54 protein-coding genes and 2 pseudogenes are annotated in these 54,509 nt (G+C 65.1%); 35 read left to right on the top strand and 21 right to left on the bottom strand.

Annotated features, from left to right (window positions below):
* Positions 1-102: 102 nt before the first annotated feature.
* The 3 genes and pseudogenes from AADJ02_RS10250 to AADJ02_RS10240 form a co-directional block, all read right to left on the bottom strand.
* Positions 103-261: pseudogene (locus AADJ02_RS10250) on the bottom strand (transposase); the annotation flags it as partial.
* Positions 262-310: 49 nt separating this feature from the next.
* A complete protein-coding gene (bktB, locus tag AADJ02_RS10245; protein ID WP_341212903.1) occupies positions 311-1,498 on the bottom strand; it encodes a beta-ketothiolase BktB in 1,188 nt (395 codons plus the stop codon).
* A 91-nt stretch (positions 1,499-1,589) separates the two neighbouring features.
* Positions 1,590-2,306 (bottom strand): TetR/AcrR family transcriptional regulator, encoded by a 717-nt coding sequence (locus tag AADJ02_RS10240; protein WP_341212902.1) that lies wholly within the window; start codon positions 2,304-2,306, stop codon positions 1,590-1,592.
* 122 nt (positions 2,307-2,428) lie between these two features.
* Between AADJ02_RS10240 and AADJ02_RS10235 the strand changes: the two genes are divergently transcribed.
* The 10 genes and pseudogenes from AADJ02_RS10235 to AADJ02_RS10190 all read left to right on the top strand — a co-directional run.
* Entirely contained in the window at positions 2,429-3,208 is a 780-nt protein-coding gene (locus AADJ02_RS10235; RefSeq protein ID WP_341212901.1) for an SDR family oxidoreductase, read from the top strand.
* A gap of 10 nt (positions 3,209-3,218) precedes the next feature.
* Positions 3,219-4,427, top strand: a complete 1,209-nt coding sequence (locus AADJ02_RS10230; protein WP_341212900.1) for an acyl-CoA dehydrogenase family protein — start codon at positions 3,219-3,221, stop codon at positions 4,425-4,427.
* A 45-nt stretch (positions 4,428-4,472) separates the two neighbouring features.
* A complete protein-coding gene (locus AADJ02_RS10225) occupies positions 4,473-6,059 on the top strand; it encodes an AMP-binding protein (protein ID WP_341212899.1) in 1,587 nt (528 codons plus the stop codon).
* Entirely contained in the window at positions 6,056-7,102 is a 1,047-nt protein-coding gene (locus AADJ02_RS10220; RefSeq protein ID WP_341212898.1) for a phosphotransferase family protein, read from the top strand. The genes AADJ02_RS10225 and AADJ02_RS10220 overlap by 4 nt, the downstream gene beginning before the upstream one ends.
* A 23-nt stretch (positions 7,103-7,125) precedes the next feature.
* Positions 7,126-7,659, top strand: coding sequence for a TRAP transporter small permease subunit (locus AADJ02_RS10215; protein WP_341212897.1), 534 nt, complete (start codon positions 7,126-7,128; stop codon positions 7,657-7,659).
* Entirely contained in the window at positions 7,656-8,963 is a 1,308-nt protein-coding gene (locus tag AADJ02_RS10210) for a TRAP transporter large permease subunit (RefSeq protein WP_341212896.1), read from the top strand. The genes AADJ02_RS10215 and AADJ02_RS10210 overlap by 4 nt, the downstream gene beginning before the upstream one ends.
* A 73-nt stretch (positions 8,964-9,036) precedes the next feature.
* Positions 9,037-10,089 (top strand): TRAP transporter substrate-binding protein DctP, encoded by a 1,053-nt coding sequence (gene dctP / locus AADJ02_RS10205; RefSeq protein WP_341212895.1) that lies wholly within the window; start codon positions 9,037-9,039, stop codon positions 10,087-10,089.
* A 127-nt stretch (positions 10,090-10,216) separates the two neighbouring features.
* Positions 10,217-11,206, top strand: a complete 990-nt coding sequence (locus AADJ02_RS10200) for an NAD(P)H-quinone oxidoreductase (protein ID WP_341212894.1) — start codon at positions 10,217-10,219, stop codon at positions 11,204-11,206.
* Positions 11,207-11,502: 296 nt separating this feature from the next.
* Positions 11,503-12,228: an alpha/beta hydrolase gene (locus tag AADJ02_RS10195; RefSeq protein WP_341212893.1), complete on the top strand. Its 726-nt coding sequence runs from the start codon at positions 11,503-11,505 to the stop codon at positions 12,226-12,228.
* A 34-nt stretch (positions 12,229-12,262) separates the two neighbouring features.
* Positions 12,263-12,586, top strand: a pseudogene (locus AADJ02_RS10190) (SDR family oxidoreductase); the annotation flags it as partial.
* Positions 12,587-12,682: 96 nt separating this feature from the next.
* On the opposite strand, the gene iolG reads toward AADJ02_RS10190, so the two are convergent.
* From iolG to iolD, 5 genes are read right to left on the bottom strand one after another with little or no spacing between them, the layout of a single operon-like run.
* Positions 12,683-13,672, bottom strand: coding sequence for an inositol 2-dehydrogenase (gene iolG / locus AADJ02_RS10185; protein ID WP_341212892.1), 990 nt, complete (start codon positions 13,670-13,672; stop codon positions 12,683-12,685).
* A gap of 1 nt (position 13,673) precedes the next feature.
* Positions 13,674-14,504: a class II fructose-bisphosphate aldolase gene (locus AADJ02_RS10180; protein ID WP_341212891.1), complete on the bottom strand. Its 831-nt coding sequence runs from the start codon at positions 14,502-14,504 to the stop codon at positions 13,674-13,676.
* Positions 14,501-15,358, bottom strand: a complete 858-nt coding sequence (locus tag AADJ02_RS10175; RefSeq protein ID WP_341212890.1) for a 5-deoxy-glucuronate isomerase — start codon at positions 15,356-15,358, stop codon at positions 14,501-14,503. Before AADJ02_RS10175 ends, AADJ02_RS10180 begins: the two co-directional genes overlap by 4 nt.
* An 11-nt stretch (positions 15,359-15,369) precedes the next feature.
* Positions 15,370-16,341 (bottom strand): 5-dehydro-2-deoxygluconokinase, encoded by a 972-nt coding sequence (gene iolC, locus AADJ02_RS10170; RefSeq protein ID WP_341212889.1) that lies wholly within the window; start codon positions 16,339-16,341, stop codon positions 15,370-15,372.
* The gene (iolD, locus tag AADJ02_RS10165; protein ID WP_341212888.1) at positions 16,341-18,209 is read right to left on the bottom strand and encodes a 3D-(3,5/4)-trihydroxycyclohexane-1,2-dione acylhydrolase (decyclizing); all 1,869 of its coding nucleotides are present in this window, start codon (positions 18,207-18,209) and stop codon (positions 16,341-16,343) included. Before iolD ends, iolC begins: the two co-directional genes overlap by 1 nt.
* 136 nt (positions 18,210-18,345) lie before the next feature.
* Here iolD and AADJ02_RS10160 point away from each other — a divergent pair, with 136 nt between their 5' ends.
* The 3 genes from AADJ02_RS10160 to AADJ02_RS10150 are packed head-to-tail and all read left to right on the top strand — an operon-like array spanning position 18,346 to position 21,507.
* Positions 18,346-19,449 (top strand): Gfo/Idh/MocA family oxidoreductase, encoded by a 1,104-nt coding sequence (locus AADJ02_RS10160; protein WP_341212887.1) that lies wholly within the window; start codon positions 18,346-18,348, stop codon positions 19,447-19,449.
* Between the two features lie 19 nt (positions 19,450-19,468).
* On the top strand, positions 19,469-20,362 hold the full coding sequence (locus tag AADJ02_RS10155) for a TIM barrel protein (RefSeq protein WP_341212886.1): 894 nt from the start codon (positions 19,469-19,471) through the stop codon (positions 20,360-20,362).
* Positions 20,363-20,373: 11 nt separating this feature from the next.
* Complete coding sequence (locus AADJ02_RS10150) at positions 20,374-21,507, top strand: Gfo/Idh/MocA family oxidoreductase (protein WP_341212885.1); 1,134 nt, start codon at positions 20,374-20,376, stop codon at positions 21,505-21,507.
* A gap of 118 nt (positions 21,508-21,625) precedes the next feature.
* Here the strand turns inward: AADJ02_RS10150 and AADJ02_RS10145 are convergent, their stop codons facing one another.
* Positions 21,626-22,633 carry a LacI family DNA-binding transcriptional regulator gene (locus tag AADJ02_RS10145; protein ID WP_341212884.1) on the bottom strand — a complete coding sequence of 336 codons (1,008 nt, stop codon included), beginning with the start codon at positions 22,631-22,633 and terminating at the stop codon, positions 21,626-21,628.
* A 190-nt stretch (positions 22,634-22,823) separates the two neighbouring features.
* On the opposite strand from AADJ02_RS10145, the gene AADJ02_RS10140 reads away from it, so the two are divergent.
* The 6 genes from AADJ02_RS10140 (at position 22,824) to AADJ02_RS10115 (ending at position 28,207) form a co-directional block, all read left to right on the top strand.
* A complete protein-coding gene (locus tag AADJ02_RS10140) occupies positions 22,824-23,771 on the top strand; it encodes a sugar ABC transporter substrate-binding protein (protein ID WP_341212883.1) in 948 nt (315 codons plus the stop codon).
* A 71-nt stretch (positions 23,772-23,842) separates the two neighbouring features.
* Entirely contained in the window at positions 23,843-24,961 is a 1,119-nt protein-coding gene (locus AADJ02_RS10135) for an ABC transporter permease (protein WP_341212882.1), read from the top strand.
* A 1-nt stretch (position 24,962) separates the two neighbouring features.
* On the top strand, positions 24,963-25,742 hold the full coding sequence (locus AADJ02_RS10130; protein ID WP_341212881.1) for an ATP-binding cassette domain-containing protein: 780 nt from the start codon (positions 24,963-24,965) through the stop codon (positions 25,740-25,742).
* Between the two features lie 292 nt (positions 25,743-26,034).
* Positions 26,035-26,796 carry an amino acid ABC transporter substrate-binding protein gene (locus AADJ02_RS10125; protein WP_341212880.1) on the top strand — a complete coding sequence of 254 codons (762 nt, stop codon included), beginning with the start codon at positions 26,035-26,037 and terminating at the stop codon, positions 26,794-26,796.
* An 8-nt stretch (positions 26,797-26,804) separates the two neighbouring features.
* Positions 26,805-27,479 (top strand): amino acid ABC transporter permease, encoded by a 675-nt coding sequence (locus tag AADJ02_RS10120; protein ID WP_341212879.1) that lies wholly within the window; start codon positions 26,805-26,807, stop codon positions 27,477-27,479.
* On the top strand, positions 27,476-28,207 hold the full coding sequence (locus tag AADJ02_RS10115; protein WP_341212878.1) for an amino acid ABC transporter ATP-binding protein: 732 nt from the start codon (positions 27,476-27,478) through the stop codon (positions 28,205-28,207). The genes AADJ02_RS10120 and AADJ02_RS10115 overlap by 4 nt, the downstream gene beginning before the upstream one ends.
* A gap of 283 nt (positions 28,208-28,490) precedes the next feature.
* On the opposite strand, the gene AADJ02_RS10110 is transcribed toward AADJ02_RS10115, so the two are convergent.
* The 7 genes from AADJ02_RS10110 to AADJ02_RS10080 form a co-directional block, all read right to left on the bottom strand.
* A complete protein-coding gene (locus AADJ02_RS10110) occupies positions 28,491-30,023 on the bottom strand; it encodes a catalase (protein ID WP_341212877.1) in 1,533 nt (510 codons plus the stop codon).
* Between the two features lie 190 nt (positions 30,024-30,213).
* Positions 30,214-31,560, bottom strand: a complete 1,347-nt coding sequence (locus tag AADJ02_RS10105; RefSeq protein WP_341212876.1) for an NAD(P)/FAD-dependent oxidoreductase — start codon at positions 31,558-31,560, stop codon at positions 30,214-30,216.
* 43 nt (positions 31,561-31,603) lie between these two features.
* Positions 31,604-31,966: a hypothetical protein gene (locus AADJ02_RS10100; RefSeq protein ID WP_341212875.1), complete on the bottom strand. Its 363-nt coding sequence runs from the start codon at positions 31,964-31,966 to the stop codon at positions 31,604-31,606.
* 4 nt (positions 31,967-31,970) lie between these two features.
* The gene (merA, locus tag AADJ02_RS10095; RefSeq protein ID WP_341212874.1) at positions 31,971-33,386 is read right to left on the bottom strand and encodes a mercury(II) reductase; all 1,416 of its coding nucleotides are present in this window, start codon (positions 33,384-33,386) and stop codon (positions 31,971-31,973) included.
* 10 nt (positions 33,387-33,396) lie between these two features.
* Entirely contained in the window at positions 33,397-33,633 is a 237-nt protein-coding gene (merF, locus tag AADJ02_RS10090; RefSeq protein ID WP_341212873.1) for a mercury resistance system transport protein MerF, read from the bottom strand.
* Positions 33,630-33,926, bottom strand: coding sequence for a hypothetical protein (locus AADJ02_RS10085; protein ID WP_341212872.1), 297 nt, complete (start codon positions 33,924-33,926; stop codon positions 33,630-33,632). Before AADJ02_RS10085 ends, merF begins: the two co-directional genes overlap by 4 nt.
* A 17-nt stretch (positions 33,927-33,943) precedes the next feature.
* On the bottom strand, positions 33,944-34,342 hold the full coding sequence (locus AADJ02_RS10080; RefSeq protein WP_341212871.1) for a mercuric transporter MerT family protein: 399 nt from the start codon (positions 34,340-34,342) through the stop codon (positions 33,944-33,946).
* Positions 34,343-34,415: 73 nt separating this feature from the next.
* Between AADJ02_RS10080 and AADJ02_RS10075 the strand changes: the two genes are divergently transcribed.
* From AADJ02_RS10075 to AADJ02_RS10040, 8 genes are all read left to right on the top strand, one after another.
* Complete coding sequence (locus AADJ02_RS10075; RefSeq protein ID WP_341212870.1) at positions 34,416-34,847, top strand: helix-turn-helix domain-containing protein; 432 nt, start codon at positions 34,416-34,418, stop codon at positions 34,845-34,847.
* 378 nt (positions 34,848-35,225) lie between these two features.
* Positions 35,226-38,705, top strand: coding sequence for a GAF domain-containing protein (locus tag AADJ02_RS10070; protein ID WP_341212869.1), 3,480 nt, complete (start codon positions 35,226-35,228; stop codon positions 38,703-38,705).
* A 24-nt stretch (positions 38,706-38,729) separates the two neighbouring features.
* Positions 38,730-39,110 (top strand): response regulator, encoded by a 381-nt coding sequence (locus AADJ02_RS10065; RefSeq protein WP_341212868.1) that lies wholly within the window; start codon positions 38,730-38,732, stop codon positions 39,108-39,110.
* 96 nt (positions 39,111-39,206) lie between these two features.
* Positions 39,207-39,743 (top strand): VOC family protein, encoded by a 537-nt coding sequence (locus AADJ02_RS10060; RefSeq protein ID WP_341212867.1) that lies wholly within the window; start codon positions 39,207-39,209, stop codon positions 39,741-39,743.
* A 677-nt stretch (positions 39,744-40,420) separates the two neighbouring features.
* Positions 40,421-40,885 carry a spore coat U domain-containing protein gene (locus AADJ02_RS10055; RefSeq protein WP_341212866.1) on the top strand — a complete coding sequence of 155 codons (465 nt, stop codon included), beginning with the start codon at positions 40,421-40,423 and terminating at the stop codon, positions 40,883-40,885.
* Positions 40,886-40,896: 11 nt separating this feature from the next.
* Positions 40,897-41,340: a fimbria/pilus periplasmic chaperone gene (locus AADJ02_RS10050; RefSeq protein WP_341212865.1), complete on the top strand. Its 444-nt coding sequence runs from the start codon at positions 40,897-40,899 to the stop codon at positions 41,338-41,340.
* Positions 41,341-41,365: 25 nt separating this feature from the next.
* On the top strand, positions 41,366-43,747 hold the full coding sequence (locus tag AADJ02_RS10045) for a fimbria/pilus outer membrane usher protein (protein WP_341212864.1): 2,382 nt from the start codon (positions 41,366-41,368) through the stop codon (positions 43,745-43,747).
* Positions 43,738-44,667 (top strand): spore coat U domain-containing protein, encoded by a 930-nt coding sequence (locus AADJ02_RS10040; protein WP_341212863.1) that lies wholly within the window; start codon positions 43,738-43,740, stop codon positions 44,665-44,667. Before AADJ02_RS10045 ends, AADJ02_RS10040 begins: the two co-directional genes overlap by 10 nt.
* Before the next feature lie 167 nt (positions 44,668-44,834).
* Here AADJ02_RS10040 and AADJ02_RS10035 read toward each other — a convergent pair whose 3' ends face one another.
* Entirely contained in the window at positions 44,835-45,743 is a 909-nt protein-coding gene (locus AADJ02_RS10035; RefSeq protein ID WP_341212862.1) for a LysR family transcriptional regulator, read from the bottom strand.
* Positions 45,744-45,846: 103 nt separating this feature from the next.
* Here AADJ02_RS10035 and AADJ02_RS10030 point away from each other — a divergent pair, with 103 nt between their 5' ends.
* Positions 45,847-46,344, top strand: coding sequence for a lactoylglutathione lyase family protein (locus AADJ02_RS10030; protein WP_341212861.1), 498 nt, complete (start codon positions 45,847-45,849; stop codon positions 46,342-46,344).
* Positions 46,345-46,766: 422 nt separating this feature from the next.
* Positions 46,767-47,894: an ATP-binding protein gene (locus tag AADJ02_RS10025; RefSeq protein ID WP_341212860.1), complete on the top strand. Its 1,128-nt coding sequence runs from the start codon at positions 46,767-46,769 to the stop codon at positions 47,892-47,894.
* Between the two features lie 7 nt (positions 47,895-47,901).
* Here the strand turns inward: AADJ02_RS10025 and AADJ02_RS10020 are convergent, their stop codons facing one another.
* The 4 genes from AADJ02_RS10020 to AADJ02_RS10005 form a co-directional block, all read right to left on the bottom strand.
* On the bottom strand, positions 47,902-48,822 hold the full coding sequence (locus AADJ02_RS10020; protein ID WP_341212859.1) for an MBL fold metallo-hydrolase: 921 nt from the start codon (positions 48,820-48,822) through the stop codon (positions 47,902-47,904).
* Between the two features lie 73 nt (positions 48,823-48,895).
* Positions 48,896-49,948, bottom strand: a complete 1,053-nt coding sequence (locus AADJ02_RS10015) for a YeeE/YedE family protein (RefSeq protein WP_341212858.1) — start codon at positions 49,946-49,948, stop codon at positions 48,896-48,898.
* A gap of 45 nt (positions 49,949-49,993) precedes the next feature.
* Positions 49,994-50,329 carry a metalloregulator ArsR/SmtB family transcription factor gene (locus AADJ02_RS10010; RefSeq protein WP_341212857.1) on the bottom strand — a complete coding sequence of 112 codons (336 nt, stop codon included), beginning with the start codon at positions 50,327-50,329 and terminating at the stop codon, positions 49,994-49,996.
* A gap of 98 nt (positions 50,330-50,427) precedes the next feature.
* Positions 50,428-50,820, bottom strand: a complete 393-nt coding sequence (locus tag AADJ02_RS10005; protein WP_341212856.1) for a thioredoxin family protein — start codon at positions 50,818-50,820, stop codon at positions 50,428-50,430.
* A 73-nt stretch (positions 50,821-50,893) separates the two neighbouring features.
* Here AADJ02_RS10005 and AADJ02_RS10000 point away from each other — a divergent pair, with 73 nt between their 5' ends.
* From AADJ02_RS10000 to soxA, 6 genes are all read left to right on the top strand, one after another.
* Complete coding sequence (locus AADJ02_RS10000) at positions 50,894-51,640, top strand: cytochrome c biogenesis protein CcdA (RefSeq protein ID WP_341212911.1); 747 nt, start codon at positions 50,894-50,896, stop codon at positions 51,638-51,640.
* A 60-nt stretch (positions 51,641-51,700) separates the two neighbouring features.
* Positions 51,701-52,234, top strand: a complete 534-nt coding sequence (locus AADJ02_RS09995; protein WP_341212910.1) for a thioredoxin family protein — start codon at positions 51,701-51,703, stop codon at positions 52,232-52,234.
* Positions 52,235-52,342: 108 nt separating this feature from the next.
* Positions 52,343-52,822, top strand: coding sequence for a sulfur oxidation c-type cytochrome SoxX (soxX, locus tag AADJ02_RS09990; protein WP_341212855.1), 480 nt, complete (start codon positions 52,343-52,345; stop codon positions 52,820-52,822).
* Positions 52,823-52,847: 25 nt separating this feature from the next.
* Positions 52,848-53,270: a thiosulfate oxidation carrier protein SoxY gene (soxY, locus tag AADJ02_RS09985; protein ID WP_341212854.1), complete on the top strand. Its 423-nt coding sequence runs from the start codon at positions 52,848-52,850 to the stop codon at positions 53,268-53,270.
* A 23-nt stretch (positions 53,271-53,293) separates the two neighbouring features.
* A complete protein-coding gene (gene soxZ, locus AADJ02_RS09980) occupies positions 53,294-53,623 on the top strand; it encodes a thiosulfate oxidation carrier complex protein SoxZ (protein ID WP_341212853.1) in 330 nt (109 codons plus the stop codon).
* Between the two features lie 34 nt (positions 53,624-53,657).
* Positions 53,658-54,503 (top strand): sulfur oxidation c-type cytochrome SoxA, encoded by an 846-nt coding sequence (soxA, locus tag AADJ02_RS09975; protein WP_341212852.1) that lies wholly within the window; start codon positions 53,658-53,660, stop codon positions 54,501-54,503.
* The last annotated feature ends 6 nt before the right edge of the window (positions 54,504-54,509 follow it).

Genomic DNA, 54,509 nt, shown 5'->3' with positions numbered 1-54,509 from the left:
CAATGTGGCACATTGCGATGCCGGGAGCGGGAGCCATCCACTCCATCAATGGCGCTCAAATGGCGAACCTTTTTTAGGATATCGCGCTCCTCCGACGCCCGCGCCAGATGACGCCTTTGCGAACTTCTTTTTCCAAGCGTAGAGCGAAGACAGGCTGACCCCGAGCCGCTACGACACCTCCCTGACCGGGTAGCCCCGCTCAATGATCTGCGCGACCGCGTTCCGCTTGAACTCCTCGCTGAACTTGCTGCTGCTCATCATGGCCTCCTTGCCTCAAAATTAGCGAAGAAGGCGTCCACGAGACACCGGGCTAGTCATAGCCGCGCTCGATGATCACGGCGATCCCCTGACCGCCGCCGATGCACATGGTCGCAAGGCCGTAGCGACCGCCGATGCGCTCAAGCTCGTAGAGCAGCTTGGTGAGGATGATCGCGCCCGAGGCGCCGACCGGGTGGCCAAGCGCCACCGCGCCGCCGTTCGGGTTCACCTTCTCGGTAGGTAGGCTCAGGTCAGCGTTGACGGCGCAAGCCTGCGCGGCGAAGGCCTCGTTCGATTCGATGACGTCGAGATCGCTCACCCGCAGGCCGGAGCGCTCCAGCGCCTGACGCGAGGCGGGCACGGGGCCCAGACCCATCACTTCGGGCGCGACGCCGCCCAGACCATAGGCGACGATCCGGGCCATCGGGGTGATGCCGCGCGCTTTGGCGGTCTCGGCCTCCATCAGCACCAGCGCCGCCGCGCCATCGTTGATCCCCGAAGCATTGCCGGCCGTGACCGAGCCATCCTTGGCGAAGACCGGGCGCAGCTTGGCGAGATCGGCTTCGGTCAGGCCCGGCCGCACATGCTCATCCGTGTCGAATGTCACCTCCTCGCGGCCACGGCGAACGGTCACCGGCAGGATCTGGTCCTTGAACCGGCCCTCTTCGATGGCGCGGGTGGCGCGGCGGTGGGATTCGACGGCAAAAGCATCCTGCGCTGCGCGGTCGATGTTGCCGCGCTTGGCGACATTCTCGGCGGTGACGCCCATGTGGCCGTTGCCGAACGGATCGGTGAGCGCGCCTAGCATCATATCGGTCGCCACCACGTCGCCCATCTTCTGGCCCCTGCGCGACTGTGTGAGCAGATGACCGGCGCGGCTCATGCTTTCGGCGCCGCCAGCCAGCGCGATGTCGCAATTGCCCAACAGGATCTGCTCGGCGGCGCTGACCACCGCCTGCAGTCCCGAGCCGCACAGGCGGTTGAGCGTCAGAGCCGGCGAGGTTTCGGGCACGCCGGCCCGCAGGGCGACGACCCGGGACAGATACATGTCCTCGGGCGCGGTGTGGATGACGTTACCGAACACGGTTTGCCCGACCTCCCCGGCCTCTATCCCCGCGCGGGAGATGGCCTCGCGGGCGACGGCGGCACCGAGGTCACAGGGGCTGACGCCAGCCAGCGCGCCGCCGGCATCGCCGATCGCGGTGCGGACGCCGGAGGCGATGACTACCGATTTGGTCATGGAATCTTCCTTCTGGTCTCGATTGTCGTGGTGGCGCGCAGGAGTGTGGCGTGCCGCGGCATCCGTGGTTCCGGTCACTCGCCGCCCGGTATCAGGCGGTGTCGCTCTCGGCCTTTTCAGCGGTGGTTTTTGTCGCCGCACCGCAGGCGGCCAAGACGATGTTCTGGACCATTGCGATGTAGCTATCGATGTGGACCTTGCGCCGACGGTACTTCGCTCGCTTGACGTACCAGTCTTGCAGCAGTGGCTTGGTCAGCGCGGCCATCAGCGGCGGCATGTCCGCCGAGAAGCTGCCGTCCTGCTGACCCCGGGCCAGAACCTCGGCGAAATAACTCTCGGTCAGCTCCTCGCTGTCGATGGCCAGTTTGCGTTCGGCGGCGGGGAAGTTCTTGGCCTCCATAAAGGAAAAGGTGAACCACGGCAGCATCACCTCGGTCAGGCGGATGTGGGTGTCGATCAGCCACAGCAGGTGGTCGCGCGGTGACTGCCGCACCTCGGCCGGCGGCTGGCCGAGGGCGGCCTCGACCGCGCCCGTGACCTCGGAGAGGATCATCTTGAGCAGCGTGTCCTTGCTGTCGAAGTAGGAATAGAGCCCGCCCATGCTGACACCCGACGCCCGCGACAGATCGCGCAGGCTCATGGCCTGAAACCCCTTCTTGTTCGACAGATCCAGCGCCGCGTTCAGAATCAACGCAAGCTTGCGCACCGCAAACTCGGGCTTCTGTATCGAGATGCTGTCGCGATTGTTCTCGAGCACCGACCGGCAGAGATCTTCGGTCGTGGGCAGATGAGTCCCGGCGGTTGTCATGCTGACATGTCTCCTGCTGAGGGCGAGGGAAATCGCTTCCAGACTGCAATGAAATTCTTGCCAGCACCAGAGGAGCCGTGCAACAAATATATCGAGCGCTCGTTCGAGAAATGGAGTCGATCGTGACAGGACAAGAACCGCAATCCGCGACGCGTGTGGGATTTGACCTTGCCGGCCGCACCGCCTTGGTGACCGGCGCGTCGTCCGGCCTGGGCGTGCATTTCGCCCGGATCCTTGCCGGGCATGGCGCGAAGGTGGCGGTGGCCGCCCGCCGGGTCGAGAAGGTCGCCACTCTCGCAGAAGAGATCACCGCCAGCGGCGGCGAGGCCGAGGCCCTGCGCCTTGACGTGACCGACGCCGCCTCGGTGGCCGAGGCTTTCGACGGGCGCTGCTTCGACATCGTCGTGAACAACGCGGGCATCGCCTTCAACGGTCCCGCGCTGGACACGCCCGAGCAGGACTGGCGGCAGGTGATCGACACCGATCTGACCGGCGTCTTTCTGGTGTCGCAAGCGGCGGCAAGGGCGATGGTCGCCGCGCAGCGGGGCGGCAGCATCATCAACATCGCCTCGATCCTGGGTAAGCGCGTGGCCGGTGGGCTGGCGGCCTATGCCGCGGCCAAGGCGGCGGTGGTGCAGCTGACCCGCGCCAACGCGCTGGAATGGGCTCGCCACGACATCCGAGTCAACGCGATCTGCCCGGGCTACATCGAGACCGACATCAACCGCGACTTTTTCGCGACCGAGGCAGGCCAGAAGCTGGTGCGCCGCATCCCCATACGCCGGCTAGGCCAGATGGAGGATCTATCTGCGCCGTTGCTGCTGCTGGCTTCGGATCACGGCCGGTTCATGACCGGCTCGGAGCTGGTGGTCGACGGCGGCCACCTAGTCACCTCACTATAAGGAACGCCCCATGGACTTCGCGATTTCCCCCGAGATTGAGGACTACCGCACCCGTATTTCCCGCTTTGTGGAAGAGGAAATCATTCCTCTCGAGGCCGATCGCAGCGCCTATGACGCCCATGGAAACATCAACGAAAAGCTGCTGGGAACGCTGCGCGACAAGGCCAAGGCCGCGGGGCTATGGTGCTTGCAACTCAAGCCCGAGACCGGCGGCATGGGGCTGGGCAAGGTCGGCATGGCCGTCTGCTACGAGGAAATGAACCGCTCGATCTTCGGGCCGGTGGTTTTCAACTCCGCCGCGCCCGACGACGGGAACATGATGGTGCTGGAACAGGCCGCAACCGATGCGCAGAAAGAGCGCTGGCTTGCACCCATCGTGGACGGGCGCGTGCGCTCGGCTTTCGCGATGACCGAACCGGGTCCGGGCTCCGGCTCCGATCCCTCGATGATGCTGACCAAGGCCGAGCGAAAGGGCGACAAATACGTCATCACCGGCCGCAAGTGGTTCATCACCGGCGCCGAGTCGGCGCAGCATTTCATCCTGATGGCGCGCACCTCCGACGATCCGCGCCGCGGGCTCACGGCCTTCCTCTTCGACCGGGACCAGCCCGGCTGGCACATCGACCGGCGTATCCCGATCATGGGCCCCGAGGAGCACGGCGGCCATTGCGAGCTGGTCTTCGACGGGCTGGAGATCGATGCCGATAACGTGCTGCTGGGCGAGGGGCTTGGCCTCAAGGTCACGCAGATGCGTCTGGGGCCGGCGCGCCTGACGCATTGCATGCGCTGGCTGGGCCTGTCCAAACGCTCTGTCGAAATCGCGCAGGACTACGCCTCTGATCGCCATGCCTTCGGCGAACGCCTGATCGAGCGCGAAAGTATCCGCCAGATGCTGGGCGATCTTGCCATGAAGATCGAGATCGGGCGGCTTCTGGTGATGAAGGCGGCCTGGGCGCTCGATCAGGGAAGCTATGCGCGCAAGGAGGTCTCGATGGCCAAGGTGCACGTCGCCAACCTGCTGCATCAGGCGGCCGACACCGGCATCCAGATCAACGGCGCCCGGGGCTATTCCACCGACACGCCGCTTGAATGGATCTACCGGTATGCCCGGCAGGCGCGTCTGGTCGATGGCGCGGACGAGGTCCACAGAATGGTTTTGGAGCGGTTCCTGAGCAAGGAGCACCGGGACTTCTGGAGTTGGGAGGTCGCCAAGAGCTGAATTCGGCCACCCAGTAAAACATCAAGGCATGAGGAGGTGCCGAACATGTTCGAAGACCTGCATCTTGCGGCCCGCGCCGCCAATTTCCGGCCCCTGACGCCACTTGATCTGTTGGACCGCGCGATTGAGGTGCATGGCGGACGTCCCGCCGTGGCATGGCACGACCATAGCTGGAGCTATGTGGAGTTCGGCGCGCTGGTTGCGCGCATGGCCGACTGGCTGCGTGCACAGGGCGTAGTGCGGGGTGACGTGGTCTCGGTCATGCTGACCAACCGGCCCGAGATGCTGGCCGCGCATTTTGCGGTGCCGGCGCTGGGTGGGGTACTCAATACGCTCAACACGCGGCTCTCGGCAGAGGAGATTGCCTATATTCTCGACCATGCCGGCAGCAAGCTCGTGCTGTGCGAGACACGGACCGCCGGGGCGCTTGCGGATGCGACCGTGCCGGTCACCCGGCTATGCGACGCGCCGGGCGAAGCCTCGGCAGATGGAAACGGCCTCGATCTCTTCGACGGTCCGGTCCCGGCGCTCGACTGGTCGGGCAATGTCTTGTCCGAGACCCAAGCCATATCGCTCAATTACACATCGGGCACGACGGGCCGCCCCAAGGGGGTGATCTGCACCCACCGCGGCGCCTATCTCAACGCGGTCGGCAACGTCATGTCGCTGGGGTACACCACGGCGACCAGCTACCTTTGGACGCTGCCGATGTTCCATTGCAACGGCTGGTGCCACACTTGGGCCGTCACCGCAGCCGGCGGCCTGCACGTCTGTCTGGAGCAGGTCGAGCCGTCGCCGATCCTCGAGCTCATTGACCGACACCGCGTCAGCCACATGTGCTGTGCGCCGGTAGTTCTTTACATGCTCCTCGACCACGACGGGGCCGGGCCTGCGCACCGGGTCAAGGTGATGACCGGCGGCGCCGCCCCCACGCCCACCCTGCTGGCGGGGATGGAGGAGCGGGGCTTCGACCTCGTGCATGGCTACGGTCTGACCGAAAGTTATGGGCCGGCCACGTTCAATGATCCCGGTGCGGATGCGCCCGGCACCATCGAGGCCCGCGCGGCGCTGCTGGCGCGGCAGGGCTACCGGCATTCCACCACCGGCGGCATCGCCGTTGTCGACGAGACAGGCAAGGAAGTGCCCCGCGACGGCATCACCGAGGGCGAGATCGTGCTGCGCGGCAACACGGTGATGGCCGGGTATTTCCGCGACGCCGAAGCGACCGAAGCCAGTTTCGCGGGCGGTCACCTGCACACCGGCGATCTGGCCGTGCGCCACCCCGACGGCCAGATCGAGATCCGCGACCGGGCCAAGGATGTGGTCATCTCGGGCGGCGAGAACATCTCGAGCATCGAGGTCGAAACCGTGCTTCACAAACATCCCGACGTGCTGCTGGCTGCCGTGGTCGCTGTGCCGCACGACAAGTGGGGTGAGACGCCTTGGGCATTTGTCGAGCCGCGCAGGGGCGCGAACCTGACCGGGGCCGATCTCGAGGCCTTCTGCCGCGAACATTTGTCGGGTTTCAAACGGCCGCGCCGCTTCGTCTTCGGTGAGCTGCCGAAGACCGCGACCGGCAAGATCCAGAAATTCCTGTTGCGGGAGACCGCCAAGAAGATGGTGACCCAATGAGCGATCTTGATGCTGCGGCGCTGCGCGACTGGCTGAGCCGCCACTTTCCCGAGGATGGCGGCCCTGACGCCGCGCTGGCGTTCGAACCGATCAGCGGCGGGCAATCGAACCCCACCTATTTCGTAACTTGGGGTCCGCGGCGGCTGGTGCTTCGGCGCAAGCCGGCGGGGGCGATCCTGCCCGGCGCCCACGCCATCGAGCGGGAGTTTCGTGTGCTCCGCGCGCTGGAAGGGACCAACGTGCCCGTTCCCCGCGCGCTGGTGCTTGAAGAAGATGCCGGGGTTCTGGGCACGCCCTTCTACGTGATGGAGCGGCTCGAGGGGCGCGTCTTCTCGGACTGCGCGTTGCCTGGGCTGAGCCCCGAGGAGCGGCGGGCGATGTACTTGTCCATGGCCGAGACGCTGGCGCGGCTTCACGCGGTGAGTCCCGACGAGGTGGGTCTGGGCAATTACGGTCGGCCCGGCGGTTATTTCGAGCGGCAGCTGAGCCGCTGGAGCGAGCAATATGCCAACTCGCCCGGTCCGCGCATCCCTGCCCTCGACCGGATGATGGACTGGCTACCCGCCAACATGCCCGCCGATGACGGTGCGGTCTCCATCGCCCATGGTGATTTCCGGCTGGGCAACATGATGTTTCACCCCACCGAGCCGCGGGTCATTGCGGTGCTTGACTGGGAGCTGTCGACTCTTGGCCATCCGCTGGCAGATCTGGGCTTCTGCGTCATGCCCTGGCAGACCGCGCCGGACGAATACGGCGGCATTCTGGGCCTCGACCATGCGGCGCTCGGCATTCCCTCCTGCGAGGAGTTCGTGGCTTTTTACCACGCCCATGCCTGCCCGACGGCGGAACTCACCCGCTTCCACCTGGCCTTCGCGCTTTTTCGTTTCGCGGTGATTTTCGTGGGCATCGCCGACCGCGCCGGGGCGGGCAACGCCGCCTCGGACGAGGCGGCAGAGCTGGGCCCACTGGCCGAGCGCTTCGCCATCCGCGCCATGCAGGCGGCTGGTCTCGATCTGCCGGACGAGGCGGTTTCGAGCCGATAGGCCAAGACCCGAAAGGTCGTGACATGACACTGCTCCGACGTATCGAAGATTTCAATGTGCTGATCGGCAAGGCGGTGTCCTTCCTGATCTGGATCGGCATCGTCGTTCTGTGCTGGGAGGTGGTCGCCCGCTATGTCTTCGGCGCGCCCACGATCTGGGCGCATGGCTACACCCAGCGCATCTTTGGCGCCTATTTCGTGATGGTGGGCGCCTATACGTTCATCCGCCGCAACCATGTCCGCGTCGACTTGCTGCTGGGCACCCGGTCGCCGCGGTTCAACGCCTTTCTCGATCTGGTCAACTGCGCCTTTCTCATCATCTGGGGCGTCGTTCTGGTCTGGGAGGGCTACTGGCTGTTCGACGACGCCTGGCGCTACAACGAGCTGGATGACAGCGTGCTGCGCCACCCCATGTGGCCGATCAAGCTGTCGCTGTTTCTCGGCGCCCTGCTCATTACCGTCCAGGGGGTGATCGAAGCGGTCCGCTCGCTGGTGCTGATCATAAATCCCGATGCTGACATTCGTCCTGCCGAAGCGCAGAGGAGTGAATTTCCATGAGCGCTGAAATCCTCACGATCGGCATGTTCGGAATGGTGCTTGTCGCCATCATGTGCGGCGTATCATTGGCCTTCGCGATGGGCGGCACCGCCGTCATCTTCGGCCTGCTGACCTTCGGCAGCTACGGCATGTATTCGATCGTCACGACGATGTTCGGCTCCATGTGGTCGATCCTGCTGTCGGCGATCCCTCTGTTCGTCTTCATCGGCGTGGCACTGGCACGCTCAAAGATCGCGCATGATCTCTATCACGCTTTTTATCTTTGGTCGGGCCGCACCAACGGCGGCCTGCTGCTGGGCACGGCAGGGTTCGCCGCAACGCTTTCGGCGATGACCGGAAGCTGTGCCGCCTCGACCATGACGACCGGCTTGGTCGGGATCCCGGCGATGGACAAACGCGGCTACGACCGCTCCTTCGTACTGGGCACCATCGGCGCCTCGGGAACGCTGGGCATCCTTATCCCACCGTCGATCACGCTAATCGTCATTGGCATGCAGACCGGCCAGTCCGTCGGTCGGCTGTTCTTGGGCGGCCTTGTCTCGGGGCTGCTGCTGCTGGGCATCTTCCTCGCCTATGTCGCAATCCGCAGCTACATGCGGCCCGAACTGGCGCCGGGCGCCGCCGAAGTGGCGCCGCTGTCCGAACGGCTGCGCGCCCTGCGCTCGGTCTTCTTGCCGCTGGTCATCATCCTGTCGGTGCTGATCTCGATCTTCGCCGGCATCGCCACCCCGACCGAGGCCGCCGCCGTCGGTGCCGCAGCCGTAGTCATTTCGGTCGCGATCCGGCGTGAGCTGAACTGGAGCTACATCAAGGACGTCAGCTACGAGACCGCTGCGATGACCGGGATGGTGATCTGGATCGTCTTCGGTGCCAGCGCTTTCATCGCTGTCTACGGCGGGGCGGGGGGTACAGCCTTCATGCAGAACTTCCTGCGCGGTCTCGACGTGTCGCCGATGATGATGATCGTGATCCTGCAGGCCGTGACGCTGGTGCTGGGCATGTTCCTCGACCCCATCGGGATCATCCTGCTGATGCTGCCGATCTTCTTTCCCATCGTGGTCGAACTCGGCTTCGACCCGATCTGGTTCTGCATCCTGTTCCAGCTGAACCTGTGCATCGGATACATCTCACCGCCTTTCGGCTACAACCTGTTCTACCTGAAGATCCTGAGCCCAGAGACGCCGATCAGCGCGATCTACCGCTCTATCACCCCCTTCTTCCTGCTCATGCTTCTCACCGGGGCGCTGATTTTCCTGTTCCCGCAAATCATCACCAGTTTCACCGATCTTCCGAAGCGGCTCTGACCTGCTTCGGCAGCCGCCGCCCCGCAGGAGGAGTTATGCGGAGCGGTCCCTTAACGATAGTGGAGGACCAAACATGACCTTGAACAAGCAGTCGCTTTCCCGGCGAAACCTTCTGACCGCAGGTGCGGCAGCGGGTGTCGGCTCGGTTCTGGCCGCGCCTGCGGCCATCGCCCAGGGCAAGACCACTTGGCGGATGCAGACCCACTGGCCCACGGGCAATTGGTACTACGAGGACGTCTTCGTCAATTTCGCCAACCGCGTGACCGAGGCCACCGGCGGCGAGCTGACCATCGAACCCGTCCAGAACGATGGCATCGTGCCCACCAGCGAAGTACTGAACGCGGTCCGCCGCGGTCTGCTGGAAAGCGCCTTCATCTACCCGTCTTACTGGATGGGCCGGATCCCCGTCGCGGGCCACCTCAACGGCAACATCGGCACCTTCGGCAGCCACGAAGAGATGCACATGTTCATGTACGAGATGGGCGCGCTGGACATTATCCGCGAAGCCTATGCCGAGCAGGGTATCTATCAGGCGGGCCCCGTCTCCTACGCCGGTCTGGCGCTCTACTCCAATCGCCCGCTGGTGACCAAGGAAGACTTTGCCGGCTGGCGGGTGCGCTCCACAGGCACCGCCGCGATGGTGTTCGAGAAGATGGGCGCCTCGCCCGTGTCGATCCCGGGCGGCGAGCTTTATCAGGCGCTGCAAACCGGCGTCGTCGAGGGGGCGCACTGGGGCTCGATCTCGACCGGCTGGGGCATGAACTTCCAGGAAGTGACCAAGTACATCGTCCAGCCCGATCTGGTGAGCCAGCTGAACGGCGAGGTCATGGTCGGCATGGAACCGTGGAACGCCATAGGCGACGATTTGAAGGCGACCTTCAACGAGGTCGTCCGCGCCACCAGCGCCGATGCAAGCGCTCACTTCCTGCATCAGGACCTCGTGCGCAAGGACGAGTTCGTCAACGAGCTTGGCGGCGAGATCACCAATCTAGAGCCTGCCGTGGTCGAGGAGCTTCGCGCCAAGTCGATGGAAGTGGTCGACGAGTTCGCCGAGCGTGATCCCAACTACTCGGGCCGCGTGGCCGAGCTGCTGCACGAATTCATGCGTCTGACCGGCAAGGCCTGATCCGACAAGGCGGGGGCCCATCGCGGGCCCCTGGCCACCTTTCCGTCATGTCGCCCTCCGGGCGATGCGCAAAGCCGGGTTTTCATACCGACGCCCGGGCACATGCCCCAAACGCCGAGGCTTGACGATGCAACTTCCCGATACCATGCGCGTGGTCGAAATCTCCGAATACGGTGCGCCCGAGGTGCTCAAGCCCGCCACCCGGCCCGTTCCGCAGCCCGGTCCGGGGCAGATCCTGATACGCCTAAGCCATGCCGGTGTGAACCGTCCCGACGCGTTGCAGCGCGCGGGCAATTACGCGCCGCCCCCCGGAGCCTCGCCCCTTCCCGGGCTTGAAGGCGCGGGCCATGTGGCCGCTTTGGGCAAGGGCGTGACCCGCTGGCAGGTGGGTGACGCGGTGACCGCGTTGCTGCCCGGCGGCGGCTACGCGGAGTATGCCTTGACCCATGCCGACCACGCCCTGCCGGTGCCCGAGGGCCTGTCGATGGAGCAGGCCGCTGCACTTTGCGAGACCTATTATACGGTCTGGACCAACGTCTTCATGCGCGGCGGTCTTGAGGCGGGGGAGCGATTTCTCGTCCATGGTGGCTCGTCTGGGATCGGCACGACCGCCATCCAGCTTGCCGCGCTGCGCGGCGCACGGGTCTTCGCCACCGCCGGATCGCTGGCTAAATGCGAGACTTGCAAGACGCTGGGCGCGGAACGCGCCATCAACTACCGCGACGAGGATTATGTCGAGGTCATGAAGGCCGAGGGCGGTGCGCAACTCATCCTCGACATGGTGGGCGGCCCCTATGTGGCCCGCAACTTGGATGCCTTGGCAAATGACGGGCGCCTTGTGCAGATCGCCTTCCTGCAAGGCGCCGAGGTGAAGCTCAACATGACCCAAGTGATGACCCGGCGGCTGACGATCACCGGCTCTACCCTGCGGCCCCAGAGCGATGCGGCGAAGGCCGGGATCGCCGAAGCGCTGATGAAAGAGGTCTGGCCGCATCTGGAGGCGGGTCGTATCGCGCCGGTGATGGACTCGGTCTACCCTCTGGAAAAGGCCGCCGAGGCCCATGCGCGGATAGAGACCTCCGAGCATATCGGCAAAATTGTTCTGCAGGTGGCCTGACGCCATGACCGCCATGGTCGCAACCGCTGACTCCGGCCCGCCGCAAAGCCATTGGCTGACCGCACCGGACGACCCCGGCCTTCGCTTGCACCTTGCGGCGTGCGGCGACTCGGCGGAGCGTCCGCCGGTGCTATTCGTGCATGGCGCTACCTTTTCGGGGCGGATGTTCGACATCGACGCGGGCGGTGTCAGCTGGCTCCGGGCCGCTGCGGCGGCGGGTTTTGCCGCCTATGCGCTGGACCTGCGCGGCTATGGCCGCTCGGGCGATGCCGACTGGCGGGCGCGGGCCTTCGCCGATGGCTTCGGGCCCGGCCTGCACCGGGCCCGAAGCCATCGCCGATATCGGCGTCGCCATGGATTTTATCACCAACCGTCACAATGGGCCCGCCGCGCTGGTCGGCTGGTCTTGGGGCAGCACGACCTGCGCGCGCTACGCCACCGGGGCGGGGCGTGGCATGGTCGGGGCGCTTGCGCTCTATGCCCCCATCTTTGCCGAGCGCAACGAGGCGTGGCTGGCAGAGCTTGACGATCCCGATACCCCCGGGCAGCGCCGCCCGCTCGGAGCCTACAGGCGGATCGGCGTCGAGGATTTGCGCCAGCGCTGGGATGCACAGCTTCCCCCTGGCGCGAACGACTGGCGCGAGGAGATGGTGCTGCAGGAGTTGGCACGCGTTAGCCTTCTGGACGATCCCACGGCCCGGACCATGACACTGCCGGCCTTCTGCGTGCCCAACGGCACGCTGGTTGACCTGTGGGAGTGTTTCAGCGGCCGGCCGATCTATGATCCCGGCAAGATCGATTGCCCCACGCTGTTGATCCGGGGCACGCAGGATCCGACGTCGACCAGAAGCGACATGCTGGCGCTTTTCGACCGGCTGGGCACGGCCGAGAAACAGTATCTCGAAATCGGCAATGGAACCCATTTCATCAACGCCGAGCGGCGCGCCCCCGCGCTCTTCTCGGCGGTGCACGCGTTCCTGCATCGACACGCACGCGCCGCGAAATCAATAGGCGAGCTTTGATAGAGATCAACACCATCGCCGTAACCATGGGCGGTTGCTCAACTTTCAGGGCGGGATACGCGTGCCTTCCTAAACCGCCTCCAAGCATTGCGTGGACTGGCTGACCAAGCCCTTGGCAAATGAACGGGCATCCCGGCGCATCAATGTGAACGCCATCGCACCGAACTACATCGCGACCAACAACCTCCAGACCCTGCACGGCGACCCGGAGCGAAGCTATGCGATCCTCGACCGGATTCCCGCCGGGCATTGGAGCGTGCCCGAGGATATTGCCGGAACGGCGGTGTTTTTCGCCCCGCCCGCTGCGGACTACAACTTCGGCGCGGTGATCAACGTCGACGGGGGTTGGCTGGCACGGTGTGATATGCGCGATCCTTGGGCCGACGGCGGCGCGATACCCACCGCGCCGGCCCACGTTTTTTCAGTCAGGCAGATCGGAGGCAGGTGCGACTTGTTAGTTGAGTCGCACCACCCGCCCTTCCCGCCACGACAGATCGGCCGCATCGGCAAGAAGCTGTGCGCGTAGCCCGTCGGCAAGGCTCGGAGTGATAGCGCGCCCTTTTGCCACGCAATCCACGAAGTGCCGCATCTCGGCCACGTAGGCCATGGCGTAGCGTTCGAGGAAGAAGTCCTGCGCCGGAGACCGGCAGAACCCCTGCGGACCGGCGATCTCGACCGTATCGCGCAGCATGTTGTCAGCGCGCAGCATCGCCTTGGCACCGTGCACCTCGATCCGCTGATCGTAGCCATAGCTGGCGCGGCGCGAGTTCGAAATCTGGCAGATCTGCCCCGAAGCCGTGGTTAGCGTCACCGCCGCGGTGTCGGCGTCGCCCATCGCGCCGATCTCGGGATCGACCAGCGCCGCGCCAACCGCGTAGACCGAGACCGGCTCTTCGCCCAAGAGGAACCGCGCCATGTCGAGATCGTGGATCATCATATCGCGGAATATCCCGCCCGAGCCCTTGATGTAAGACGGCGGCGGCGGGCTGGGGTCGCGCGACAGGATCGTCACGATCTCGACCGCGCCGATCTCGCCCGCCGCGATGCGGGCCTGAATGGCGGCAAAGTTCGGATCGAAACGGCGGTTGAAGGCGGTCATGAAGGGCACGCCGGTCACCTCGACCACTCGCATGCAGTCTCGAATGCGCTCGGCCGAGAGATCCACCGGCTTTTCGCACAGGATCGCCTTGCCCGCGCGGGCGGCGGCGTGGATCAGGTCGTAATGCGTATGGGTCGGCGTGCCGATCACCACCGCATCGACCCCCGCATCCTCGATCAGCGCCTCGGCGGTCATCGCCCGCGTGCCGCAGCTGCCGGCCAGCGCCTGCGCCGCCTCGGGCATGGCATCGGCCACGGCCGCGACGCGCGCATTTCCCATCCGGTTCAGCGAGGCGGCGTGAACCTGGCCGATGCGGCCGCAACCCAGAAGTCCGACGTTCAGCATCTCATGCTCCCTTGAAGTCGCGCAGCACGCCACGCGCAGCCGCGACGAGTGGGTCGTGCAATTCGGACAGGATCGCCACCCGGTCAAATCGGTCCGGGTCACGCGCCAGCGCCGCGCGCAACTCTTGTCCGAACACCATGCGCAACTCGGTGCCGATGTTGAACTTGGCGATGCGCGAGCCGCGCGCCAGCGCCCGCCGCTGCGCCGCAGGTACGCCGGAGCCACCATGGATTACCAAGGGCACCTCCGTTTGCGCCTCGATGGCACGGATGCGTGCCTCGTCGAGCCCGCCCTCGCCGCCTCGCTGCAGATGCGTGTTGCCGACCGAGATTGCCATGGCGTCGATGCCGGTCTCATGTGCAAAACGCGCGGCCTCCTCGGGGTCGGTTCCGGCCGAGGCTTCGCCACCCGCATAGCCGACAAAGCCGATCTCCCCCTCGCAGGAGACACCGGCGTCGTGCGCTATAGCCGCTATGGCCTTGGTCTGGGCGATGTTCTCGTCGAGCGGCAGCCGTGAGCCGTCGAACATCACCGAGGTGAAGCCCGAAGCGATTGCCTCGCGGCACTCGGCCTCGGTGTAGCCGTGGTCGAGATGCGCCACCACCGGGACCGAGGCCCCTTGGGCCAGATGCCGGAACATCGCGCCGAGGACCGGGAGCGGCGTGTGTTTACGGCAGGACGGCCCGGCCTGAAGGATCACGGCCACGCCCTCGGCCTCGGCTGCGGCGACATAGGCGCGCATGTCCTCCCAGCCCAGTGTGACGAGACCGGCCACCGCATGGCCCTCGCGCAGCGCAGGCTGCAGAACTTGGGAAAGCGTCGCGAGCGTCATTTGAACTTGGCCACCATGTCCATGATCCCCGGGATCGTGTGCAGCTGTGCTGCATGGGTCGGCTGGAAATACTGCTTGAGGCTGCGCTGGCTCAGGCCGCCGAGGATGGTGAAATAATACATCTCGTATCCCGGCAGCACCGCGCAGGGATGATAGCCCTTGTCGATCATGACGGTCGAGCCGTTCATGATGTGATAGGCATCGCCCGGCTCGTTGTCCTCGCGCTGGAGCATCTGCAGCCCCGAGCCGTAATCGGGCCTGAAGCGGAAGTTGTAGGTCTCGTCGTGGCGGGTTTCGATCATCTCGCCATCATCGCCACGCCGGTCGGTATCGTGCTTGTGGCTGGGAAAACCCGACCAGCCACCCTGCCCGACGGTGTAGAGCTCGCTCACCAGCAGGCGGCCGACGCGGTCGTGTTGGTTGGCCCCGAGGATGTGCTTGATCTTGCGGTGCGTCTTGGTGTCGTCGGAGCCGTATTGCACCCGGTCGATCCCGTCTTCGCGCACGTCGAAGGGCTCCAACACACGGTCGTATTTCGCGCCCGCGATGAAGACCTCCGTGGCCTCGCTGCGGCAAGTGATGCGGGTCTGCGCCCCGACTGGGACATAAACGCCCTCCGGCTCGCCGTCCCAGACGTCGGTGCCGCGTTTGCCGAGGCTCTCGAAACCCATGCCCTCGACATCGACATCGACCGTACCGGTCGCGGGCACCACGCAGGTCTCGTAGCCCGGCACGGCGTAGTCGAAGCTTTCACCCTGCTTCAGCTTGACGATGTTGAAGTAGTTGAGCGGCACCAGATCGTGCTCGGCATCGACGATGGGCTGGTTGCGGTTGTCATGGGGTGCGATGTGCATGGGATGTCCTTTCAGCCTTGCGTGGGGCCGGGATGGGTGTCGAGAAAGGCCTGCAATTCGGCCGGATCGGGCATGGCGGGGGCGCAGCCAGGCTTGGCCACGACGATCGAGGCGCAAGCCGACCCACGCAGCACCGCCTCGCTTAGCGGGCGCGCCTCTGCGAGGCCGGAAATCAGCCCGGCCATGAAGCTGTCGCCCGCGCCGGTGGGTTTGAGCGCGTCCACCGGGTAGATGCCAGTGCGCAGTTCCTCACCGCCCGCGAAGGTCACGGCACCCTTGTGGCCCATCTTGTAGATCACCAGTTCGGCGCTCTCGGAGAGCGCGCGGGCATAGGCGAAACCCTTGTCGACGCCGCCGGCCATGAAGCCGAACTCCTCGTCATTGCCGACGATCACATCCGACATGCTTCCTGCGCGTGACAAAACTTCGGCGGCAACCTGCGGCGAGGGCCAGCTATAGGGACGGTAATCCACGTCGAAGATCACCGGCAGACCGGCGTCGCGCGCCAGATCGAAGGCACGGAAGGCGGCCGCGCGCGACGGCTCGGCCGCAAAGACCGTGCCGGCGGTGATCACCGCATCGAAGGACGCGTAATCCACCGCCTCCACATCCGAGACCTCCATGCGGAAATCGGCGGCGTTGTTGCGGTAGATGACGCTCTGGTGTTCTTCGACCCGCGCCTCGACGAGGGCAAGAGAGGTGCGCTCTTCGCCCTGCACCTGGCGCACATGGCGTCGGTCGATGCCATAGGCGTCGAGCTGGTCTTCGCAATACCACCCCACCGCGTCGTCCGACACGCAGGTGACCAGCGCCGCGCTGCCGCCGAGTTTTACTAGCCCCGCCGCGATGTTGGCCGAGCTGCCTCCCATCGACACCATCATTTCGCGCGCCTCGCGGGTGCGGGTGCCGGGGGGCATGGCGGTCAGATCCATGCCCACCCGCCCGATCACCAGAAAGCGGCGTCCCTTCAGTCTCTCCAGCATCACACCCCCCGCCTCTGACGGGCGCGGCCCTGTTCCTGACTTTCGTGCGCAGAGCGCACCCGGTCGCTCGTCGTGACCTCTGGCGTGCCGACCTCCCACCAGGCGTGGCCTTGGGTGGTCCAGCCCTCATAGGCATCGACCTTCATGACGATGACTTGGCTACGGGCGCTCACCTTGGCGCGCTGGAACGCCTCACCCAACTCGGCGGGGTTTTCGACCGTCACGGCCTCGGCACCCTGCGCGCGGGCATGCGCCTCGAAATCGACGGCGAAGGGCTCGGGAATGGTCGGGCAATCGGCGAGCAGGTTGTTAAAGCTCTCGTTGCCGGTGTTGTTCTGCAGCTTGTTGATGACCGCGAAGCCGCCGTTGTCGAGCACCAGCACGATCAGCTTCTTCCTGCTGAGGACAGAGGAGTAGAGATCGCTGTTCATCATCATGTAGGAGCCGTCGCCGATGAAGACGATGGTATCGCGCTCGGGTTCGCGCTGCTCTTGGGCGATCCGCGCGCCCCAGGCGCCCGAGATCTCGTAGCCCATGCAGGAAAAGCCGAACTCCACATCGACGGTGCCGATCCCCCGCGTCCGCCAGTTCGCCGTGACCTCGGCCGGAAGCCCGCCCGCCGCCGCGACGATCCGGTCGCGCGGGTGGCACAGATCGTTTACCACGCCGATCGCCTGCGCGTAGGAGTTGGGACGATTGCCGGGGGTCACGTTCTGGGCGACGTAATCGTCCCAATCGCGGCGCTCGGCCTGCGCCTTGTCCACCCATTCGGAGGGGGCGGCATAGTCGAGCCCCTGCCCCAGCGCCTTCAGCGACCGCTTCGCATCGCCCACGACAGGCAGCGCGCGGTGCTTGCCCGCGTCGTGCCGCGCGGCATTGATCGCCACGATCTGCGCGCGCTCATCGAAGGCCGTCCAAGAGCCGGTGGTGAAATCCTGCAGCCTCGTGCCGACGGCGAGGATCACATCCGCCTCTGCCGCGATGGCATTGGCGCTGTCCGACCCGGTCACGCCGATGGGGCCGATATTGAGCGGATGGTCTGCCAGAAGGTTGGCGCGCCCCGCGATGGTCTCGACCACCGGGATGCGGTGCGCTTCGGCAAATGCGGCGAGATCCTCGGCCGCGCGCGAATACTGCACGCCGCCGCCGGCGATGATCATCGGTCGCTTAGCCGCAAGAAGTGCGGCGCGCGCATCCGCGATCTCGGCCTCGTCGGGGGCGATGCGGCGGATGCGATGCACCTTCTTCTCGAACAGCTCTTGCGGGAAATCCCAGGCCCAGCCCTGCACGTCCTGCGGCAACCCGATGAAGGCCGGGCCGCAATCGGCGGGGTCGAGCAGCGTCGCCAGAGCGTTGGGCAGCGACTGGATGACCTGCGCCGGATGGGTGATCCGGTCCCAGTAGCGCACCACAGGCTTGAAGGCGTCGTTCACGCCGAAGGTGGGATCGCCGTAATTCTCCATCTGCTGCAGCACCGGGTCGGGCAGCCGCGTGAGGAACCCGTCGCCGCACAGCATCAGCATCGGCAGCCGGTTGGCATGGGCAAGGCCCGCGGCGGTGAGCAGGTTCATCGTGCCCGGCCCCGCGCTGGCAGTGCAGAACATGAAGCGCTGGCGCAGCCACTGCTTGGCGTAACCGGCGGCGGCAAAACCCATGCCCTGCTCGTTCTGGCCGCGATAGAGCGGCAGCTCTTCCTGCACGCCATGCAGCGCCTCGCCCAGACAGGTGACGTTGCCATGGCCAAAGATGCCGAAGCCGCCGCCGCAGACACGCATCTCCTCTCCATCGATCTCGATGTACTGCGCAGCGAGCCAGCGAATGATGGCCTGTGCCGTGGTCAGGTGGATAGTGCCTTGTATCGACGTCATTTGTGCGAACCCTCCCCGGGATTATCCGGCCTTTGTATTTCCGTCCCTGCCGAAATCTTGCTTGCGAGATGTCTAAACTCACGATACATCTTTTGCAACCGGTTGCAAAACCAAAGTGAGTGCGGGGAGGCAGAAGATGGCGCGGATCGGGATCGGCATTCTGGGTGGCGGCTACATGGGCAAGGCGCATGCGGTGGCCATGTCGTCGGTGGGCGCGATCTTCGACACCGCGCTCAAGCCCCGCTTGGAAATGGTCTGCGCAACCACGCCCCAAAGCGCCGAGCGCTACCGCGCGGCCTACGGCTTCGAGCGCGGCACCAATGACTGGCGCGCCTTGGTCGACAATTCCAAGGTCGAGGCCGTGGTGATCGCCACGCCACAAGAGACCCACCGCGAAATCGCCGAGGCCGCCTTCGCGCGCGGCAAACCGGTATTCTGCGAAAAGCCGCTGGGTGCGTCGCTCGAAGACAGCGCCGCGATGGTGGCCGCCGCCGAGGCCGCGGGCGTGGTCAACATGGTCGGGTTCAACTACATCCGCACGCCCGCGAGCCAGTTTGCCCGACAATTGATTGCCGAGGGCGCGATCGGCGAGATCACCTGGTTCCGCGGCGAACACACCGAGGATTTCTATGCCGATCCCGAGGCCCCGGCCACGTGGCGCACAACCGGCATGGCCAATGGCACTATGGGTGATCTGGCCCCGCATATGATCAACGGTGCGCTGGCGCTCTTGGGGCCGATCACCCGCGTCATGGGTACCTACGAGACCGTGCACCGCTCCCGCCCCGGCGGCGACGTGACCAATGACGACCATGCGCAGCTGATGTGCCGCTTTGGCAATGGCGCCATGGGGCAGATGTATTTCAGCCGCGTCGCGACGGGGCGCAAGATGGGCTATGCCTATGAAATCACGGGCACCAAGGGCGCGATCCGCTTCGATCAGGAGGATCAGAACGCGCTCTGGCTCTACCGAATGGAGGGACCGGAGGCGACGCGGGGCTTCACCAAGATCCTGACCGGCCCGGCCCACCCCGATTACGCTCCCTTTTGCCAGGGCCCCGGACACGGGACCGGCTATCAGGACCAGATCATCATCGAGGCCAAGGATTTCCTGACCGCGATCGCGCAAGGCAAGCCGCTCTGGCCCAGCTTCCGCGACGGGCACGAGGTCAACCGGGTGATCGCCGCGACGCTGGCCTCGGCGGAGGACGAGGAATGGAAAGACCTGACAGATTTCTGAGAACGGGAAACATCGAGACATGACCATCAGAATTGGCAACGCGCCGTGCTCTTGGGGCGTCGAATTTGCCGCCGATCCGCGCAATCCGACGTGGCAACACGTGCTCGAGGAATGCGCCGCGGCGGGCTACAAGGGGATCGAGCTGGGCCCTGTGGGCTTCATGCCCGAGGATCCGGCTGTCCTGCGCGACGGATTGGAGCGGCACGGGCTCGAATTGATCGGCGGGGTGGTGTTTCGCCCCTATCACGACCCGGACGCTTGGGACGACGTGCTGGACGCCACCCACCGCACGGCGAAGGCGCTGAAAGCGCATGGTGCGGAGCATCTGGTGCTGATCGATTCCATCTCGCCGCGCCGCGCCCCGACGGCGGGCCGGGCCGGTGAAGGCGAGCAGATGGACCGTGCCGAATGGACTGCCTACCGCGACCGCATCGCCGAATCCGCACGCATCGGTGCCGAGGAGTACGGGCTGACCGTGGGCATCCATGCGCATGCCGCGGGCTTCATGGATTTCGAGCCGGAGCTGGAACGGCTGCTGGATGAGGTGGACGAAAAAATCCTTAAGATCTGTTTCGACACGGGCCACCACTCCTACGCGGGCTTCGACCCAGTGGCCTTCATGAAGAAACATATCGACCGCATCTCCTACATGCACTTCAAGGATATCGATCCCGAAGTGAAGGCGCGTGTGATCGAGAACCGCACCGGCTTCTACGATGCCTGCGGTCAGGGCATCTTTTGCAATCTCGGCGAGGGCGATGTCGATTTCCCGGCCGTGCGGCAGGTTCTGCTCGACCATGATTTCAAGGGCTGGTGCACCGTCGAGCAGGATTGCGATCCGATGCTCGACCCCGACACGCTGGGGGACGCGCGAAAGAACCGCGAATACCTCGAATCCATCGGCTTCAAGTAAGGAGCGCCGACATGACGAAACTGAACTGGGGCATGATCGGCGGCGGCGAAGGCAGCCAGATCGGGCCCGCGCACCGGCTGGGCGCACTCGCCGACGGGCGCTTCGCCTTCGCCGCCGGTGCGCTGGACCACCGAGCCGACGAGGGCCGCGCCTATGCGCAGCGGCTCGGCATTCCCGCCGACCGCGCCTACGGCGACTGGAGCGAGATGCTAGCGGGCGAAAAGGGGCGCGACGACAGGATCGACCTCGTCACCGTGGCCACGCCCAACGCCACGCATTTCGAGATCACCAAGGCCTTTCTCGAGGCGGGCTTCAACGTGCTTTGCGAAAAGCCGATGACCATGACGGTCGAGGAAGGCGAAGAGATCGTGCGCGTGGCCCGCAAGGCCGGCAGGATCTGCGCCGTCAACTACTGCTACTCGGCCTATCCGATGGTGCGGCAGGCCCGCGCGATGGTACGCGCGGGCGAGTTGGGCAAGGTACGGCTAGTGGTCACCAATTTCAGCCATGGCCACCACGGAGATGCGACCGATGCGGACAATCCCCGCGTGCGCTGGCGCTATGACCCCGCGATGGCGGGGGTATCGGGACAATTCGCCGATTGCGGCATCCACGCGCTGCACATGGCGAGCTTCGTGTGTGACGATGAGGTCGAGAAGCTTTCAGCCGATTTCGCTTCGACCATTGCCAGCCGCGAGCTTGAGGATGATGCGATGGTCAACTTCCGCCTCGCGGGCGGGACGGTCGGGCGGCTCTGGACCTCTTCTGTGGCGATCGGACGGCAGCACGGCTTCGATATCCAGATCTTCGGCGAGACCGGCGGGCTGCGCTGGATGTCCGAACAGCCCAACCAGCTGCTCTATACGCCCCTGGGCGGGCGCACCCAGATCATCGAGAAAGGCGAGGCGGGGCTGCATGCCGAGGCGCGGCGTCTGAGCCGGGTATCGATCGCCCATCCCGAGGGCTTCCCGCTGGCCGTGGCCAACATCTATTGCGATCTGGCCGACGCGATCTCGGGCGAGACCCGCGACGGGTTGCCCGATGCCGAGGCCGGTGTGAGGTCGATGGCGGCGGTGCATCAGGCCGTGGTCTCGGCGCGTGAGAACGGCGCTTGGGTCGATGCCCGCCCGCCGATGTTCCGCTGATCAAGAACGGCGGGCCACGGGGTCTCAAGGCCCACCACTACGCCCGCGCCCGGAGGCGTTGAAGGAGACGCGTTGAAGGATCGGGCCCTTGGCGGTCCCGGTCCTGCCCGGCGTGGCGTCAGTTTGCTTTTGACAAAGGGCGCAGCGTGCTGCGTTCGACGATCCGGCAGGGAAACACCCGCGCCTCCGGATAGCGATCCGGCTCGGCCAGCATCGCCATGATCAATTCGATCGACGAGGTGACGATCTGCCGGATCGGCTGGTGGATCGTTGTCAGGTCGATCCCTGCCCAGCCCGCCATTTCCATGTCGTTGAGGCCCAAAACGCCGACCTTCTCCGGGACCGACAGCCCGTGATCACGCAGCGCCGAGAGCGCGCCGATCGACAACACATCGTCGCCGCAGAAATAGGCTTCTGCCGGAGCGGCCTGCAGCAGCCGCTGCATCTCGCGCCGACCGGCTTCAAAGGAATAGGCCCCGGCGAAGGAGACACTTGCCTCGATGTCGGGATGCGCTTCGAGCTCTGCCATGAAGCCCGCTTGGCGGTCCTGCGTCGAGGTCGCGCCCTGCGGCCCCCCCATGAAGGCGATGCGCTTGTAGCCGCGCGCCGCGAAGGTCTGCACCGCGAGGCGACCGCAGGCTCCGTTGTCGATGCCGACCGTGTGCACGCGCGGGTCCGAGGCATAGCGCCCGAAGGCGTTCACCACCGGAATGCCGGCCTCGTGAAAGGCGGGCGCGAAGCCCGGCGGCAGGGTCGACGAGGCGACAACCGCGCCATCGACCGAATACTGCCGCAGCATCCGCACCGAATGTTCGGGCGCGGTCTCATCCGAAAGATTGACCAAGAGGGGCCGCAGCCCCCGCTCCTGCAGGCCTCGGGTGAACAGGTCGAAGACCTCAAGGAAAACCGGGTTGTGAAAGTTGTTCGACACCAGCCCGATCAGCTTGGTCCGCCCGGTGGTGAGCGACGATGCCAAGGCGTTCGGGCTGTAGCCCAGATCGCGGGCCGCTTTCTCGACCTTGGCGCGCGTACGGGCCGAAACCGAGGCGCCTTCGGTGAAGCTGCGCGATACCGCCGAGCGCGACACGCCTGCCAGTTCGGCCACCTCCTTAAGCGTCACCGCCATTCCACCCCGCCTCCCATGCTGCGATTTCACTACCTACCCCATGATACGATCAGGAACAGCATGAGTTCCGGCAGAGGTTTTTGCAACCGGTTGCATAAATCAATCACCTGTGCTCTAACTCTGACTCGAAGGGCTGGTGGAGGACCGCTCTTTCGAGACGACACCGAGTGCAACAGGGAGAGAGAAGCCGATGACACCGATGCACAAGCTGATGCTGGCTGCGACCGTCGCCGCCACGCCGCTGATCGCCACCACCGCCGCGCAGGCCGAGGGTGAGAAATACATTCTGGTCAGCCATGCCCCCGACAGCGACAGCTGGTGGAACACCATCAAGAACGCCATCGCGCTGGCGGGCGATCAGATGGATGTCGAGGTGGAGTACCGCAACCCGCCGACCGGCGATCTCGCCGACATGGCGCGGATCATCGAGCAGGCCGCCGCAAGTGGCCCAGACGGCATCATCACCACCCTTGCGGATTACGACGTGCTCTCCGGTCCGATCCGCTCGGCGGTCGACAGCGGCGTCGACGTGATCATCATGAACTCTGGCACGCCGGAGCAGGCGCGCGAGCTGGGCGCGCTCATGTATGTGGGTCAGCCCGAATACGACGCGGGCCTCGCCGCAGGTCAGCGCGCCAAGGATGACGGCGTCGGCAGCTTTCTGTGCGTGAACCACTACATCAGCTCGCCCGCCTCGAGCGAGCGCTGCCAGGGCTTTGCCGATGGCTTGGGCATCGAGCTCGGCGACCAGATGATCGACAGCGGTCAGGATCCTGCCGAGATCAAGAACCGGGTGCAGGCCTACCTCTCGTCAAACCCCGACACCGACGCGGTGCTGACGCTCGGGCCGACCTCGGCCGACCCGACGCTTCTCGCGCTCGACGAGATCGGCATGGCTGGCGACATCTACTTCGGTACCTTCGATCTGGGCGCCGAGATCGTGGAGGGCATCAAGGACGGCATCATCAATTGGGGCATCGACCAGCAGCCCTTCTTGCAGGCCTACCTGCCCGTCGTGGTGATGACCAACTACCACCGCTACGGCGTGCTGCCCGGCAACAACATCAACTCCGGCCCCGGCTTCGTGACCGCCGACGCGCTGGAGATGGTCGAGAAGTTCGCCGGCGAATACCGCTGAGCGTCACGGGGGCGGCCCCCTCCCCTCGCGCCGCCCCCGTCCTTCAAACGATTTCCCGGAGTCAGTGGGCCATGGCAGACACACCGCAGCTCGTGATGGACGAGCGAGTCAAACAGATTTCACCGATGCGCCGCGCGCTGATCCGCCCCGAACTGGGCGGCATCGTCGGCACCGTGGCGGTATTCGTCTTCTTCGGCCTCTTCGCCTTCGACAGCGGCATGTTCAACAGCCAGGGCATCATGAACTGGTCGGTCGTCTCGGCGCAGTTCATGATCATCGCCGTTGGCGCCTGCCTCTTGATGATCGCGGGCGAGTTCGACCTCAGCGTCGGCTCGATGATCGGCTTTGCGGGCATGATGATCGCCATCTTCGGCGTCACCCTGGGCTGGCCGATGTGGATCGCGATCCTCGTGACCTTCGCGCTGTGCATCGCGATCGGCGCGCTCAACGGCTTCATCGTCGTGCGCACCGGGCTGCCCAGCTTCATCGTGACGCTGGCCTTCCTGTTCATCCTGCGCGGCTTCACGATCTTTCTTCCGCAGACCATCGAGCGCAAGACCATCATCGGCGGCATCCGCGAAGCGGCCGAGGGCGACTGGCTCGCCAATCTCTTCGGCGGCACCATCGGCAAGGGGCTCTTTACCTGGATGGGCGAAGCCGGGATCATCTCCACCTTCGAACGCGGCACCCGCGCCGGAGAGCCGGTGGTCGACGGCATTCCGATGCTGATCGTCTGGGCGCTAGGCCTCGTCGTGGTGGGCCATGTGATGTTGACGCGCACCCGCTTCGGCAACTGGATCTTTGCCGCCGGCGGCGACGCAGAGGCCGCGCGCAACTCGGGCGTGCCGGTCAACCGGGTCAAGATCACCATGTTCATGTTCACCGCCTTCTGCGCCACGGTCTTCGCCGCCTGCCAGGTGATGGAGTTCGGCTCGGCCGGGGCCGATCGGGGCCTTCTGAAGGAATTTGAGGCGATCATCGCCGTGGTCATCGGCGGTGCGCTTCTGACCGGCGGCTACGGCTCGGTCATCGGGGCGGCGCTTGGCGCGCTGATCTTCGGCGTAGTCCAGCAAGGGCTGTTCTTCGCGGGCGTCGAAAGCTCGCTGTTCCGGGTGTTCCTCGGGGTGATCCTGCTCTTCGCCGTGATCCTCAACACCTATATCCGCCGCATCATCACTGGAGAGCGCTGAGATGGCCGACCCCCTGATCCAGATGAAGAACATCGAAAAGCACTTCGGCTCGGTCATCGCGCTCGCAGGCGTCTCGGTCGACATCCACGCCGGCGAATGCCACTGCCTTCTCGGCGACAACGGAGCGGGCAAGTCGACCTTCATCAAGACGCTCTCGGGCGTGCACAAACCGACCCGCGGCGAGATCCTGTTCGAGGGCCGCGACATGCACTTTGCCGATCCGCGCGACGCCATCGCGGCCGGGATCGCCACCGTGCACCAGCATCTCGCGATGATCCCGCTGATGTCGGTGAGCCGCAACTTCTTCATGGGCAACGAGCCGGTACGCAAGATTGGGCCCTTTTCCTTCTTCGACCACGATCTCGCCAACCGGACCACGATGACCGAGATGGAAAAGATGGGCATCGTGTTGCGCGGGCCCGACCAGGCCGTCGGCACTCTGTCCGGCGGCGAGCGCCAGACCGTTGCCATCGCCCGCGCCGTGCATTTCGGCGCCCGCGTGCTGATCCTAGACGAGCCGACCTCCGCCTTGGGCGTGCGTCAGACCGCCAACGTGCTCGCCACCATCGACAAGGTGCGCAAGCAAGGCGTGGCGGTGGTCTTCATCACCCACAACGTGCGCCACGCCATGGCGGTAGGCGACCGCTTCACGGTGCTGAACCGAGGCCGCACTTATGGCACCGCCAAGCGCGGCGAGATCACCCCCGAGGAACTGCAGGACATGATGGCGGGCGGTCAGGAACTGGCGACGCTGGAGGGCAGCCTCGGCACCACCGTCTGATCGGCTGCACCATCGCGGGCCATCCTGTCTCAGGGCAGCTCGACCGGCCATGCGCCCGTCGATGCCGCCTCGGGGACGGGCCACGTGCGCGGCAGCCATGCCCATCGGCACCAGAGTGGACCGTTGCGGCGCGGCCGGTCCGGAACAGGAACCTTCAGGCAGCGGCATGGGAACGAACGTTGTTCCGTCGCGATCCTCACCGCCCGGACATTCGCTCTTATTTGGCCGGGGGCGTTGAAGGCCGGGCCGCGAGGAGGCAGGTATCGGCTCTGGTACGAACAGGAGCTTGAAGATGCTGAGAATGGTTATTGCCGCGACGATCGGTCTGTCCGGTGCCGCGTCTGCGCAGGAGAGCGAGACGCTGCGCGTCGGCATGTCTGGCGGGTATTTCCCCTTCACCTTCGTGCGTCAGGACGTGCTGCAGGGCTTTGAGGTCGATGTGATGAACGCGGTCGGTGAAGAAGCCGGGCTCGACATCGCGTTCGAGACCATGTCGTTTTCGGGACTGATCGGCGCGTTGGACGCCGGACGGATCGACACGATCGCCAACCAGATCACCATCACCCCCGAACGGGAGGCGGCCTTCGTCTTCACCCAGCCTTACGTGATCGACGGGGCTCAGGTCGTCACGAAGGCGGGCAACGACGACATCGGCGGTGTCGAGGACCTGCGTGGCAAGACGGTCGCCGTCAACCTCGGTTCGAACTTCGAGCAGCTTCTGCGCGACCTTCCCTTTGCAGACGAGATCGAAATCCGGACCTACGAGACCAACATCGAGCAGGACACCGCGCTTGGCCGGGTCGATGCCTTCGTGATGGACCGGGTCTCTTCGGCCCAAGTGATCAAGGAAAGCCCGCTGCCGCTGCAATTGGCCGGCGCACCGTTTTCCGAAATCCGCAACGCCCTTCCGTTTGGCGATACCGAAGAGGGCCGCAGCCTGCGCGATCGGGTAGACGCGGCGCTGACCGTACTGAGGGAGGACGGCACCCTGTCGGAGATCTCGCAGAAATGGTTCGACAGCGACATCACCTCCCCCTCGGTCGAAGCCGAGTGAACTGACCCGTGCCAGCGCTCGACATCGACTACATGCTGGGCCTCGTGCCCGTGATCCTCGGCTATGTGCCGCTGACGCTTTTCATGGCGGCAGTGGCCATGGTCTGTGCGCTGGTGCTTGCCTCATTGCTTGCGGTGGAGCGGGTAATCCGCGTCCCCGGGCTGGACTGGCTGGTCGTGCTGTTCATCAGCTTCTTCCGCGGCACGCCGCTGCTGGTTCAGCTTTTCCTCTTTTATTACGGGCTGCCGCAGGTGGTTTCGTTCCTCACCCAGATCAACGGGGTGACGGCCGCGATCATGGGTCTGACGCTGCATTTCTCGGCCTATATGGCCGAGGCGATCCGCGCGGCGATCACCGGTGTCGACCGCAGCCAGTGGGAGGCGGCGCAAAGTATCGGCATGACGCAGGCGCAGATGATGCGCCGGATCGTGCTGCCGCAGGCGGGCCGGATCGCGGCGCCGACGCTGGTCAACTACTTTATCGACATGATCAAGGGCACGTCTCTCGCCTTTACGCTCGGGGTGACTGAGATGATGGGCGCGACGCAAAAAGAGGCCTCCGGCAGCTTCCTTTATTTCGAGGCGTTCCTCGTCGTGGCAATCCTCTACTGGGTCATCGTCGAGACCTTGAGCCAAGGGCAGAAGCGGCTCGAAACCCATCTCAACAAGGCCTATGCACGATGATCTCGATCCGTGGTCTCACGAAACGCTTCGGCGGCACCCCGGTGCTCGACGGGATCGATCTCGATATTGCCGACGGCGAGCGCGTCGTCATCATCGGCCCCTCAGGCACCGGCAAATCGACGCTGCTGCGCTGCGTGAACTTTCTTGACCGGCCAGACGCCGGAACGATCAAGGTGGGTCACGTGAGCGTGGATGCCGCCCGTGCAACCAAGCACGACATCTTGGCCTTGCGGCGGGCGACCGCCTTCGTGTTTCAGAACTACGCTCTTTTTGCCAACAAGACGGCGAAGGAGAACATCATGGAGGCGCTCGTCACGGTGCAGGGGCACCCACGAGACGAGGCCGCGCGTCGCGCCCTCGCAGTGCTGGCCGAAACCGGCCTTGCCGAGAAGGCCGACAGTTACCCCTCGGCCCTGTCCGGGGGTCAGCAGCAACGCGTCGGGATCGGTCGTGCGATGGCGATCGGCGCCGATCTGATGCTGTTCGACGAACCAACCTCCGCCCTCGATCCGGAATGGGTCGGCGAGGTGCTCGAACTCATGCGGCGCGTGGCACAGCAGCGCCAGACCATGCTGATCGTCACGCATGAGATGCAATTCGCTCGCGAGATCGCAGATCGGGTCGTCTTCATGGATGGTGGCCGGATCGTTGAAGTTGGTCCGCCAGACAAGCTGCTGGACGCACCGCAGGACGAGCGGTTGCAGCGCTTCCTGCGCCGCGTCGGCTGAGGCCCCTCGCTGCCAGCGGCTATGTCGAGGCGACGTTGAAAAGGGCATTGGACGTCGCGGCAGGCGAATCCGCCTATTCACTGGCCCCGCGGAGCTGATTGCTCGACCGCTTATTGGTGACGGGCATAGGCGGTCAAAGTCGGCCCATCGAGGCCGGATCGGCAGTGATCCCGAGCGCCCATAAAGCGCTCAGGATCGGTCATTCCGGCAGGACGCCAATGTCTGGGACGTGGCTACGCAGAGATAATGGCGGGGCCGAGTGCCCCGCCTGCGCAGGTCGCGTCTATTCCGCCGCGCTCTTGCCGCTAATGCTCTCGGCGGATGCAAGACCCGGCGCATTCGACACTCCGCCCAGCTTCTCGCGCACCTTGGCTTCGATCTTGTTGCCGGTGTCAGCGTCGATGTTGCGCCAGTACGCGAAGGCGCGTTGCAGCACCTTCTCGCTGACCCCGTCGCACAGATGCCCGGCGACGTTCATCACGAGACGCTCGCGCGCCGCGTCGTCCATCACCTCGCGGACCAATTTGCCCGCCTGGCTCCAATCATCGTCGTCCTTCCGCAAGGTGTAGGCCTGGCGCACCATCTCCCCATCCGCGTGCCACAGGCCAGCCTCGCCGCGCGGGTCGGGCTGTGCTGTGGGACCACCATAGGAATTGGGCGCGTAAACCGGGTCCGAGGCCTTCTCGGTCCGGCCAGCGCCATCCTTGGAATAGCTGTGGACCGGGCTTTGCGCCTTGTTCACGGGGATCTGCTTGTAGTTCACGCCAAGCCGGGCGCGATGCGCGTCCGCATAGGAGAACCCGCGCGCCAGCAACATCTTGTCCGGCGACAATCCGACGCCCGGCACCATGTTGTTCGGCTCGAACGCCGCCTGCTCGATCTCGGTGTGGAAGTCCGTCGGGTTGCGATCCAAGGTCAGCTTTCCAACCTCGATCAGCGGGTAATCCGAATGTGGCCATACCTTCGTCAGATCGAAGGGATTGATGTTATAGGTCTTGGCGTCCTCATAAGGCATGATCTGCCATTTCAACGTCCAGCTCGGGTGGTCGCCACCTTGGATCGCGTTGAAGAGATCGCGGCGGTGATAATCCCCATCGCTTCCCGCCAGCTTGTCAGCCTCATCCTGGCCCAGATAGGCGTTTCCGTCCCCCTGATCGGTGTGAAAATGAAACTTCACCCAGAATTTCTCGCTCTCCGCGTTCACCAGCGAATAGGTATGGCTCGAATAGCCATTCATCTCACGCCAAGTTTTTGGAATGCCCCTATCCCCCATGAGATAGGCCACCTGATGCGCGCTCTCGGGTGATAGCGTCCAGAAATCCCACTGCATGTCGTGGTCGCGCATGTCGTTGTCGGCGCGGCGTTTCTGGCTGCGGATGAAATGCTGGAACTTCAACGGGTCGCGAATGAAGAAGATGGGCGTGTTGTTTCCCACCATGTCGAAGTTGCCGTCTTCGGTGTACATCTTGACCGAAAAGCCGCGCGGGTCTCGCCACGTGTCAGGGCTGCCGCGTTCGCCTGCGACGGTCGAGAAACGAACGAGCACGTCGCATGTCGCGCCGGGCTGAAAGACCCTGGCCTTGGTAAAACGTGATACATCCTGCGTCGTCTCGAACCGTCCGAAGGCCCCGGCTCCCTTGGCGTGAGGCTGGCGCTCCGGGATGCGTTCCCGGTTGAAGTTTGCCATCTGTTCAAGAAGATAGTGGTCGTGCAGGACAATCGGACCATCCGGTCCCACGGTTAGCGAGTGTTCATCACTTTGAACGCGAATACCTGCATCCGTCGTGGTCGGCGGACCATCTTTTCCATGTGTCATCGTCACTCTCCCTGACGTTTGTCGAAGGACAAGCAACGGCTGGAATAGAGGTTCCCCCGGTGCCCATCACCCCGACATGTGGCGTTGGCTGCGGCCTATTGCCGGGACGAGGCAGCTTCGCAGATCCGGTAAGCGCCACAAAAGCCGGACCTTCGATGGTCGCGCACCACGAAGCCAAAGGCCCTAGCCGTCAGAACATCGATCCCACATCCGAGGCCGCCGTCGGATAGGCGGCAGGCATGGCCTTGAGCTGTTGCGCGGTCAGGCCGAGCTTGATCGCCAGCGAGAAGAAATTGATCAGCTCCGCGTAATCCGGCCCGAACAAATGCGCGCCGAGGATCATGCCGTCTTTGCCGGTGATGATCTTGGCGCCGGCATGGCTCTCACCGCGCCGCTTTTGAGAGAACCAGCCGGAGGTGTCGGTGAACGATACCTCGACGTCTCCGGCAGCGCGCGCCTCGGCTTCGAGTAGGCCGACGCGGGCCAGTTCGGGAATGGTGAAGACCACGCTCGGCACGCCAGTATAATCCGGCTCCACCTGCTTGTCCTTGAGCATGTTCGACGCCGCGATCTTGCCCTCGAACACGGCGACCGGGGTCAGCGGCTTGCCCGGCGATGCGGCGGCGTCGCCTGCAGCAAAGACGCGGGGGTTCGATGAAGATTGCAGCCAGGGTGTCACCTTCACGCCGCCATCCTCGGTCTCGATCCCGGCGGCGGCGAGGTCGAGGTGATCGACCGCAGGCACCCGGCCCGCGCCATGAACCACAAGATCGGTTTCGAGCTGGTGGCTTTGGCCGTTCTTGGCATAGGTCACGCACTCTGTCTCGTCCGTCGCCTCGATCCGCTCGGGCGTCGCTTCGGCGATGATCTCGATCCCGGCGGCACGGCTGCGGGCAAGCAGCATGTCGACAAGGTCGGGATCGAACATCTTGAGTTGCCGCGCGCCATGATCGAGGATCGTCACCTCTGCGCCCGCCCGTGCCGCGATATGCGCGAACTCGAACGAGATGTAGCCACCGCCGACAAATGCGATGCGCTTGGGCAACTCCTTGAGGTTCAGGAAGTCGGTGCTGTCGATCATCCGCTCCGCCCCGGGCAGATCCAGCGGGCGCGGCTTGGCACCCGTGGCGATCAGTGCGTGACGAAAGGCGATCTCGTCATGGCCATCGATCTTGATCCGGTCCTTGCCCGTGAAGCGCGCGCGACCGTGCAGCGTGCGCACGCCCGCCTCTTTCAGCCCGTCCTCCATGCTCTCGGGCACCGGGTCGGTGAAGCTCTCCTTGTGCTTCATCAGCGCGGGCCAATCGATTCGGGCCTCGCCCGCGACGCCCTTGCCTGAAAGCAGCCGCGCGGCGTCGACTGCTTCGGCCCCGGCGCGCAGCATCTTCTTTGGGTCGCAGCCCCTGAGCGCGCAGGTGCCGCCATAGGGAAGCACGTCGACGATGGCGACGGACCAGCCTGCCTTGGCGCATTTCTTGGCCGCCGCGATACCGGCCATGCCCGCACCGACGACGATGAGATCGAGTGTATCTGTCATGTCGCGTCCTTGTGTCTCGATTGTCGTTGGGTGTCAGCGGAGGTCAACGATAGCGGCCCAGCAATCGTTCACTGCCCCACCAGATCGCGGCCATGCCGCCTCCTGCCGCCAGCCCGAGCCAGAGCCAGCCGCTTTCGCCCAGCGGCACCAGCCCGGTCCCGTGGCCCAGCACCGGCAGGATCATTGCCAGCAGGAACGGGCCGGTGTAGCGGCAATGCACCCGGCCGCAGCGGCGTGCGTTGACCACGCAGGCCCCGCCCATCCAGGCCAGCGCCACCACCCAGATGGCTGTCTTGACGCCATCGGGCAGTGGGATCGCCAGCAACATCGCCCCGAGCGGCAGCCACCACGCCAGTACGCTGTTGCGTAGGGTCCCCAAGAGATCGTTCGTCGATTTGTCGGTCATGACCTCACCCTGCACAGCATGAGAGGGACGCGACGTCCTTCTCGAAGGTCTGGGCCGCAAGCTTCAGCCCTTCCACGGTGGTGAGGTAGGGCATGATGGTGTCACCCAGCTCCTCGTAGGTCAGCCCCGCCCTTAGCGCCATTGCCACGGTCTGGATGCTGTCGGCCCCTTCGGGTGCGAGGATCTGGGCGCCCAGCAGGCGCTTGGTCCCGGCTTCGGCCACCAGCTTGATCAGCCCGCGCGTATCGCGCGCGGCCAGCGCGCGTGGCACGGCGTCGAGGGGCAGCACGGATGTGACGATCTTGTGCCCGGCAGCCTGCGCCTGCGCCTCACTGAGCCCGACGCCCGCCACCTGCGGGTCGGAAAACACGACCCATGGCATCAGGCTGTTGTCGTAGAGCCGCGCCTCGCCGGCCAGCGCGTTGCGCGCAGCAAGCTTGGCGCCATAGGCGGCCATGTAGACGAACTGGTCGCGCCCGGTGACGTCGCCCGCGGCCCAGACCTGTGGATTGCTGGTCCGCATCTGCGCGTCGACCGTGATACCACCACGCGCATCGGTGGCGATCCCGGCGGCGGCGAGGTTGAGCCCGTCGCTGTTGGGCACCCGTCCCGTCGCCACGAGCAACCGCTCGGCGCGCAGCGTGTCCGCCCCGGTCACGCGCAGCTGCACGCCATCCGCGTCCTGCGAAACGCTTTCATAGCTCTCGACCCGCACCAGACGGACGCCTTCGTCCGCGAGATACCCCTCCAAGGCCTTCGACACCTCCGGCTCGGCTTCGGGCAGCACGCCACGGCGGCTCAACAGCGTCACCGCGACCCCGGCGCGGGCGAAGATCTGCGCCAGCTCGACACCGATGTAGCCCGCGCCCAGTACCAGCATCGATGCCGGAAGTGCGGTCATCTCGAGCGCCTCGGTACTGTCGAGCGCGTCGACCGCTTCGATGCCCGGAATCCGCGGCACATGTGGCCGCGCGCCCGTGGCGATGATGGCCTTTGCCGCAGGAAAGAGGTCTCCGTCGACGGTGAGCTGACCATCGGCGTCGAAACGGGCGCGACCCTCGATATAGTCGATCGTCTCGTGACGGCTCAGCACGTCGGCATATTTGGCCCCGCGCAACTCTTCGACCAGCGCCTGCTTCTGCGCCACCGTGGCGGCCCAATCGGTGATGCGAGATTCCGCCTCGAGGCCATCAAAGCGGCTGGTGGCGCGGGCGTGGTGAAGACTTTCGACGGCGCGGATCAGCGCCTTGGACGGGACGCATCCGACATTGACGCAGGTGCCGCCGATCGTGCCCGCACCGATCAACGCGACACGCGCACCGGCCTCGGCGGCGGTGATGGCGGCGGAGAATCCGGCGGATCCGGCGCCAATAACGGCGAGGTCATAGGGTTCGCCCTTTGGCGTGCAGCAGTCTTTCATGATGATCCTTTCAGCTCCGACGACGACGCCAGAGCGCGTAGAGTGTGATGCCGATGAACACGGCCAGCGCCGGAAACAGCACGTAGTCAATCCAGCCGAGCATGGCCGACAATCCGACCACGCCAAGCAGCACCACCAGCAGCGGCGTGAAGCAGCACAGCGCCACGATCACCGTGCCGATCAGGCCAAATTTTAGAAGACCCGATCTGTCGGGACGCGTCTGGGGATCGTCTTGCGGCGCACTCACGAGCCGGTCTCCGGTGACAACGCCGCGCCATAGCCGACACCGGTCACCGCCGAGATGATTTCATCGGGATCGGTCGCGGCATCGTCGTAGCGCAGCAGGTAGGTGCCGTCGTCGGACGTGCCTTCGGTGAAGGCGACGATCCCAACCGTATCAACGCGCTTCAGAGCGGTGGCGACGATGTAGCTGCACGACGGGCAGGTCAGGCCGGTGACGTCGAGCTTCATGGTGGCCTCTTCGGCCAGCGCACCGCCCGCCGAGAGGATCAGGGCAGCAGCAGAAATGAGTGATCTCATAATGTCGGAGCTCCTTGTCAGAATGTCAGGATCAGCGGGGCCAGCGCCGGAAAGGCCAGCGCCAGCAGAACGACGGCCAATGCGCTCCAGAGCAGGCTGCGCATCACGCCACGCTCGACAGGACGCGCACAGGCGCCGCTTGCGCAGTCCTTCTCGGCCACCGGACGATACGCGGCCCAAAAGCCATAGCCGAGCGCCCCGGCGGCGAGGCCGAAGGTGAGCCATTTGTAGGCGTAGAGCGCCGTGAGCTGGCCGATGAAGACGCCGGTGACGCCGAGGCTCACGAGCACCAGTGGCAGGATACAGCACGAGGTCATTGCCATGGCCCCGAGCACCCCGGCCCCAGTGGCAAGCCAGCCACCCCTTGCCGTGGATGCAGGCACCTCTTCGGTCTGCTGAATGTCGATTTCGGTCATCCCCGGTCCTCATTGCCGCTCGATGACAGGCAAGGTAGGGTCTGTAGCAACTACAGGATCAAGGAGTTTCTGCATGGAGCGCGATCACGCTGGCGCGAGCGGGCTGCGGCGTTCGGATCTGGCCCGAAAGACCGGCTGCAACCTCGAGACCATCCGCTATTACGAAAGCGTCGGGCTGATGCCCGACCCGCCTCGGAGTGCGGCGGGGCACCGCCGCTATAGGCAGGGCCATGTCGAGCGGCTGAGCTTCGTCATGCGCGCGCGGGAGCTTGGCTTCAGCATGGTGGAGATCCGTGGTCTGCTGTCTCTGGTCGAACGCGGGCATCATAGTTGCGCTGATGTCGAAAGGATCGGGCGTCATCACCTCGAGGTGGTGCGCTGTAAGATCCGCGACCTGCAGAACATCGAGGCGGTTCTGACCGACACCGTGTCGCGCTGCGGCGGGGGTGAAGCCGCCGGCTGCCCGCTTCTCGATGTCCTCTCCGACCAAGGCACCGTCTCGTAGGGCTGGAGATGCCGCGCCGTTTGATCGCGAATGCCAAAGCATTGCCGGAACATGATCAGCTTATCATGGCAGGGAACGGCAGGTCACTTTGTCCAAAGCACTTCGATCATCCCTGCAGACACTCGCCACTTGGCTGCTCGGCCTGAAGTCCTGTGGCCTGTTCGGCACGCGCCTCGACCCGTTTACACGCGGCAATACGCGACCGATCTTGTCTCTCGAACGCCGCTTTCCAAAGTTGGGCAGCGACCATTGGCTGACCGCGCGACATACATCCTTGCTGCCATCGACAGGTGGCAAGAAAGCTGTCAGTGGCTCTGCATATGCTGCACATGCAGAGCGAAGCCAACGGAGCGAACGGCGATGCCATCAGGTGAATGCGTGAGTTCCGAACTCCTGCACAAGGGCGAAGAACTCGGCGAGCTGATCCGGTCGCATGCCTGGCAGTCCGGCCCCCTCGGGTCGCCGTCGGGCTGGACGCAGGAGCTGCGAAATGCCGTGCGGGTCATGCTCGCCTCGTCTCAGCCGATGTGGCTCTTCTGGGGCGCGGATCCGGTGCTGCTCTACAACGATGCCTCCCGAAACTTCATCGGGGAGCAGCATCCGCAGGCTTTCGGACAACCTGCGCCTCAGGGTCTTGGCCAGGCATGGACCAGCATCGAGCCGCTGCTCGCCCGGATCATGCAAAGTGGCGAAGCCTTCTCGGTCGAGGATTGCTTTCTGCCGCAGATGCGCGATGGGCGCATGCAGGAAACCTACCATTCCATCGCCTTCACACCCCTCGGGGATGAGGATGGCAGAACCAAGGGGGTTCTCTGCGCGCCGGTCGACGTGACCCGTCGCGTCGTCGAAGCCCGACAGATGGCGCTGCTCAAGGAGTTGACCCTAAGGACCACCGAGGTGACCGATGTGCGAGACGCCTGCGCGCGCGTAGCTCGCGCGTTGGAGACCGGTCCCGTCGATGTCCCCTTCGCGGCTCTCTATCTCGCCAATGGCACGGCATTGTCACTGTCCGCGACAGCGGGCTCTGTTCCCCACCAATTCACGGCCCCGGATCGGATGATGTTTAACGGTGCGGTGAGCTGTCCCGTGGCCGAGGCATTCGACACCCGCACCTCGCGCGTGGTCGTGCTAGATCAGACGGCCGACGTGTCCGCGGCGCATTCGCCCGCAGCCGTCCGGCAGGTATTGGCGCTGCCTCTTGGTGGATCGGCGGACACGCGACCGCACGGTGTTCTGGTCATCGGGCTCAACCCTCTGGGCGCCTCCGACGCCAACGGCCAGGCGTTTCTCACGCTTCTGGCGACGCAGATCGACGCCGTGATCGCGCGGACCGAGGCGGCACAGGGCGGCGACGCATGGCAGGACGGCATCCGGTCATTGCAACACAAGATGCTCGAGCTGACCCTTCGGGAAGAGCCGCTCGAAATGGTTCTCAAGGAACTCGTCGAAGCGCTCAGATCCTTCATGGGTGAGGAACTCTCCTGCGCGATCCTGCTCACGGACCACCAGCGCAGGCATCTGCATCACGGCGCGGCGGTCGGCCTGCCGGATTCCTATATACAGGCCATGGACGGCATCGAGATCGGCCCCGCCGCTGGCTCCTTCGGAGCAGCCGCGTTCCATGGAACGGCGGTCCATGTCGCCGACATCGCGCAGGATCCGCTGTGGTCGGGCATCCAGGACCTCGCGCTCCCGCATGAGCTTCGGGCGTGCTGGTCGAACCCCATCATTGGCGGCAACGGCGACGTCCTCGGCGTTTTCGCGATCTACAGCCCCCGTGTCGGCCTCCCCTCGGCGCGGGACGAGAACTTTGTCGAACTGGTGTCTCGAACCACGGCCCTCGTGCTCGAGCGCTATGTCTCGCAAAAGGTTCTGAACGACCAGAAGCGTCTTTTGGAAACGCTCAACCGAACCGGGGCCGGTGTTGCGGCCGAACTCGATCTCGAAGTGGTCGTCCAGATGGTGACGGACGGAGGCGTCGAGCTGACCGGAGCCCAGTTCGGGGCTTTCTTCTACAATGTCACCGACATGGCCGGCGACAGCTATATGCTCTATGCCCTCTCGGGCGTGGAACGCTCGGCCTTCTCGAACTTTCCGATGCCCCGAAACACCAAGGTCTTCTCCCCGACCTTCGGTGGCAGTGGCATCGTGCGCTCGGACGACATCACGACGGATCTCCGATACGGCCAAAACGCGCCGCACAAGGGCATGCCAAAGGGCCATCTGCCCGTGCGCAGCTATCTCGCGGTGCCCGTCGTCGCGCGGTCGGGCGAGGTCATCGGCGGGCTGTTCTTCGGCCATGCCGAGACGGGCCGGTTCTCGGAGCATCACGAGCAACTCATGGTGGGCATCGCCGGTCAGGCTGCGATCGCCATCGACAACGCCCGCCTCTACCAAGCCGCGCAAAGCGAAATCGAGGTGCGCCGCCGCACCGAGGCCGAACTTCTCAAGACCAAGAGCGAGCTTGAGGTGGCGCGCGAGCGGATCGAGCTGGCGCTGGCCGCCGGGGCGATCATCGGCACCTGGATCTGGCACGTTCCCACCGACCTCATCACCGCCGACGAGCGTTTCGCCCGCGCGTTCGATATCGACCCCGAACGGTGCCATGCCGGGGTAGGCCTGTCCGAAGTCGCCAAGTCAGTCCATCCGGATGATCGGGATCGGGTGGAACGGCAGATCAAGGCGGCGATGCGTCAGGGGGGCGACTACCGGTCGGAATACCGGGTGAAACATGCCGAAGGCGGCTACCGGTGGGTCGAGGCGAACGGCCATTGCGAGTTGGACGAGCAAGGCAATGCCGTGCGGTTCCCGGGCGTTCTCATCGACATTGAGCAGCGCCGCCGAACCGAAACCGATCTCAAGCGCCGCGAGGCCGATCTGGCCTTGCTGCTCGACGCGACGGCCGACGGTTTTTACGCGGTGGACACCGAAGGTCGGACCACCCGCTGCAACGCGTCGTTCCTGCGCATGCTCGGGTTTGACAGCGAAGAGGCGGTCATCGGCAAGCTACTCCATGACGTCATCCATCACTCTCACGCCGACGGAACCCATTACGCGCACGAGGACTGCCCGATCTACCGTGTCGCGCGCATGGGGGACACGGCGCATGTGGACCACGAGGTGTTCTTCCGCACCGACGGCACGTCCTTCCCCGTCGAATACTGGGTGCGCCCGGTCATCTGGCAGGGAGAATTGCAGGGTGCCGTCTGCAACATCGTCGACATCAGCGAGCGCAAGCGGGCCGAAGAGTCGCGCCAGCTTCTGCTGCGCGAGCTCAATCACCGGGTCAAGAACCTGTTCTCGATCACGGCGGGGATGATCCAGATGACGGCCCGCAACGCGAGGGATGTGAATGAGATGTCCGTGGCGCTGCGCGGTCGGCTGATGTCGCTTGCGCGGGCGCATGAGTTGATCACCTCGTCGATCACCGCACGTCAGGATTCCGGTGCCCCCACCCGGATCGACCAGCTCATCGATGTCATCATGGAGCCGCATGTCAGCGGCCGGGAGGGCGCGTTGCGTCAGGGCGGGCCCGATGTCGACATCGGACCGACGGCCACGACTAGCTTGGCGCTGATCCTGCACGAGCTGGCCACCAACGCGGCCAAATACGGCGCACTGTCGACGCATAAAGGCGTGGTGGCGGTCGACTGGACATGGTCGGAGGCCGGTCTGTCCCTGACCTGGAAGGAAACAGGCGGCCCGCATGTGGTGGAGGCGCCGCGCCGGGGCGGTTTCGGCAGCCAGCTCGCGCGGCTCAGTGCGACCGGCCAACTTGGTGGCAGCATCGATTTCGATTGGCATCCCGAGGGCGTGGAAATCCGGCTGACCGCGGCGGCCGACCGGCTCCATTATTGACGCATGCGAGAGAGGATTGACGCCATGTCGAACCAAGATTGCATCCTGCGGGGGGCAAAGGTCCTGATCGTGGAGGACGAACCCTTCATCGCGCTCGATATCGCCTATGGCGTCGAGCAGGCCGGGGGCGTCGCCTTGGGGCCCGCGACCACCGTCGCCGAGGCGCTGCGCCTGATCGAAACCGAGCGCCCCGACGGCGCGATCGTCGATGTCGATCTGCCTGACGGCACGATCGAGCCGGTGCTGAAGGTGCTGCGTCCGGGCGTGCCGGTCATCGTGCATACCGGCGTGGGGCTGCCCGATGCGCTTCAAGGCACCTATCCCGATCTCGAAGTCTTTCGAAAACCGACGCCGCCCGCCGCGTTGGCCAGCCGTCTCTTTCCGAGTGGCGAAGGCAGCTCTTGAGCAGGCAGACAGCAGGCCGTGGTTTGTCGGCTCGCGGATCTTCGTGGCGGAGGCATAGCGGATCCGCTTGGCAAGCGCGCCTTTCGGTGTTCTCCTGTGGGCGACACGGATCGAGGCTCCGGCCCCGAGGCCACAAGGGAGCTCCGATCGATGCAGACGTCAACAAAGGTGCGTACCTGCTTGTGGTTTGCCGAACGCGGTGTTGACGCCGCAAGGGAGTACGTCTCCCTCCTGCCGAACAGCCGCATCGAGGCGGTGCGCGACAATGGTCGCCCCGACGATCCAATGATCGTCGAGTTTTCGCTCGCAGGCGCGCCGATGATAATCCTGACGGCGGGTCCCCACCACAAGCTGACACCCGCCGCTTCGATCAGCGTTCTGACCGAGGATCAGGAGGAAACGGACCGCCTTTGGACCGCCTTGATCGGCAAGGGGGGAACGGCCGGGCGCTGTGGCTGGCTCGAAGATCACTTTGGCGTCTCGTGGCAAATCATTCCCAAGAGAATGCCCGACCTGTTGGCGCATTCGGATGGTGCCGTCGTGCAGCACGTGACGGAAGCGATGATGCAGATGGGCAAGATCGACATCGCGACATTGGAGGCTGCCGCCGGAGTTGGGGCCGACCAAGACTGAGGTCTCGCTACGGAAACGCATCCGAGGCATGGCCCTTCTCGATAGAGCGCCGATTGCCAGCAACGGGCGCTGCCGCGCGTCCTGCCGCACCGTGCAAGAAAAGAGGATGCGGCGTCTCGACGGTTCCCCGCTGAGGTCGCGGCCGAATCCCTGACACATCCCCATCGTCGCTTCGCCGACGGATTTGGCAGGTTTTCATATGCAGCGGCGTCTCAAGTCCTTACGGAAATCCATGCCATCATTGGTGCGCCGAACGGGAATAACCGAGCAGGGCATTTCAATGATCGCGCAAAGAAATGCCGAGAATTCAGCAGGCTGGACTTCGAGACGACCGGCTCTCTCCTGACGGATCAGTACCCACACGGACACAGCAGTGTTGCACGTCAGGTACACAAATCAATCTGCGGATTCAGTATGCCCCTTTTCGCAACCACCTGAGATTGCACGCCATGCCCATTCGTATAGTTTGCAATCATTGACCACGTTTGGTGCCGTGTTTGGTTCGAAGCTTTGCCCGCCTATTGGCATTTTTTTCAGACCCATCAGTTCATTACGACATTTTCACAGTTTTCCATCGGCAGGGCCGATCAGATCGGGCCCCCGTTCTGAGAGCGCTTGCCTCGCAACGTCCCGAGGAGGACATGATGATACGGTACCACTGCTCCTTTGCCGCACTCATGGGCTGTCTGTCGGTCATGACGGCCGCATCGAATCCCGCTCTCGCGGCAACGGAGACGACGAACCTGAGCGTGACTGCCACGGTCGCGGACACCTGCTCGATCGAGGCGACGACACTCAACTTTTCCGCGATCAACCTTGGTGCGCATACCGACGACGTCGCTCCGGCGGTGATCTCGGTCGCCTGTTCGGCGAGCAAGCCGCTCCTGACGGTCGTGATCGGCGGCGGTGCCAACGAAAACGCAGGCCAGCGGCGCATGAGCGATGGCGCAGGGGCCTTCGTGCCCTACCAGCTCTTTGCCAACGTCAATCGGCTGTCACCCATCCCGATCGGGACGGGCGTCGGCATTGGGAGCTTCGCCACCGCGCAGGAGAATACTGTCAGCATCTATGGTCGCGTGCCGGCCGGAACCTACAAGGCCGGGACCTACAACGACGTCATCTCCGTCACGGTCAATTACTGAGGAGCGATGCCATGTGCGCCAGTCTTCTGCGCCGATCCGCCCGTTGGGCCATGCCCCTCTGCCTGATTCTGGGCACCGCTCTGCCCGCCACCGCCCAAGGCATTTCGGTCGCACCGACCCGTCTCGAAGTGCCCGGCGATGCGGCGCAAACGACGCTGGCCGTGCGGTCCACGCGCCAGTCGGGGGCGGTGATACAAATGCGGGTCTTTGCCTGGACCGAAGGGACGGCAGCGGACCAGTTGCGACCTACGCAGGCCGTGGCGATCAGCCCGCCGATGGCACAGCTTGGCCCGCGTCAGGAACTGACGGCGCGCATCGTCCGGCTTTCGGGCACCGCGCCAAGGGGACGCGAATGCTACCGGGTGCTGGTCGACAGGCTGCCCGACGCCTCGCGCCCCCCCGGTCAGATCAGCCTGCGCATCCGGCACTCGGTGCCCCTATGCTTCTCGAACTGAAACGCGGGGGCGGACGAGCCGCGTGGTGACACGAGCGCGAAACGACCAAGGTATTGCCGCGATCGTCGCCGCCACCCTGAAGGCGGCCCCGTTCGTCGTCGTCTTGGGGGCGGCCTTGAGCGCTTCGGCGCAGGATCTGGTTGATCCGGACGCCGGATTGCCGATCTCGCCCCTGGCCGGGGGTGACGAGATCCTGTTTCTGGATGTCGTGATCAACGGCGCGCCGACCGGGTTGATCGCCGAGTTTCGGCGAGACGCAGCGGGGCGTCTGTCCTCCCCGGTTACCGAGCTTGTCGAACTGGGCTTCGACGCGCCTCCCGGTGGTGAGGTCGTCGCGCTGGATGCGATACCATCGCTCGATTATCGCTATGATCCCATGCGTCAACGCGTGGAGATCGATGTCTCCCCGAGCGCATTGGCACCGCAGCGTCTTGGGCCACCGCGGGCCGAGATCCTCCGCGCCGACCCCTCATATGGGGCTGCCATCAATTACGATGGGACCCTGCGGATTCGCAGGGACGCGGAGGGCGCCACCCACGCGGATGGATTGGGTCTTGCGCTCGACGCTTGGATCTTCACGCCTTGGGGGCGGGGTGGCACGACGGGCTACGCGGTTGTCCCGCTCGACCAACCCCAAGACACGCAATGGCTGCGGTACGACACCACGATCGAGCGCGACGCAATCGACCGGGCCCTGTCGTTCCGGCTCGGCGACATGACGACCTCCTCGTTGTCGTGGGGCCGGGCCGTGCGGCTCGGTGGGTTGCAGGTCCAAAAGGACTTTGCGCTGCGGCGCGACCTCGTGACCGCGCCGTTGCTGACCTATTCGGGGCGTGCCGCAGTGCCGAGCACCGTCGACGTCTTCGTGGAAGGAGCGGCGGTCTATTCGGGCGTGGTGGAGCCGGGTCGATTCCAGCTCGACAACGTGCCGGTCCCGACCGGGGCTGGTACGGCGACCATTGCCCTGCGTGGCCCGGGGGGTGAGACTCGACTGCAGGACATGCCGTTCTTCGGCGCGCGCAACCTGCTTCGGCGGGGCGTGCTCGACTATTCGGTCGAGGCGGGACGCCCGCGCCTCGGCTATGGTTCGATCGACAGTGGCTACCTCGACCAGACGGCGGCGTCGGCGACCGTTCGCGTCGGCGCGACGCGGGATCTCACCCTTTCGGGGCATGTCGAGGGGATGGACGAGACCTATCTCGCCGGGGTCGGGATGGAGTATGCTCTGGGGCAGATTGCCGAAATGTCGATCACCGCGGGGGCGAGCCGCGACAGCCGTCAGACCGGCCAATTCGGCGAAGTCACCATGTCGGCCTATCCGCTGGACTGGCTGTCGGTGAGCGCGAGCCTCTACCGCGGCTCGGACGATCTGGCCGATCTCGCTTATGGCATCGATCGCGCGACCGGGACCAGCGGCACCGCGATACGCCCGCCCACCGCCCGCGACGTGCTTTCCGTGGGGGTCACCGGAGGGGACCAGAGGTTCGGGCTCAACTACGTTCGGTCCGATCAGGCACAGCGTCGCAATCGCGTAGCGGGCGTGGGCTATTCGCACGCGTTCGACCGGATCGGCGGCACCCTGAGCCTGAGTGCGAGCCATGATTTCGAGAGCGGCGAGGCGCATGGTGCGGTGCTGTTCAACCTGCTCAGGGGCCGCAGGACGCACCAAATTCAGGTCGACGACAGACAGCGCGCGAGCATTCTGACATCGCTGATGCCCGATGAGCGCCCCGAAGCGATGGGCTATAGCCTGCAGGCCACCCGTGACGACGACGAGGCCCGGATCGGCGCGCGGTTGGAGCGCAAAACCCGGTACGGCCGTGCGGCGGGGCAAATCGACGTCGCCTCAGGCGGCGCATCGGCCGAAGCCCGGTTTCAGGGCGCGGTCGCCTATATCGATCGGCGTCTGGCTGCTGGGCCGAAGATCAACGACGCCTTCGCGATCGTCGATGCCGGGCGCGGCGACATCCCCGTGCGCCTGCAGAACCGGGAAGTGGCGCGCACCGGCTCAAATGGCCACGCGTTGGTTTCAGGGCTGAACTCCTACTACAGCAATCGCCTGTCGGTCGATGTCGGCGATCTGCCGGGCGACGCGGTCTGGTTGTCAACCGCAAGCGAGGCCGTTCCCGCCCGCCGAAGCGGCGTCACGGTCGATTTCGGCATTTCCGACATCTCACAATCCCGCCTGGTCACGCTGGTCGATCGGACGGGAGCGCCGGTTGCTCTCGGCACGCCGGTGACAGTGGATGGCCGCGCAAACGGCTTCGATGTCGGCTATGACGGACAGGTCCTGTTGCAGGATGCCGGCGCCGGCGCGGTCATCGTCGCCGAACAAGGCGCGACACGGTGCGAAGCGATCCTCCCGGCCGTTTCAAACCCTGTTTCAGGACACCTGCCATGCCTGTGATGCGCCCTGCCCTGCGTGCCTTGATCATCGGACTGTCGTTTCTGTCACCCGCCCCTTCGGTCGCGCAGAACATGTCCAGCTGCAGCGCCACGATGACGAATGTCGCCTTTGGATCCGTCAGCCTGAGAGAGGGTGTGGTTCATAGCACTTCGGGCAGCCTGACCATCTCCTGCGCCCAGTTGATTTCGAGCGTCGGCATCTGCGTGCGCTTCGGCACCGGCAGCGGCGGAGCCGCGAGCCAGAACCTGCCACGCTACATGCGCCGTGCCGACGGCGACCCCCTCGCCTATGACATGCGGATAGCGGATACGGGCCGGAGCGGCTACCACCTTCAGGTCACCTCATGGTTGGGGATGAAGAAAACCATCCCCGTGCAGGCAGACATCACCTCGAGAGGTGCCGTGACCGGTACGGGCGACTATAGCTCCGAGTTTTCCGCGTCCTCCGGTGCCACGATCGAATATCCCGTTTCCTCCTGCGCGGAGACCGGCCCTACGGTCAAACTCATCCCTTCGTTCACGGTCAGCGCCAGTGTGACGTCCCTATGCGAGCTGGAGGGTGCCGCGCTCGACTTCGGGCGGATCGACCCCGCGACCAGAGGTCACATCGATGGCGCGGCGCAGCTCGGCGTCCGCTGCACCGCTGCCACGCCATATGCGATCCGTCTGGGTCCGGGGGGCGGCGCGGGGGCGAGCGGTCCGACCGACCGCCGGATGACTGGCCTTGGCGGGCAGCTCAGATACGGGCTCTATCAGGATGCCGCGCGCAGCATCCCGTGGGGCGACGATCCCGGCAACGACCTGCATGCGACAGGGACGGCCGCCACGCAGTTGACGACCGTTCACGGTCGGATCTTCGGGGGTCAGGCGCTGCACGCGGGCCAATATGCGGACTCGGTTCTGGTGACGATTGAGTATTGATCCGCCAGGATCCTTTTCGCTGTGTTTCCTGTCCGTAAACCTTGCGCGGATGTCGTGGGACCGGACGGTAACGCGGACGCGCCGGATCGATAGATCGACTTCGGTAACGTCCTGCAAAAGGGCTATCGGCGGCGCGCCAAGCCGTTCTGGCGACGGAGGAGAGCCGTTCAGCGCCCGTCCAGCGTGGCGGCAACAGAGCGGATCTCTTGCGCGACCCGGGTCAGGCGCGCTGACATCTGCCGTCCGCGACGGGCCACCAGCCACAGCTCGTGATAGCGGCGTTTGGGCAGCGCCTCGATACGCAGCCTAGTTTTGAGGGGGAAAGCGTCGACGCCGCTTCGCGGAAGCAGCGTGTAGCCGACACCATGCGCGACAGGCATCGGGATCTGGCCGATCTGATTGACGAAACCGCGCAGGCGCAGCCGGTCGGACCCGGCGAAGTCCCTCGGGAAATTGAGCCCGAGCAGCTCCTCGGCATAGGCGAACCCGTCGGGATGGGCGATCAGGCCACGCGCGTCGAGATCGGCGAAACGGATCTGCGTCTCTGGCGCATCGCTGGGCGCAACCGCGGGCAGCACGAGGCATAGCTCCTCGCGTCCGATATGACTTGCCGCGAGCCGGGGATGGCTAGGCTCCTGACTGACCACGCCAATGTCGAACCGCCCCTCCAGCACGCCTGACAGGATCCCCTCCTGCGGGGTGGCCTCAAGACGCAGGATCAGATGCGGTGCGGCCTGCATCATCGGCAGAAGCGCCGGATAAAGAAGCATCGCGAAGCTCCCCGAGCAGGCGATGACCGCTTCGCCCACATCCGGATCGTCGCTGAGGATCGCCTCGCGGAGGGCGCGCTCCTCCGCACGGCGCGCCTGCCCCATGGCCGCGACAGCCTCCCCGGCCGGGGTCAGGCTGAAGCCCTTGCCCTGCTGCGAGATCAGCGTCTGGCCCACCTGCGCCTCAAGCTTGCGAAGGTGCTGCGACACCCCGGGCTGGGTCATGCCGCGCAGCTCGGCGGTGCGGGTGAAATGACCAGTCTCGCTCAGGACCGTGAAGGTTTCGAGCCATTGGGCGTTCAGCATATACCATCACTACCCACTATCGTTTTCCATCGAAACGATAATTTTTATGCCGAGGTTAACAGGTTTAGATCTGCCGGGACAACGCAGCAAACAGGACAACCCCATGCGCCCGACCCCCCGCAGCTTTTCGCACATCGGCCTTTCGGTCCCCGATCTCGACGCCGCCGTGACCTTCTATGCCGATGTTCTTGGCTTTTACACGATCATGCAGCCCACCGAGATCGTCGAGGACGACAGCGACATCGGCCAGATGTGCACCGATGTCTTTGGTCCCGGCTGGGGGCGGTTGCGCATCGCGCATCTGGCCAGCGCCGACCGGATCGGTTTCGAGCTGTTCGAGTTCGAAGGCAACGAGGCCCCGGACGACAACCTTGCGTTTCGCCGGCACGGTACGTTCCACTTCGCAATCCAGGACCCGGATCTCGAAGGGTTGCTGTCAAGGATCGTGGCCGCGGGTGGCAAGCAGCGCATGCCGGTCCGCGAATACTTCCCCGACGACAAGCCCTACCGCATGGTCTATGTCGAAGACCCCTTCGGCATCGTGTTCGAGATCTACAGCCACAGCTATGAGCTGACCTATTCGGCAGGTGCCTACAGCTGACCCCGGATCGGGGGCTTCGCCACCTTGCGCGCTCACAGCCACGCTTCGCCGTGTAGCTCGGCACGTGACAGGGGCTGGCAACCCGGTGAACCGAACTTCGGGCTCCGGTGGGGTCGTCGGCCGCCTCCCATTCGACCCCGTTCGGAGCGGCAGGCAGCAGGCCCCCGCGTCGGTATGAACCGGCGCGGGGGTCTCGGACATCGTCTCGATTAATCTTGCTTGGGCAGGTCGCACCGGATGGCGCGTTTCGGATCGCGGCGAGGCTGGCTTCAGAACTCCGGCGAGAACGCAGCTGAGCGGTTCGCCGCGTCGCCGGACTGGCCACAAGGTACCTCGCAGACCAGAGCCTGCGAACCCCACCCCTTTACCCATGCTTACTTATGCACTACGTAACTTACGTAACAGAAGCGTAAGGACACGTAATGGCCCCTTCACTTCACGTGCCGCGTGCCGAGGATGCGGCCCGCATCGCCTCGCTGCTGACGCCCGATCCGCTCACCGGCTCTCTCGCGGGCCTGTTCCTTGCAGCGCCGCGTCGAACCGGAAAGACCACCTTTCTGCGATCAGACCTCATTCCGCATCTCGACAGCAAGGGCTACGCCGTCATCTATGTCGATCTGTGGTCCGACCGGTCCGCCGACCCGGCGGATCTCATCATCTCGCGGATCAAGACCGCATTGGAACAGCATGACGGGCTGATCTCGCGGCTGCGCAGGAATAGTCCGGTCAGCCGGGTCGGCGTCTTGGGGTTCTCGGTCGGCTTGAAGGAGAGCGGTCCCTGGTCCGGGACCATCGCCGATGCCCTCGAAGATCTGATCAAGGCGACGGGCAAGGATCTGGTGGTCATCATCGACGAGGCGCAGCAGGCGGTCGAAACGGATGCCGGGCTCAATGCCATGTTCGCCCTGAAGGCGGCCCGTGACGCAATCAATCAGGCGCCGGGCAATCGGCACCTGTACCTCCTGATGACCGGTTCGCATCGCGACAAGCTGTCGACGCTGGTCCAGAACCGTCAGGCCCCGTTCTTCGGCGGCAGCGTCCGACCCTTTCCGCCGCTAGGCAGAGCCTATGTCTCGAGCATGGCCGCGCGTGTGAACGAGTCCCTTGCCGATACCGCCAAGCTCTCTCCTGAGGATCTCGAAGCGGCCTTCGAGGTCGTCGGACGCAGGCCGGAATTGCTGACCGATTGCCTGCGCGATCTCATTTTCGCGCCCGAAGGGGCGGGGCCGGAGGCGCTGAAACGGATCGCTGCGGAGCGCAAGGCGCAGGCCGAGATCGACACCCTGTCCGAAATCGCGTCGATGACCCCGCTGCAACAGGAAATCCTGCGACTGATGGCGAGAAAGGGACTCGCGTTCCAGCCATTTGCGGAAGAGACTCGTGACGCTTTGAAAGCCGCCCACCGTGGCCGGGTGCCCGCCGTGACGACCATTCAGACCGCCCTTGCAGCATTGCGGGACAAAGGCTTCGTCTGGCGTCGGGAATATGGTCAGTACATCCTCGACAACGCCGACATCGCCGTCGCACTGGCCCGCTTGGAGACCGACTGACGGAGTCTCAACCCTGTTCGAACCTATATCCCGTCTGCGCCCTCTCGACCCGTCCGATGCCGCCACCGGGAAGGTGAAATCCGATCATGGGCATGGCATCGGCGGCGAGTTGGTCCATCAGGCGTACCCGCGTGGCGGCGCCCATTTCTGGGTCCTGATCGGCCGCCGCGGGCCAGTCCGGCCGCGCAAAGGCCAGATGCGCATTGCCGACGGCGTCACCGATCACCATCATCGACGCTGCGCCATTGTGCAGCGCAAAGGACATGTGACCCGGTGTGTGACCGGGGGTCGAGACGGCGATCACGCCGGACAGGATCTCCTCGTCGGTGCCAAAGCTTCGCAGGTGATCACCGAGCAGCTCGAACCGCCGCACCGCACCCGCCACGAAGCTTTGGCGCGCGGGATCGATCGTGCCGAGGGTCGCGGGGTCGTTCCAGTAATCCAGCTCGAACCCACCGATCAGATGTTCGGCGTTGGCAAAGAGCGGCTCGTCGAAATCGTCGACCGCCCCCCAAAGATGGTCGGGATGGGCATGGGTGAAGACGACATGGGTGACCTCGCCGGGATCGATGCCTGCCGCGGCCAGCGCGTCCGGCAACTGCCCGGCGCTCGACATGAAGGCCGGACCCGCACCGGCGTCGAACAGCACCAGCCGATCGCCATCGCGCCACAAGGTCACGTTGCACTCGGGCCGGTAGGGGCCTGCGGCGACCCCTGCGGCGGCGAGGATCTCGCGCGCCTCGGCCTCGGGCGCTTCGCCCAGCAGGAAGCTCTCGGGCAGTTCCAGATGCCCATCGCTGAGCGTCATCACCTCCGCGTCGCCCACGGCCGTGGTGGTCTGCGCCCAGACCCGCCGCAGCCCCGGCCCCAAGATAAGCGCGCCGGATGCGGCGGCGGTTTGAATCAATCGGCGGCGCGTGACGGTCATGGGCATGTCTCCGAAAAAATTTGAGACACATTACGATGTTTGTATGTGTTGTCACGCGCTTCCGCGCGTGTCGTCATTCGGCCGGGGCAAAGCCGCTGATCAATTGCCGCAGTCCCAGCGCCGCACCAAGCCCGATCGCAGCCAGCGTGATCGGCGCGCTATAGGCCAGAACCGAGAACGCGGAGATCCCCTGTCCGATGCTGCAGCCAGCGGCCGTCACGGCGCCCCACCCCATCAGCGCCGCACCGAGGATCTGCCGCTTGAGCTCGCGCGGGTCTTCGCAGGCCTCCCAGCGGAAATGCCCCTTCCAGAGGCTGCCCACGAAGGCCCCGACGAGCACGCCTGCCACCGAGCCCACACCGAAGCTCAGCGCCGAGCCGCTTGAGGTCATGGCGTAAAGCATCGTCTCGCCCAAAGGGGCCGAGAACGTATGCGACACGACCGGCAAAGCGTCGAAGCCGGCGCGATGCAACCAAGCTGTTCCGGCCCAGCCGCCCGCCACGGCCAGCCCGACCGCGCCGCCCCAAAGCGCGCCGCCGATCGGCATCGGCTCGGCACGGGGCCAGAGCGCCGCGACAAGGATCGCGGCGGCGATCAGCACCCCACAAAGCGCCAGCGGCAGTCCGGTCAGACCCGAAAGTGCGTGGCCGATGCCCGAGGCCCCGGTCGCGGAGTTTGGAGCAAACAGAGCCACGCGGAGTCCCGAAAGCGGCCCCGACAGGGTGACATAGGCCGCGAGCCCCATCACCAGAACGATCACGAAAGACCGCATGTCGCCGCCGCCGAGCCGGGCCAGCGCGCCATAGCCGCAGTTGCCCGCCAGCGCCATGCCATAGCCGAAGACCAGCCCACCCGCGACGGCGCCCCAGAGGTTCCAGCCCTGCGCGAGGTAGAAGCTGTCGCTCGGATCGAGCAGGCCAAGCGCCGTCAGCCCCGAGGCCAGCGCCACCGCCATGGCGATGGCCACCGCCCACATCCGCATCCGCACGAGGCTGTCGCCATAAAGCGCATCCTCGATCGCGCCCAGCGTGCAGAAACGGCCCAGCCGCGCCGCAAGCCCGAGCAAGACGCCGCCGCCCAAGCCAAACAGCGCCGCGAGGGTCGGCTCATCGACCCAGTCAAGCATTCGACATCCTCCCCGGAGCGCGCGCCCTCCCCGGCGCGCCGCCGATCATTCCGACCGGCAGAACAGCTCGTAAACCAGCTCCATGATCCGGCGGGGCCGGTCATCGGTCAAGCTGTAGTAGATCGTCTTGCCATCGCGGCGCGGCGTCACCAGCCCTTCGAGGCGCAGCCGCGCAAGCTGTTGCGACACCGCCGCCTGCCGCGCCGAAAGCAGCTGCTCCAGCTCGTTGACCGACTTCTCGCCGGTGACGAGGTGGCACAGGATCATCAACCGACCCTCATGACCCAACGCCTTGAGAAAATCCGAAGCCTCGGATGCGTTGCGCATCATCAGATCGAGGTCGGCCTCGCTCATGTCGTTGGTGATCTTCGGCAGTGCCATTCGCCTACTCCGCTCTGCGGCGAACTGCTTCCGCCCGGTGTCAGGCCCGCTATTTAGGCAGCCGGGCCGGGGTCCGCAATCCTGCGAGGAAAGAAGGCTCATGGCTGCGTGACCTCCGCGTCACCCTCGCTGTAGGTGCCGCCTTCCGCCTGCTCCAACATCCGCCCGAGAAGACCCCAGAAGAAATCCTCGCCCGGGTAGCCTTCGATCCGCGACAGCTCCACTCCGTCCTGCACCAGAACGAAGGTCGGCGTGAACACCGCCGGGCGCGCAAGCTCGAGATCCTCGGGCAAATCCTCGCGCAGGTCGATCCGGCGCAAGGGCGCGGCCTCGCCCTCTTCGGTCTTGGGATAGATAGGCCCGATGTCGGCGTTCCAACGCGCGCACCACACGCAGCCCGCCTCCTCGACCATCACCAGCTCCAGCGCCGCCTGCACGGAAGCGGGGGCAGAGGCCCACAGGCCAAGCGACAGGATCAGAGCGCGCAACATGAGGGGGCCGATTGACGGGTTCATTTGCACATATAATAGTATGGGAATGTGAATGCGGCAACCGGGGGAGCGGATGTTCGAGGTCACGCTTGGCGGCGCGGTTCTGGCGGGGCTGCTGTCGTTTCTCTCACCCTGCATCCTACCGATGGTGCCCTTCTATCTCGGCTATCTCGCCGGGACCGGAGCGCGGCACGCCGAAGCCGGGGCCGTATCCGGGACAGCCGCGGTCGACCGGGGCCGGGCGCTGCTCTTCACCGCCCTGTTCTGCGCCGGGATCATCGTGGTCTTCGTGGCACTGGGGGCCTCGGCCTCCCTTGCGGGTCAGGTCCTGCGCGAATGGTTCGGACTGCTGCGCTGGGTCGCGGCGGCGATCATCATCCTGATGGGGCTTCACTTTCTGGGGCTGTTGCCGATCGCCCTGCTCTACCGGCAGTTCAAGCTCGAGCGGGGCGAGGTCGGCAACATCGGCCTCGCGGGGGCCTTCGTCATGGGCCTGGCCTTCGCCTTCGGCTGGACCCCCTGCGTCGGACCGGTGCTGGGCGTCATCCTGTTCACCGCCGGCAGCACCCAGACCGCCGCCCAAGGCGCGTGGCTGCTGTTGGCGTATGGCATCGGCATGACCCTGCCCTTCCTGTTGGCCGCCGTCTTCATCGCGCCCTTTACCCGCTTCATGGCCCGCTTTCGCCACCATCTCGGCGCGGTCGAAAAACTGACCGGCGGGCTGCTCGTGGTGTTCGGCCTGCTGATCGCCACCAACTCGGTCAATCTCATCGCCCAGTGGATGCTGGACAATTTTTCCGTCTTCAGCCGCTTTGGCTGAGCAAGGGAGACCAAGATGAAACGCCTCGCCCCGCTGCTTTCACTCCTGACCGCTGCCTTCATGACCCTCCCCGCCCTGGCCGAGCCGGTCATCGGCGACGATGGGCTGCACAAGGCGCCCTGGATGCGCGAGACCTTCCGCGATCTGCGCGAGGATCTGGCCGAGGCCAACGACGAAGGCCTGCGCCTCATGCTCCTCGTCGAGCAGCGCGGCTGCATCTACTGCAAGAAGATGCACGAGGAGGTCTTTGTGGTCCCCGAGATCGATGCGGCGCTGCGCGAGCGCTTCTTCGTCGTGCAACTCAACATGTTCGGCGACATCGAGGTGACCGATTTCGATGGCACGGTATTGCCCGAAAAAGAGATGGTGGCGCGCTGGGGGCTGTTGTTCACCCCGACCATGATGTTCCTGCCCGAAGAGGTCGCATCGAGCGTCGCGGCCCCCCGCGCGGCGGTGGCGGTGATGCCCGGCGCCTTCGGCGCCAGCACGACGCTGAACCTGCTCAACTGGGTTGTCGAACACGGCTATGAGGGCGACGAGTCGTTCCAGAAATACCACGCGCGAATGCTCGAGATGGCCGACAAGCCACGGTGACGTCACGGCTTTCCGGCACCGTATTCAATAAATCAAATATGTTATTGCTTGCGGGTCCGGACTCGGTCTAACCTCGGTTCGGAGGACAAAATGCCGCAGGGAGGAGACATGACGCGATACATCGCATTCGCGCTCGGGCTGGCACTGGCCGGCACCGTCGCACAGGCCGAAGTCGTGGCGCCCGACGCTGTGGCGTATGGTGAATACGGCGAGGTCGAGACATCGCTGAACGGGATCGCCGGCAATGCCGAAGCGGGGGCCAAGGTCATGACGACCCGCAGCCTTGGCAACTGCATCGCCTGCCACCAGGTTGGCGCGCTCGAGGCCGAGCCGTTTCACGGCGACGTCGGCCCGCCGCTCGATGGCGCCGCCGATCGTTGGAACGAGGCCGAACTTCGCGGCATCGTCTCGAACGCCAAGATGACCTTCCCCGGTACCATCATGCCGGCCTTCTACAAGACCAGCGGCTTCATCCGCCCCGGCGACGACTTCACCGGCAAGGCGGCGCCCGAGGATCTGCCGCCGCTGCTGACGGCGGAACAGATCGAGGATGTGGTCGCCTACCTGATGACGCTGCACGAGGAATGATCGCGTGCGGCAGGAGAGGAGAGAGATGAGCTTTTCACGCAGACAGACCCTCGCCGTGCTGGCCGGAAGCGGCCTCACGGTGATGCTTGGCGGGCGCATGGCGCTGGCCACCCCAACCGAGGACATGATCGCCGAATTCACCGGCGGTGCCGAGATGGCCGACACCGGCCTGACCCTGACCGCGCCCGAGATCGCCGAGAACGGCAACACGGTGCCGGTCGAGGTCGACGCGCCGGGCGCGGAGTCGATCATGATCCTCGCCACTGGCAACCCGAACCCCGACGTCGGCGTGTTCCACTTCGGCCCGCTCGCGGGCGCGCAGATGGCCTCGACCCGGATCCGCCTTGCCGGCACGCAAGAAGTGGTCGCCATCGCCAAGATGGCCGACGGCAGCTTCGCGCGCGCGGCACAGGAGGTGAAGGTCACGATCGGCGGATGCGGCGGCTGAGGCCCCGGGAAAGGAACTAGGACATGGCAGAGAACGTCACCCCCCGCGTACGCGTCCCCAAGGACGCCACCGCAGGCGAGGTCATCACGATCAAGACCCTGATCTCGCACCCGATGGAATCGGGGCAGCGCAAGGACAAGGAGGGCAACCTCATCCCGCGCTCGATCATCAATCGCTTCACCTGCGACTTCAACGGCGAGAACGTCATCGACGTGACCTTCGAGCCCGCGATCTCGACCAACCCGTTTCTCGAATTCCAGGCCAAGGTGCCGGAATCGGGAACCTTCGCCTTCACCTGGTACGACGACGACGGCTCCGTCTACGAGGACAGCAAGGAGATCGCCGTCGGCTGATGCGGCAGCAACCGCTTTCGGGGAGGAGACCGGAATGAGACAGACGCTGAAGACAGGCGCCGCCGGGCTGGCGCTGTGGCTGGCCGCTCCGGTCGCCATTGCGCAGGAGGTCGGATTCACGATCGACGGCGAGATTGAGATCGTGACCAAGGCCCCCGCGCCCGAGCACATGGAATACGTCAGCGAGATCTTCTCGGGCTGGGAATACCGCTCGTCCGAGACGCAGGCGCTCCAAGAGGACGACTTCGAGAACCCCGGCATGATCGGCGTCGACAACGCGCGCGCCGATTTCGAGACCGCCATGGGCCCCGATGACCAGTCCTGCGCCTCGTGCCACGAGAACCCCGAAGCCCTGAAGGGCGTGCGCGCGAGCTATCCCAAGTGGGATGAGGAACGCGCCGAGGTGCAGACGCTCGAGATGCAGATCAACGAATGCGTCACCGAGCGGGCCGGAGCCGAGGCCTGGGACTATACCGGCGACCGCATGGTCGAGATGACGGCGCTGATCTCGTCGGTGTCGCGCGGCATGCCGGTCGACGTGGCGATCGACGGCCCGGTCCAGGAAACCTGGGAAATGGGCAAGGAGATCTACTACACCCGCTATGGCCAGCTCGAACTGGCCTGCGCGAACTGTCACGAAGACAACTACGACAACATGATCCGCGCCGATCACCTGAGCCAAGGCCAGATCAACGGCTTTCCGACCTACCGGCTCAAGAACGGCAAGCTCAACGCCGTGCAGGACCGCTTCAAGGGCTGCATCCGCGACACCCGCGCCGAGACCTTCTCGCCGGGCAGCCCGGAGTTCGTGGCGCTCGAGCTTTACGTCGCCTCGCGCGGCAACGGTCTTTCCGTCGAAGGACCCTCGGTCCGCAACTAAGACACC

It is taken from the genome of uncultured Limimaricola sp., assembly GCF_964022235.1.
Lineage (GTDB): Bacteria > Pseudomonadota > Alphaproteobacteria > Rhodobacterales > Rhodobacteraceae > Limimaricola.
Note: the sequence above shows the minus strand (reverse complement) of the source record. Positions and strands in the feature narration are given on the sequence as shown.

Bases quoted from the DNA above. Each gene is read 5' to 3' on its own strand.
- soxZ (WP_341212853.1), top strand. From the start codon at position 53,294: ATGGCAGAGAACGTCACCCCCCGCGTACGCGTCCCCAAGGACGCCACC.
- AADJ02_RS10100 (WP_341212875.1), bottom strand. From the start codon at position 31,966: ATGACCGACAAATCGACGAACGATCTCTTGGGGACCCTACGCAACAGC.
- AADJ02_RS10065 (WP_341212868.1), top strand. From the start codon at position 38,730: ATGTCGAACCAAGATTGCATCCTGCGGGGGGCAAAGGTCCTGATCGTG.
- AADJ02_RS10155 (WP_341212886.1), top strand. From the start codon at position 19,469: ATGACCATCAGAATTGGCAACGCGCCGTGCTCTTGGGGCGTCGAATTT.
- bktB (WP_341212903.1), bottom strand. From the start codon at position 1,498: ATGACCAAATCGGTAGTCATCGCCTCCGGCGTCCGCACCGCGATCGGC.
- AADJ02_RS10215 (WP_341212897.1), top strand. From the start codon at position 7,126: ATGACACTGCTCCGACGTATCGAAGATTTCAATGTGCTGATCGGCAAG.
- merA (WP_341212874.1), bottom strand. From the start codon at position 33,386: ATGAAAGACTGCTGCACGCCAAAGGGCGAACCCTATGACCTCGCCGTT.
- AADJ02_RS10075 (WP_341212870.1), top strand. From the start codon at position 34,416: ATGGAGCGCGATCACGCTGGCGCGAGCGGGCTGCGGCGTTCGGATCTG.
- AADJ02_RS10050 (WP_341212865.1), top strand. From the start codon at position 40,897: ATGTGCGCCAGTCTTCTGCGCCGATCCGCCCGTTGGGCCATGCCCCTC.
- AADJ02_RS10015 (WP_341212858.1), bottom strand. From the start codon at position 49,948: ATGCTTGACTGGGTCGATGAGCCGACCCTCGCGGCGCTGTTTGGCTTG.
- AADJ02_RS10030 (WP_341212861.1), top strand. From the start codon at position 45,847: ATGCGCCCGACCCCCCGCAGCTTTTCGCACATCGGCCTTTCGGTCCCC.
- iolC (WP_341212889.1), bottom strand. From the start codon at position 16,341: ATGCTGGAGAGACTGAAGGGACGCCGCTTTCTGGTGATCGGGCGGGTG.
- AADJ02_RS10055 (WP_341212866.1), top strand. From the start codon at position 40,421: ATGGGCTGTCTGTCGGTCATGACGGCCGCATCGAATCCCGCTCTCGCG.
- iolD (WP_341212888.1), bottom strand. From the start codon at position 18,209: ATGACGTCGATACAAGGCACTATCCACCTGACCACGGCACAGGCCATC.
- AADJ02_RS10105 (WP_341212876.1), bottom strand. From the start codon at position 31,560: ATGACAGATACACTCGATCTCATCGTCGTCGGTGCGGGCATGGCCGGT.
- AADJ02_RS10080 (WP_341212871.1), bottom strand. From the start codon at position 34,342: ATGACCGAAATCGACATTCAGCAGACCGAAGAGGTGCCTGCATCCACG.
- soxX (WP_341212855.1), top strand. From the start codon at position 52,343: ATGACGCGATACATCGCATTCGCGCTCGGGCTGGCACTGGCCGGCACC.
- AADJ02_RS10240 (WP_341212902.1), bottom strand. From the start codon at position 2,306: ATGACAACCGCCGGGACTCATCTGCCCACGACCGAAGATCTCTGCCGG.
- AADJ02_RS10005 (WP_341212856.1), bottom strand. From the start codon at position 50,820: ATGTTGCGCGCTCTGATCCTGTCGCTTGGCCTGTGGGCCTCTGCCCCC.
- AADJ02_RS10150 (WP_341212885.1), top strand. From the start codon at position 20,374: ATGACGAAACTGAACTGGGGCATGATCGGCGGCGGCGAAGGCAGCCAG.
- AADJ02_RS10110 (WP_341212877.1), bottom strand. From the start codon at position 30,023: ATGACACATGGAAAAGATGGTCCGCCGACCACGACGGATGCAGGTATT.
- AADJ02_RS10230 (WP_341212900.1), top strand. From the start codon at position 3,219: ATGGACTTCGCGATTTCCCCCGAGATTGAGGACTACCGCACCCGTATT.
- AADJ02_RS10025 (WP_341212860.1), top strand. From the start codon at position 46,767: ATGGCCCCTTCACTTCACGTGCCGCGTGCCGAGGATGCGGCCCGCATC.
- AADJ02_RS10130 (WP_341212881.1), top strand. From the start codon at position 24,963: ATGGCCGACCCCCTGATCCAGATGAAGAACATCGAAAAGCACTTCGGC.
- AADJ02_RS10175 (WP_341212890.1), bottom strand. From the start codon at position 15,358: ATGCACATCGCACCCCATGACAACCGCAACCAGCCCATCGTCGATGCC.
- soxY (WP_341212854.1), top strand. From the start codon at position 52,848: ATGAGCTTTTCACGCAGACAGACCCTCGCCGTGCTGGCCGGAAGCGGC.
- AADJ02_RS10035 (WP_341212862.1), bottom strand. From the start codon at position 45,743: ATGCTGAACGCCCAATGGCTCGAAACCTTCACGGTCCTGAGCGAGACT.
- AADJ02_RS10140 (WP_341212883.1), top strand. From the start codon at position 22,824: ATGACACCGATGCACAAGCTGATGCTGGCTGCGACCGTCGCCGCCACG.
- AADJ02_RS10195 (WP_341212893.1), top strand. From the start codon at position 11,503: ATGGCTTCGGGCCCGGCCTGCACCGGGCCCGAAGCCATCGCCGATATC.
- AADJ02_RS10125 (WP_341212880.1), top strand. From the start codon at position 26,035: ATGCTGAGAATGGTTATTGCCGCGACGATCGGTCTGTCCGGTGCCGCG.
- AADJ02_RS10115 (WP_341212878.1), top strand. From the start codon at position 27,476: ATGATCTCGATCCGTGGTCTCACGAAACGCTTCGGCGGCACCCCGGTG.
- AADJ02_RS10085 (WP_341212872.1), bottom strand. From the start codon at position 33,926: ATGAGATCACTCATTTCTGCTGCTGCCCTGATCCTCTCGGCGGGCGGT.
- AADJ02_RS10145 (WP_341212884.1), bottom strand. From the start codon at position 22,633: ATGGCGGTGACGCTTAAGGAGGTGGCCGAACTGGCAGGCGTGTCGCGC.
- soxA (WP_341212852.1), top strand. From the start codon at position 53,658: ATGAGACAGACGCTGAAGACAGGCGCCGCCGGGCTGGCGCTGTGGCTG.
- AADJ02_RS10020 (WP_341212859.1), bottom strand. From the start codon at position 48,822: ATGACCGTCACGCGCCGCCGATTGATTCAAACCGCCGCCGCATCCGGC.
- AADJ02_RS10220 (WP_341212898.1), top strand. From the start codon at position 6,056: ATGAGCGATCTTGATGCTGCGGCGCTGCGCGACTGGCTGAGCCGCCAC.
- AADJ02_RS10040 (WP_341212863.1), top strand. From the start codon at position 43,738: ATGCCTGTGATGCGCCCTGCCCTGCGTGCCTTGATCATCGGACTGTCG.
- AADJ02_RS10010 (WP_341212857.1), bottom strand. From the start codon at position 50,329: ATGGCACTGCCGAAGATCACCAACGACATGAGCGAGGCCGACCTCGAT.
- AADJ02_RS10210 (WP_341212896.1), top strand. From the start codon at position 7,656: ATGAGCGCTGAAATCCTCACGATCGGCATGTTCGGAATGGTGCTTGTC.
- AADJ02_RS10225 (WP_341212899.1), top strand. From the start codon at position 4,473: ATGTTCGAAGACCTGCATCTTGCGGCCCGCGCCGCCAATTTCCGGCCC.
- AADJ02_RS09995 (WP_341212910.1), top strand. From the start codon at position 51,701: ATGACCCTCCCCGCCCTGGCCGAGCCGGTCATCGGCGACGATGGGCTG.
- dctP (WP_341212895.1), top strand. From the start codon at position 9,037: ATGACCTTGAACAAGCAGTCGCTTTCCCGGCGAAACCTTCTGACCGCA.
- iolG (WP_341212892.1), bottom strand. From the start codon at position 13,672: ATGCTGAACGTCGGACTTCTGGGTTGCGGCCGCATCGGCCAGGTTCAC.
- AADJ02_RS10200 (WP_341212894.1), top strand. From the start codon at position 10,217: ATGCAACTTCCCGATACCATGCGCGTGGTCGAAATCTCCGAATACGGT.
- AADJ02_RS10000 (WP_341212911.1), top strand. From the start codon at position 50,894: ATGTTCGAGGTCACGCTTGGCGGCGCGGTTCTGGCGGGGCTGCTGTCG.
- AADJ02_RS10160 (WP_341212887.1), top strand. From the start codon at position 18,346: ATGGCGCGGATCGGGATCGGCATTCTGGGTGGCGGCTACATGGGCAAG.
- AADJ02_RS10135 (WP_341212882.1), top strand. From the start codon at position 23,843: ATGGCAGACACACCGCAGCTCGTGATGGACGAGCGAGTCAAACAGATT.
- AADJ02_RS10180 (WP_341212891.1), bottom strand. From the start codon at position 14,504: ATGACGCTCGCGACGCTTTCCCAAGTTCTGCAGCCTGCGCTGCGCGAG.